This window comes from Streptomyces sp. NBC_00523 (genome assembly GCF_036346615.1).
Classification (GTDB): Bacteria; Actinomycetota; Actinomycetes; order Streptomycetales; family Streptomycetaceae; genus Streptomyces.
Genome location: NZ_CP107837.1, coordinates 171,443 through 225,073 on the forward strand (window position 1 = coordinate 171,443; position 53,631 = coordinate 225,073).

The 53,631-nt window shown below is 72.7% G+C and carries 61 protein-coding genes and 1 pseudogene (2 of these 62 only partly in view); 24 read left to right on the forward strand and 38 right to left on the reverse strand.

Features of this window, described 5'->3' with window-relative positions; genetic code table 11:
• The 4 genes from OHS17_RS33200 to OHS17_RS33215 all read right to left on the reverse strand — a co-directional run.
• Positions 1-861: the 5' portion of a ParB/RepB/Spo0J family partition protein gene (locus OHS17_RS33200; protein ID WP_330315515.1), read on the reverse strand. It extends 144 nt beyond the left edge of the window; the window shows 861 of its 1,005 coding nt (coding positions 1-861); the start codon lies at positions 859-861; the stop codon falls past the left edge of the window.
• Between the two features lie 477 nt (positions 862-1,338).
• The gene (locus tag OHS17_RS33205; RefSeq protein ID WP_330315516.1) at positions 1,339-2,448 is read right to left on the reverse strand and encodes a carboxymuconolactone decarboxylase family protein; all 1,110 of its coding nucleotides are present in this window, start codon (positions 2,446-2,448) and stop codon (positions 1,339-1,341) included.
• A complete protein-coding gene (locus tag OHS17_RS33210; RefSeq protein ID WP_330315517.1) occupies positions 2,445-4,097 on the reverse strand; it encodes a GMC family oxidoreductase in 1,653 nt (550 codons plus the stop codon). Before OHS17_RS33210 ends, OHS17_RS33205 begins: the two co-directional genes overlap by 4 nt.
• Positions 4,094-4,651, reverse strand: coding sequence for a DUF5987 family protein (locus OHS17_RS33215; protein ID WP_203598802.1), 558 nt, complete (start codon positions 4,649-4,651; stop codon positions 4,094-4,096). Before OHS17_RS33215 ends, OHS17_RS33210 begins: the two co-directional genes overlap by 4 nt.
• 255 nt (positions 4,652-4,906) lie before the next feature.
• On the opposite strand from OHS17_RS33215, the gene OHS17_RS33220 reads away from it, so the two are divergent.
• Positions 4,907-5,704 carry a TIGR03084 family metal-binding protein gene (locus OHS17_RS33220; RefSeq protein WP_026171893.1) on the forward strand — a complete coding sequence of 266 codons (798 nt, stop codon included), beginning with the start codon at positions 4,907-4,909 and terminating at the stop codon, positions 5,702-5,704.
• 147 nt (positions 5,705-5,851) lie between these two features.
• Here the strand turns inward: OHS17_RS33220 and OHS17_RS33225 are convergent.
• Together OHS17_RS33225 and OHS17_RS33230 are read right to left on the reverse strand one after the other, a co-directional pair.
• A pseudogene (locus OHS17_RS33225) lies at positions 5,852-5,983 on the reverse strand (maleylpyruvate isomerase N-terminal domain-containing protein); the annotation flags it as partial.
• A gap of 4 nt (positions 5,984-5,987) precedes the next feature.
• Positions 5,988-6,824 carry a helix-turn-helix domain-containing protein gene (locus OHS17_RS33230; RefSeq protein WP_330315518.1) on the reverse strand — a complete coding sequence of 279 codons (837 nt, stop codon included), beginning with the start codon at positions 6,822-6,824 and terminating at the stop codon, positions 5,988-5,990.
• 78 nt (positions 6,825-6,902) lie between these two features.
• Between OHS17_RS33230 and OHS17_RS33235 the strand changes: the two genes are divergently transcribed.
• Together OHS17_RS33235 and OHS17_RS33240 are read left to right on the forward strand one after the other, a co-directional pair.
• A complete protein-coding gene (locus OHS17_RS33235; protein ID WP_330315519.1) occupies positions 6,903-7,721 on the forward strand; it encodes an alpha/beta fold hydrolase in 819 nt (272 codons plus the stop codon).
• Between the two features lie 12 nt (positions 7,722-7,733).
• Positions 7,734-8,945, forward strand: a complete 1,212-nt coding sequence (locus OHS17_RS33240) for an FAD-dependent monooxygenase (RefSeq protein ID WP_330315520.1) — start codon at positions 7,734-7,736, stop codon at positions 8,943-8,945.
• Between the two features lie 24 nt (positions 8,946-8,969).
• Here OHS17_RS33240 and OHS17_RS33245 read toward each other — a convergent pair whose 3' ends face one another.
• Positions 8,970-9,365 (reverse strand): SRPBCC family protein, encoded by a 396-nt coding sequence (locus OHS17_RS33245; RefSeq protein ID WP_330315521.1) that lies wholly within the window; start codon positions 9,363-9,365, stop codon positions 8,970-8,972.
• Positions 9,366-9,368: 3 nt separating this feature from the next.
• Positions 9,369-9,968, reverse strand: coding sequence for a CGNR zinc finger domain-containing protein (locus OHS17_RS33250; RefSeq protein WP_330315522.1), 600 nt, complete (start codon positions 9,966-9,968; stop codon positions 9,369-9,371).
• A 112-nt stretch (positions 9,969-10,080) separates the two neighbouring features.
• On the opposite strand from OHS17_RS33250, the gene OHS17_RS33255 reads away from it, so the two are divergent.
• The 3 genes from OHS17_RS33255 (at position 10,081) to OHS17_RS33265 (ending at position 12,799) form a co-directional block, all read left to right on the forward strand.
• Positions 10,081-11,280: an NAD(P)/FAD-dependent oxidoreductase gene (locus OHS17_RS33255; RefSeq protein WP_330315523.1), complete on the forward strand. Its 1,200-nt coding sequence runs from the start codon at positions 10,081-10,083 to the stop codon at positions 11,278-11,280.
• The gene (locus OHS17_RS33260; RefSeq protein ID WP_330315524.1) at positions 11,277-12,227 is read left to right on the forward strand and encodes an RNA polymerase sigma-70 factor; all 951 of its coding nucleotides are present in this window, start codon (positions 11,277-11,279) and stop codon (positions 12,225-12,227) included. The genes OHS17_RS33255 and OHS17_RS33260 overlap by 4 nt, the downstream gene beginning before the upstream one ends.
• Positions 12,228-12,445: 218 nt before the next feature.
• Positions 12,446-12,799: a beta/gamma crystallin domain-containing protein gene (locus tag OHS17_RS33265; protein ID WP_330315525.1), complete on the forward strand. Its 354-nt coding sequence runs from the start codon at positions 12,446-12,448 to the stop codon at positions 12,797-12,799.
• A gap of 57 nt (positions 12,800-12,856) precedes the next feature.
• Here the strand turns inward: OHS17_RS33265 and OHS17_RS33270 are convergent, their stop codons facing one another.
• Positions 12,857-13,336, reverse strand: a complete 480-nt coding sequence (locus OHS17_RS33270) for a VOC family protein (RefSeq protein ID WP_330315526.1) — start codon at positions 13,334-13,336, stop codon at positions 12,857-12,859.
• A 75-nt stretch (positions 13,337-13,411) separates the two neighbouring features.
• On the opposite strand from OHS17_RS33270, the gene OHS17_RS33275 reads away from it, so the two are divergent.
• The 6 genes from OHS17_RS33275 to OHS17_RS33300 all read left to right on the forward strand — a co-directional run bounded on the left by OHS17_RS33275 (position 13,412) and on the right by OHS17_RS33300 (position 17,606).
• Positions 13,412-13,888 carry a nuclear transport factor 2 family protein gene (locus OHS17_RS33275; protein ID WP_330315527.1) on the forward strand — a complete coding sequence of 159 codons (477 nt, stop codon included), beginning with the start codon at positions 13,412-13,414 and terminating at the stop codon, positions 13,886-13,888.
• A gap of 93 nt (positions 13,889-13,981) precedes the next feature.
• Positions 13,982-14,620, forward strand: coding sequence for an RNA polymerase sigma factor (locus OHS17_RS33280; protein ID WP_330315528.1), 639 nt, complete (start codon positions 13,982-13,984; stop codon positions 14,618-14,620).
• The gene (locus OHS17_RS33285) at positions 14,617-15,702 is read left to right on the forward strand and encodes a CU044_5270 family protein (protein WP_330315529.1); all 1,086 of its coding nucleotides are present in this window, start codon (positions 14,617-14,619) and stop codon (positions 15,700-15,702) included. The genes OHS17_RS33280 and OHS17_RS33285 overlap by 4 nt, the downstream gene beginning before the upstream one ends.
• Positions 15,703-15,706: 4 nt before the next feature.
• Positions 15,707-16,474 carry a histidine phosphatase family protein gene (locus OHS17_RS33290; protein ID WP_330315530.1) on the forward strand — a complete coding sequence of 256 codons (768 nt, stop codon included), beginning with the start codon at positions 15,707-15,709 and terminating at the stop codon, positions 16,472-16,474.
• Complete coding sequence (locus tag OHS17_RS33295; RefSeq protein ID WP_161209580.1) at positions 16,471-16,962, forward strand: nucleotidyltransferase domain-containing protein; 492 nt, start codon at positions 16,471-16,473, stop codon at positions 16,960-16,962. The genes OHS17_RS33290 and OHS17_RS33295 overlap by 4 nt, the downstream gene beginning before the upstream one ends.
• A gap of 176 nt (positions 16,963-17,138) precedes the next feature.
• Positions 17,139-17,606 (forward strand): DUF2871 domain-containing protein, encoded by a 468-nt coding sequence (locus OHS17_RS33300; RefSeq protein WP_330315531.1) that lies wholly within the window; start codon positions 17,139-17,141, stop codon positions 17,604-17,606.
• Between the two features lie 63 nt (positions 17,607-17,669).
• Here the strand turns inward: OHS17_RS33300 and OHS17_RS33305 are convergent, their stop codons facing one another.
• Complete coding sequence (locus OHS17_RS33305; protein WP_330315532.1) at positions 17,670-18,866, reverse strand: alpha/beta hydrolase family protein; 1,197 nt, start codon at positions 18,864-18,866, stop codon at positions 17,670-17,672.
• 134 nt (positions 18,867-19,000) lie between these two features.
• Positions 19,001-19,906: an FAD-dependent oxidoreductase gene (locus OHS17_RS33310; protein ID WP_330315533.1), complete on the reverse strand. Its 906-nt coding sequence runs from the start codon at positions 19,904-19,906 to the stop codon at positions 19,001-19,003.
• A gap of 92 nt (positions 19,907-19,998) precedes the next feature.
• Between OHS17_RS33310 and OHS17_RS33315 the strand changes: the two genes are divergently transcribed.
• From OHS17_RS33315 to OHS17_RS33325, 3 genes are read left to right on the forward strand one after another with little or no spacing between them, the layout of a single operon-like run.
• Entirely contained in the window at positions 19,999-20,661 is a 663-nt protein-coding gene (locus OHS17_RS33315) for an ArsR/SmtB family transcription factor (RefSeq protein ID WP_330315534.1), read from the forward strand.
• Entirely contained in the window at positions 20,658-21,980 is a 1,323-nt protein-coding gene (locus OHS17_RS33320; RefSeq protein WP_330315535.1) for an MFS transporter, read from the forward strand. The genes OHS17_RS33315 and OHS17_RS33320 overlap by 4 nt, the downstream gene beginning before the upstream one ends.
• 10 nt (positions 21,981-21,990) lie before the next feature.
• On the forward strand, positions 21,991-22,830 hold the full coding sequence (locus OHS17_RS33325; protein ID WP_330315536.1) for a class I SAM-dependent methyltransferase: 840 nt from the start codon (positions 21,991-21,993) through the stop codon (positions 22,828-22,830).
• A 4-nt stretch (positions 22,831-22,834) separates the two neighbouring features.
• On the opposite strand, the gene OHS17_RS33330 is transcribed toward OHS17_RS33325, so the two are convergent.
• The 9 genes from OHS17_RS33330 to OHS17_RS33370 all read right to left on the reverse strand — a co-directional run bounded on the left by OHS17_RS33330 (position 22,835) and on the right by OHS17_RS33370 (position 30,429).
• The gene (locus tag OHS17_RS33330) at positions 22,835-23,440 is read right to left on the reverse strand and encodes a hypothetical protein (RefSeq protein ID WP_330315537.1); all 606 of its coding nucleotides are present in this window, start codon (positions 23,438-23,440) and stop codon (positions 22,835-22,837) included.
• A gap of 52 nt (positions 23,441-23,492) precedes the next feature.
• The gene (locus tag OHS17_RS33335) at positions 23,493-24,227 is read right to left on the reverse strand and encodes a zinc-binding dehydrogenase (RefSeq protein ID WP_330315538.1); all 735 of its coding nucleotides are present in this window, start codon (positions 24,225-24,227) and stop codon (positions 23,493-23,495) included.
• Positions 24,228-24,373: 146 nt separating this feature from the next.
• The gene (locus OHS17_RS33340; protein ID WP_330315539.1) at positions 24,374-25,732 is read right to left on the reverse strand and encodes an MATE family efflux transporter; all 1,359 of its coding nucleotides are present in this window, start codon (positions 25,730-25,732) and stop codon (positions 24,374-24,376) included.
• Positions 25,729-26,715, reverse strand: a complete 987-nt coding sequence (locus OHS17_RS33345) for a phosphotransferase family protein (RefSeq protein ID WP_330315540.1) — start codon at positions 26,713-26,715, stop codon at positions 25,729-25,731. Before OHS17_RS33345 ends, OHS17_RS33340 begins: the two co-directional genes overlap by 4 nt.
• 66 nt (positions 26,716-26,781) lie before the next feature.
• Positions 26,782-27,447: a hypothetical protein gene (locus OHS17_RS33350; RefSeq protein ID WP_330315541.1), complete on the reverse strand. Its 666-nt coding sequence runs from the start codon at positions 27,445-27,447 to the stop codon at positions 26,782-26,784.
• The gene (locus OHS17_RS33355; protein WP_330315542.1) at positions 27,440-28,255 is read right to left on the reverse strand and encodes an alpha/beta fold hydrolase; all 816 of its coding nucleotides are present in this window, start codon (positions 28,253-28,255) and stop codon (positions 27,440-27,442) included. The genes OHS17_RS33350 and OHS17_RS33355 overlap by 8 nt, the downstream gene beginning before the upstream one ends.
• Positions 28,256-28,369: 114 nt before the next feature.
• Positions 28,370-28,813, reverse strand: coding sequence for an SMI1/KNR4 family protein (locus OHS17_RS33360; protein WP_330315543.1), 444 nt, complete (start codon positions 28,811-28,813; stop codon positions 28,370-28,372).
• A gap of 4 nt (positions 28,814-28,817) precedes the next feature.
• Entirely contained in the window at positions 28,818-29,330 is a 513-nt protein-coding gene (locus tag OHS17_RS33365) for a DUF1877 family protein (protein WP_330315544.1), read from the reverse strand.
• 166 nt (positions 29,331-29,496) lie between these two features.
• Positions 29,497-30,429 carry a LysR family transcriptional regulator gene (locus OHS17_RS33370; RefSeq protein ID WP_330315545.1) on the reverse strand — a complete coding sequence of 311 codons (933 nt, stop codon included), beginning with the start codon at positions 30,427-30,429 and terminating at the stop codon, positions 29,497-29,499.
• A gap of 66 nt (positions 30,430-30,495) precedes the next feature.
• On the opposite strand from OHS17_RS33370, the gene OHS17_RS33375 reads away from it, so the two are divergent.
• From OHS17_RS33375 to OHS17_RS33385, 3 genes are all read left to right on the forward strand, one after another.
• A complete protein-coding gene (locus OHS17_RS33375; RefSeq protein WP_330315546.1) occupies positions 30,496-31,326 on the forward strand; it encodes a MerR family transcriptional regulator in 831 nt (276 codons plus the stop codon).
• A 134-nt stretch (positions 31,327-31,460) separates the two neighbouring features.
• Positions 31,461-32,696 (forward strand): MFS transporter, encoded by a 1,236-nt coding sequence (locus tag OHS17_RS33380; protein ID WP_330315547.1) that lies wholly within the window; start codon positions 31,461-31,463, stop codon positions 32,694-32,696.
• A gap of 66 nt (positions 32,697-32,762) precedes the next feature.
• Positions 32,763-33,173 carry an SgcJ/EcaC family oxidoreductase gene (locus tag OHS17_RS33385; RefSeq protein WP_330315548.1) on the forward strand — a complete coding sequence of 137 codons (411 nt, stop codon included), beginning with the start codon at positions 32,763-32,765 and terminating at the stop codon, positions 33,171-33,173.
• Between the two features lie 15 nt (positions 33,174-33,188).
• On the opposite strand, the gene OHS17_RS33390 is transcribed toward OHS17_RS33385, so the two are convergent.
• The 3 genes from OHS17_RS33390 to OHS17_RS33400 all read right to left on the reverse strand — a co-directional run bounded on the left by OHS17_RS33390 (position 33,189) and on the right by OHS17_RS33400 (position 34,896).
• On the reverse strand, positions 33,189-33,719 hold the full coding sequence (locus OHS17_RS33390; protein WP_330315549.1) for a GNAT family N-acetyltransferase: 531 nt from the start codon (positions 33,717-33,719) through the stop codon (positions 33,189-33,191).
• A gap of 65 nt (positions 33,720-33,784) precedes the next feature.
• Complete coding sequence (locus tag OHS17_RS33395; RefSeq protein ID WP_330315550.1) at positions 33,785-34,570, reverse strand: VOC family protein; 786 nt, start codon at positions 34,568-34,570, stop codon at positions 33,785-33,787.
• Between the two features lie 113 nt (positions 34,571-34,683).
• Complete coding sequence (locus OHS17_RS33400) at positions 34,684-34,896, reverse strand: response regulator transcription factor (RefSeq protein ID WP_383166620.1); 213 nt, start codon at positions 34,894-34,896, stop codon at positions 34,684-34,686.
• Between OHS17_RS33400 and OHS17_RS33405 the strand changes: the two genes are divergently transcribed.
• Positions 34,883-35,170, forward strand: coding sequence for a DUF4190 domain-containing protein (locus OHS17_RS33405; RefSeq protein WP_330315551.1), 288 nt, complete (start codon positions 34,883-34,885; stop codon positions 35,168-35,170). The genes OHS17_RS33400 and OHS17_RS33405 overlap by 14 nt on opposite strands.
• A 734-nt stretch (positions 35,171-35,904) precedes the next feature.
• On the opposite strand, the gene OHS17_RS33410 is transcribed toward OHS17_RS33405, so the two are convergent.
• Positions 35,905-36,957, reverse strand: coding sequence for a phosphotransferase family protein (locus OHS17_RS33410; RefSeq protein ID WP_330315552.1), 1,053 nt, complete (start codon positions 36,955-36,957; stop codon positions 35,905-35,907).
• Between the two features lie 145 nt (positions 36,958-37,102).
• Here OHS17_RS33410 and OHS17_RS33415 point away from each other — a divergent pair, with 145 nt between their 5' ends.
• On the forward strand, positions 37,103-37,639 hold the full coding sequence (locus OHS17_RS33415; RefSeq protein ID WP_330315553.1) for a pyridoxamine 5'-phosphate oxidase family protein: 537 nt from the start codon (positions 37,103-37,105) through the stop codon (positions 37,637-37,639).
• Here OHS17_RS33415 and OHS17_RS33420 read toward each other — a convergent pair.
• The gene (locus tag OHS17_RS33420) at positions 37,614-38,219 is read right to left on the reverse strand and encodes an SMI1/KNR4 family protein (RefSeq protein ID WP_330315554.1); all 606 of its coding nucleotides are present in this window, start codon (positions 38,217-38,219) and stop codon (positions 37,614-37,616) included. The two genes, OHS17_RS33415 and OHS17_RS33420, sit on opposite strands and share 26 nt — an antisense overlap.
• Before the next feature lie 151 nt (positions 38,220-38,370).
• Between OHS17_RS33420 and OHS17_RS33425 the strand changes: the two genes are divergently transcribed.
• Complete coding sequence (locus tag OHS17_RS33425; RefSeq protein WP_018105927.1) at positions 38,371-38,865, forward strand: anthrone oxygenase family protein; 495 nt, start codon at positions 38,371-38,373, stop codon at positions 38,863-38,865.
• Between the two features lie 59 nt (positions 38,866-38,924).
• Here the strand turns inward: OHS17_RS33425 and OHS17_RS33430 are convergent, their stop codons facing one another.
• Both OHS17_RS33430 and OHS17_RS33435 read right to left on the reverse strand, forming a co-directional pair.
• Positions 38,925-39,551, reverse strand: coding sequence for an anthrone oxygenase family protein (locus tag OHS17_RS33430; protein ID WP_018105928.1), 627 nt, complete (start codon positions 39,549-39,551; stop codon positions 38,925-38,927).
• Positions 39,552-39,726: 175 nt separating this feature from the next.
• Entirely contained in the window at positions 39,727-41,196 is a 1,470-nt protein-coding gene (locus tag OHS17_RS33435) for a multicopper oxidase family protein (RefSeq protein ID WP_330315555.1), read from the reverse strand.
• 259 nt (positions 41,197-41,455) lie between these two features.
• Here OHS17_RS33435 and OHS17_RS33440 point away from each other — a divergent pair, with 259 nt between their 5' ends.
• The 3 genes from OHS17_RS33440 to OHS17_RS33450 are packed head-to-tail and all read left to right on the forward strand — an operon-like array spanning position 41,456 to position 44,153.
• Complete coding sequence (locus OHS17_RS33440; protein ID WP_330315556.1) at positions 41,456-42,880, forward strand: pyridoxal phosphate-dependent decarboxylase family protein; 1,425 nt, start codon at positions 41,456-41,458, stop codon at positions 42,878-42,880.
• Positions 42,877-43,521 (forward strand): hypothetical protein, encoded by a 645-nt coding sequence (locus OHS17_RS33445; RefSeq protein WP_330315557.1) that lies wholly within the window; start codon positions 42,877-42,879, stop codon positions 43,519-43,521. The genes OHS17_RS33440 and OHS17_RS33445 overlap by 4 nt, the downstream gene beginning before the upstream one ends.
• Positions 43,518-44,153, forward strand: a complete 636-nt coding sequence (locus OHS17_RS33450) for a DUF6875 domain-containing protein (RefSeq protein ID WP_161209525.1) — start codon at positions 43,518-43,520, stop codon at positions 44,151-44,153. Before OHS17_RS33445 ends, OHS17_RS33450 begins: the two co-directional genes overlap by 4 nt.
• 60 nt (positions 44,154-44,213) lie before the next feature.
• Here the strand turns inward: OHS17_RS33450 and OHS17_RS33455 are convergent, their stop codons facing one another.
• The 11 genes in view from OHS17_RS33455 to OHS17_RS33505 are tightly spaced (at most 46 nt apart) and all read right to left on the reverse strand, a layout consistent with a single transcriptional unit that may run on beyond the window.
• Positions 44,214-44,930 carry an indole-3-glycerol-phosphate synthase gene (locus OHS17_RS33455; protein ID WP_330315558.1) on the reverse strand — a complete coding sequence of 239 codons (717 nt, stop codon included), beginning with the start codon at positions 44,928-44,930 and terminating at the stop codon, positions 44,214-44,216.
• Complete coding sequence (locus tag OHS17_RS33460; RefSeq protein ID WP_330315559.1) at positions 44,927-45,682, reverse strand: N-(5'-phosphoribosyl)anthranilate isomerase; 756 nt, start codon at positions 45,680-45,682, stop codon at positions 44,927-44,929. The genes OHS17_RS33455 and OHS17_RS33460 overlap by 4 nt, the downstream gene beginning before the upstream one ends.
• Complete coding sequence (locus OHS17_RS33465; protein WP_330315560.1) at positions 45,679-46,824, reverse strand: acyl-CoA dehydrogenase family protein; 1,146 nt, start codon at positions 46,822-46,824, stop codon at positions 45,679-45,681. Before OHS17_RS33465 ends, OHS17_RS33460 begins: the two co-directional genes overlap by 4 nt.
• A 35-nt stretch (positions 46,825-46,859) precedes the next feature.
• Positions 46,860-47,234, reverse strand: a complete 375-nt coding sequence (locus OHS17_RS33470; RefSeq protein WP_161209518.1) for an ectoine synthase — start codon at positions 47,232-47,234, stop codon at positions 46,860-46,862.
• A 2-nt stretch (positions 47,235-47,236) separates the two neighbouring features.
• Positions 47,237-48,073, reverse strand: coding sequence for a tryptophan synthase subunit alpha (gene trpA, locus OHS17_RS33475; RefSeq protein WP_330315561.1), 837 nt, complete (start codon positions 48,071-48,073; stop codon positions 47,237-47,239).
• Positions 48,066-49,106, reverse strand: coding sequence for a hypothetical protein (locus OHS17_RS33480; protein WP_330315562.1), 1,041 nt, complete (start codon positions 49,104-49,106; stop codon positions 48,066-48,068). The genes trpA and OHS17_RS33480 overlap by 8 nt, the downstream gene beginning before the upstream one ends.
• Positions 49,107-49,108: 2 nt before the next feature.
• Complete coding sequence (locus OHS17_RS33485) at positions 49,109-49,366, reverse strand: acyl carrier protein (protein ID WP_330315563.1); 258 nt, start codon at positions 49,364-49,366, stop codon at positions 49,109-49,111.
• Positions 49,363-50,892 (reverse strand): AMP-binding protein, encoded by a 1,530-nt coding sequence (locus OHS17_RS33490; protein ID WP_330315564.1) that lies wholly within the window; start codon positions 50,890-50,892, stop codon positions 49,363-49,365. Before OHS17_RS33490 ends, OHS17_RS33485 begins: the two co-directional genes overlap by 4 nt.
• Positions 50,889-51,731, reverse strand: coding sequence for a MaoC/PaaZ C-terminal domain-containing protein (locus tag OHS17_RS33495; RefSeq protein ID WP_330315565.1), 843 nt, complete (start codon positions 51,729-51,731; stop codon positions 50,889-50,891). Before OHS17_RS33495 ends, OHS17_RS33490 begins: the two co-directional genes overlap by 4 nt.
• Positions 51,728-52,978, reverse strand: a complete 1,251-nt coding sequence (locus tag OHS17_RS33500; RefSeq protein WP_330315566.1) for a beta-ketoacyl-[acyl-carrier-protein] synthase family protein — start codon at positions 52,976-52,978, stop codon at positions 51,728-51,730. Before OHS17_RS33500 ends, OHS17_RS33495 begins: the two co-directional genes overlap by 4 nt.
• 46 nt (positions 52,979-53,024) lie before the next feature.
• On the reverse strand, positions 53,025-53,631 hold the 3' end of the coding sequence (locus OHS17_RS33505; RefSeq protein WP_161209504.1) for an aminotransferase class I/II-fold pyridoxal phosphate-dependent enzyme. Its footprint extends 611 nt past the window's final position; the window shows 607 of its 1,218 coding nt (coding positions 612-1,218); its start codon lies off the right edge, out of view — the gene reads right to left on this strand; it ends in the stop codon at positions 53,025-53,027.

Genomic DNA, 53,631 nt, shown 5'->3' on the forward strand with positions numbered 1-53,631 from the left:
TTCTTTCCATGCCTTGTCCGTGAGGAAATGCCCGTGAAGCCAGCGCAGGAATTCCCGTCCGGCCTGCGAGTTCCGGAGGGACGGGTTGTTGCTCAGGATGCGCAGCCGGTCCCGGGCGGTGCGCGCCATCACGGGCCGCCCGCCGCAAAGCTGAGGGTCTCGCGCCGTGGGCACCCGGGGCGGGACCAGAGACGGCTGGGTCCGGGGGGCGTGCTCCTCCTCGTGTCCGCGCGCGCACTCCCCCGCGCTCTGCGGGGCGCCGCCGGACAGCGCCCCCGCCGTCCGCTCGCCGGGTTCCCGCTGTTCTCCGGGGTTGCTGCGCCTGGGTGTGGCGGCCTGGGCGCATGCGGCGGTGTCCGGCTCGGGCAGCCTGGCCGCGCCGCCGGCGTGGTCCGGCTCCGCCGCGCCAACCGCGGCGCGCCAGCGCACCTCGGCCACGACGTCGGCGTCAAGCCCGGTGTAGACGGCGAGGCTCAGGTCGGACATGGCGGGGAAGCTGTCGAGGATGCGTCGCACGGCGGCGCTGCGGTCGGCCAGCGTCAGAAGCAGGCCGTCGGCGGTATTCCGGGCGACCGACTGGATGAACGCCTCGGCTTCGGACCCGTCGAAGAACTGGGTGTCGACCGTGTCGAGTCCGAGCATTATTGCTGCCCTGACCCGGTGTATCCCGTCAATCACCCGCATGGACGGGCTGTGCACCAGAATCGGCGGCAGCGAAGGGTAGACATCAGCGAGGCGGCGCGCATGAGCTTCGTCGACCCCGTTGATACGCGGTGAATCCGCGACCACGAGGTCTTTCACGTACACGGACTGGGTGAAGTAAGGCGGTTGGTCCCTCATTCGTGCAGCGATTCCCTTCACGGATTCCTCCACTTTCCGAGCGAATCGTTCTGCCGGACGCCCCCGCTGACATCCGTATACGGGTGCCGACACCAGTCAGCCGGAGTGCGGTGGTCCAAGCGGGCGCATCATGGGGCATCCACTGCCTGGAGTGCATGACGATCTCTCTCCTTGCGACACCGGTCTCCACGCCACCGTTCCGACCGGGCGAAGCTAGAAGAATCGGATCACCTCTGGCAACGAATCGCGCTACTTCGGCTAGTTGCCGTTGTGGCGGTGTCCTTTGGTAGGGCACGCCGCGAGATGCACGCCTCTTGCCTCGGACGCAGCCTTGCCCAAAGCTGTGTGCGCATCAGACCCGCCATGCGGCCGTGGAGAAGGGGAACCATGTCTGACGGGACGACCGGAACCCGCTTGGACACAGCTGTGCGGCGGGCGCGGTCAGACCGCGCCCGCCGCAGTGGCGACCAGGAGCCCCTCAGAGCGCCCCGGAAATCTTCACCCCGTTCCTCCAGGCCCACCGTTCGCGGCCGGCGCCCCCGCGGTCCAGCCGCCGACCCGGCGGGCCGCCGAGAGCGCCGCCCAAGAGGCCAGCACGACCAGACCGGCGTCGTCCGGCCGGTCCCCGCGGTAGTCCTCGATGACACCGGCGTCGATCTGGTACGAGGCAAAGGCGACGAGCAGCGCGAGCCGGCCGGCCCGGCGGTCGGCCGGGGGCAGCGTCGCCAGCAGGGCGTCCAGCCAGCCACGGCCGAGTCCCCGGGGCGCACCGTCCCAGACCCTGAGTTCCCGGTCGAGCAGGTCCCGGACGCTCGGGGCGACCACCTGGCGGGCCGCCCGGTCCACCGCGCCGGCAGCCCGGGCGAATGCCTGCGCGATGTGCGGACTGGCCTGCGCCCAGTGGAGGTCGGCAGGCACCGGTTCCCACGGGAGCAGGGCGAGTGAGTCACCGGCCGCGCCGATCCTCCGGCTCGCGCCGCGGATCATGGCGCTGAGGACGCGCTGCACCATGCCGAGCCCGGCCCGGGGCGCACTGGCCGGCATCGGCGCGTCCTCCAGGAAGGTGTTGACCACCCGGTTGAGGTAGTGGAAGAGCACCGCCACACCGACATACTCGGGGGCCTCCCGCGCGGTGAACGGCGTGTGCGGGGCCTCGCCGTCGCGGGGGCGCAGGGATGCCGTCGTGGCCCAGTGCGCCGCCTCGCGCAGCCGCTCGTCGGCCACCTCCGTGAGGCGCCCTCCGACGATGGTCCGGGCGGCCTGGTCGCCTGCCAGGCCGCGCAGCGTGGCGCCGTGCACGGACACGCAGTAGGGACAGCTGTTCGCCGCCGAGACGCCCGCGGCGACCGCCTCGCGTACCGCGCGGTCGACCACGCCCGGGGCGATCAGGGCCTCCCGGAGCATCAGCCAGGCGCCGGTCATCAACTCGGGCGCGGGCGAGTGCAGCACCACCGGGGGCGCCAGCACGCCGAACTCCCGTTCCACCTGCCGGTACACCTCGGCCGTCGGACCGTCCGCGTCCCCGGGCCGCACCGGGGTGACGTAGCGGATCTGGGCGAGCGCGAGTCCGCGCATGGCGCGCGCGGTGACCGGGGCCATGCCGGTCATCCCAGGACCGTGCGTACGGCGGCCGCGGTGCCGCGCCGGGCCGCGCCTCCGCCGTCCGGCGCGGGTGCCCCGTAATGCACCTCGACGCCGCGTTCGCGCAGCGCGTGCACGATGCCGGGCACCGCCCGTTCGGCGAGTGCCGCGATGGTGAAGGCCGGGTTCACCGTGAGAGCCCCCGGTACGGCCGATCCGTCCGTGACGAAGATGCCCGGGTGCCCGCGCAGCTCGTGCCGGTCGTCGAGCGCGGAGGTCTCCGGGTCGTCGCCGATGCGGCACGAGGCGAGCGGGTGCACCGTGTACGCCCCGATCACGTCGTTGGTCCACGGCATCACCCGGGCCAGCCCGTTGTGTTCGAGGATGTCCCGGACCGCCGCGTCCGAGACCTCCCAGCCGCGCAGCGTGTTCTCGGTGGGCCGGTAGCGCAGGCTGCCGAAGCCGAGCAGCTGCTGAGAGAGCCGTTCCGAGTTGCCGGTGGGCGGCGGCGGGCCGAACACGCCCTCGTTGTCGTCCTCCGACATGGTGAAGACCGTCAGCCAGGACCGCCACTTGCGCAGCATCTCCTTCTTCTCCGGCCCGTACCAGCTGGGGCCCTTCGCATCCGGCACCTGGGCCAGGATGGTGCCGAAGCCCGGGGGAAAGTACAGCTGCTCCAGCGAGAACCGCTCGTACTCCGGCAGGTCCCCGTCGAGGCGGTCCCAGGACGCCACGACCGGTCCGCGGCCGATCTGGTAGGCGCCGTACGCGTTCGCCTCGTCGCGGGAGAGCCCGAGCAGTTCCCTTACCTTGTCGTCTTCGAGTACCGCGGTGTTGAGCCGTTCGCCATTGCCGGAGAAGTAGCGGCCGACCGCGTGCGGCATGCGACCCAGCTCGGGCTCCGAACGTTGCAGAATGACCGGGGTGGCCGCGGTGCCGGCGGCGAGGATCACGATCTTGGCGTCGATGGTGCCGGAGCCGGTCTGCTGCCGGTAGTCCACCTCGTCGATCGTGTTGTAGTGCACCCGGTAGTCGCCGGTGTCCAGCTTGGTGATCTTCTGCACCTCGTGCAGCGGCCTGATCTCGGCGCCGTGCGAGAGGGCGGCGGGCAGGTAGTTGAGGAGCAACGACCGCTTGGCGTCGAACCGGCAGCCGGACATCATCCAGTTGCAGTTGGTGCACAGGCTGGTGTCCACGGCGGACGGCGACGGATTCGCGGTGTGCCCGGCGGCCTTGCACGCGGCGGCGAAAACCCCGCCGATGTAGGGGACTTCGTCCCAAGAGGTGGGGGTGACCGGCAGGGCCTCGGCCACCCGGTCGTACCAGGGTTCGAGCGCGTCGCGGTCGATCGCGGCCGGCCACATCCGGCGGCCGATGGACCCGTGGCGCTCGAAGACGAAGCGCGGCGCACGCGGCATGGTGGCGAAGTAGACGACGCTGCCGCCACCCACGCAGTTGCCGCCGAGCACGCTCATCCCGTCGCCGACCACGAAGTCGAACACGCGGGTGGTCGAGGAGCCGAACTTGAAGTCGTGGTCGAATTCCTCGGAGTTCAGCCAGGGCCCGCGCTCCAGTACCGTCACCTTCGCTCCGCCGGCGGCGAGATGGTAGGCGGTGATCGAGCCGCCGAAGCCGCTGCCGACGATCAGGACGTCCGTGGTTTCGGTGGCATTCACACGGGGCTCCCAGTGGGATCGGTGTCGGGGTGCACGTCTGCGAGTGGGCGGCCGTAGGAGTAGGCGGGGAACCGCCACAGCCCGTCCTCGCCGGGCGGTGCGAAGCCGAGGGTGGCGAGACCCGGGTGCCCGGCCGCGATGGCGTCCGCGGTGTGCATGTGGGCGCCCGTGTCGAAGGCCATGAAGCTGAACATCGCCAGTCCGGCCCACATGGCGTGCTCCGGGTGGCCGGGCGCGAGCAGCTCGCCCACCAGCGCCAGCCGGTCGTCGTAGCCGAGGCCGACGAAGGGCTCGCGGTCTTCGGGCAGCCCGCACCCGGCGCGGTATGCGACAGCGTGTTCGTCGAGCATGCGGGCCAGGTCGTCGAGCGCCGGGGCCATGCCGCCTTCGGGTGTTTCGAGGACGTCGATCGCGCCCGCCGCCACTGCCCCGCCGCCCTGGCTCACCCCGGCCACGGCCCGGTCGTCCGGATGACGTTTCTCGCCGGGGATGATCGTGTCGGCGAATGCCTCAAGAACGGTGTTTCTCGATGGCGGGCATTCCGTTTCTGGCATGGCGGACTCCCTGGGACGCGGCGAATGCCGTGTGGCTGTCTGTGTCCGTGCGCTTGGATTCGTGCGGCGTGCTTGATTTTGGGTGGGTGCGGTAGGGAGCGCATCTCCGTGAATGCCGGTCGGGTTCCGCGCCGAAGGGTGGGTGGCACGCACCGGGCAACGGGCAAGAAGACGAATCACCGGGTTCCGCAACAGACTTGTTCCGCCACACATTGACCAGCCCGCGCAGGAACCGCCTTCCCGAGAGGACCGCATATGTCGAAATCACTTGACGTGTATTCGGATCTGGTGGCCGAGGGCGAGGAGATCGACGCGCTCCTCGACCATCTCACCGACGAGCAGTGGCAGTTGCCCACGCCCGCGCCGGGCTGGACCGTGGCCCACCAGGTCGCGCACCTTGCTTTCGTCTGCCATCTCGCCGCGACTTCCGCACGTGACCCGCAGCGCTTCGCGGAATACGCGACACAGGCCAAGAACGGTTTTCAGGCGGCGGTCGACGCGGCGCTCGCGCAGTTCCTGGCGGCAGGCCCCCAGGCGGCGCGGGCACGCTGGCGTGAGGAGCTGGCCGCCTCGGTGGCCGGACTCTCCGAGGCCGACCAGAAGGACACCGTGCCGTGGCTGGTCAACCCCCTGCCGCCGACCGTGCTCGCCGCGGCCGGACTGATGGAGGTCTTCGCACACGGCCAGGACATCGCCGACGCGCTCGGTGTACGCCGTGAGTACACGGACCGGGTGGGACACCTGGCCTGGTTCGGCGTACACACAAGGGACTTCGGATACCAGGCGCACGGCATGGAGCCGCCGCGCGAGGAGTTCCGCTTCGAGCTGACGGCCCCGTCCGGCGGCACCACATGGACCTTCGGACCGGAGGACGCCGAAGACCGGGTCACCGGCCCGGCCGCCGACTTCGCGCTGCTGGTCTCCCGTCGCCGGCACCACGCCGACCTGGCGATACGGACGGAGGGGGCCAGGGCCAAGGAGTGGCTGGGCATCGCCCAGGCGTACCGGGGCCCGGGCGGCGCGGGGCGGAAGCCGGGGCAGTTCGCGTCGTAGGGCCGGCCCTTTTATCGCATCCACCATGCGGCCATGCCCCGAGCCGCGCAGGTTGGCCCCTGCCGAAGAAACGGATAGAACTTCCCCGTTTCTCTGTCGCCTGCCTGACTGGGCGTCACCGTGACCTCCCGTCATCCTGGCCTTTCGTCAGCCGAGGATGAGCGGGAGCCGTGCCGCCAGGTCGCCGAGGTCGGCCGTCTGCGCGGGGGTCGGTGTGCTGCGGCCCGTGCCGGTCCGCAGTGCGTCGGCGTCGGTGAGCGAGGCGGGGAACGCGGCGCCCACGCTAAGGCGTGCCCCCCGGCCAGGCGAGGTCGTCCACGGCGAGGAACGGTTCGGTGGCCAGTGTCGCCGGGGTGGCCCCGGTGAACGCCATGACGTCGCGGTGCAGGTGGGACTGGTCGGCGTACCCGGCGTCGGCGGCCACCCGGGCCGGGCGCTCGCCCGCGACCAGGCGGTGCGCGGCGTGGTCGAAGCGGACCAGGGTCGCCGCGCGCTTGGGCGGCAGGCCGAGCTGGGAGCGGAAGCGGGACCACAGCCGCTTGCGGCTCCAGCCGACGTCGGCGGCGAGCTCCTCGACCCGGGGCAGCCCGTGGCCCTCGGTGAGCCTCCGCCAGGCCCGGGCCACCTCCGGGTCCACCGCCGCCCCGGCCGCGTACCGGCGGGTGATCAGGGCGTCCGCGAGCGCGAAGCGGGCCTGCCAGGACGGGGCTTCGCCGAGCTGCTCGCGGATCCGGGACCCCTCACGGCCCCACAGCGCGTCCAGCGGGACGACCGCGCCGTCGAGCTCGGAGGGCGGCACGCCGAGGACCGCGCGGGCGATCACCGGGGACAGCCGCACCTGCACACACTCGACGTTCTCCCCGCGCACCCGCACCGCTCCCCCGGCCCCGAGCCCGGGCCCGGCGACCAGGCAGCCGCGCTGCTGCTCGCCGGTGGCGCGGTCGAGTACGGGCGTCCCGGCGCCGAATTCGAGGAGCAGCGTGACCGCGGGGTGCGGGACCATACGCAGCGCGTCCAGGTCGAGGACGCCGAACCCGGCCATGGTGACTCCGGCCACCCGGCTCGGCCGCTGCGGACGGGCGACGTCCCACACAGCCGTACCGTGCGTGAACGTGTTCACCCCTCCATGCTACGAGTGCCAGCGCCCGCCGGAACATTCGTTCAATACGCGGGCGGGGCCGGTCGCGACAGTGGGGGCATGACTGCTTCCAGGACTACCGGGTCGTCGCTGCTCACGCTGGACGACGGCGACACCCTCCATGTGTGCCAGGACGGGCCGCGCGAGGCCCCCGTGCTCCTGCTGATCCACGGTTCGGCGTCCTCGGCCCGCTCGTGGGACGCGCTGGTGCCCCTGCTGGCGGCGCCCGGGACCCACCGCGTCGTACGGGTCGATCTGCTCGGGCACGGCGGGTCGGACAAGCCGGACGACGGCCGTTACGCGATCCCGGACCAGGCGCGGCGGGCCGGCGAGGTGCTGGACCGGCTCGGTGCCGGGCGGGCCGTGGTGGTGGGCCATTCCAGCGGCGGGGTGACCGCGACGGCCCTCGCCGAGGAGCGCCCCGAGCTGGTGTCCGGGCTGGTGCTCGTCAACACCGGGCCGAGCCTGGGCGCGTTCATCGCCACCGGCGCCGCCGGTCCCGTGCAGTGGCCGCCGAGCGACGAGCAGATCCGGCAGTTCGCGAGCACGGGCTTCAGCCGCCCCGGCTACCGGGTGCCGGACACGCTGCTGGGCGAGGTGCGCGCCATGACGCTGCACTCCTTCACGGCCACCATGGGGGCCACCCGCGCCCATCTGGAGGAGCGGGCGCTGCCGGAGCGCCTGGCGGTGCTCGGGAAGCCGCTGCTGGTGCTGTTCGGCGAGGACGACCGCCGCTGGCGCTCCTCGTCCGCCGCCGACTATGACGCCGTCCCGGGCGCCCGGGTGGAACTGCTGCCGGGTCTTGGGCACTCGCCCATCCTTGAGGACCCGCCCCGGGTCGCAGGCCCCCTGCTCGACTTCGCCGCGCTCCACGGCTGAGGGGAGGACGTCGTGCGGATTCTCGTCTCCGGGGCCGGGATCGCCGGTCCGGTGCTCGCCCACTGGCTCACCCGGTACGGCTTCGAGGTCACCGTCGTGGAGCGCGCCGAGGCGCTGCGCAGGACCGGCGGCCACGCGGTCGACCTGTTCCGGCCCGCCGTGGACATCTCGGAGCGGATGGGGGTGCTGCCGCGCATCGAGGAGCGGGCCACCGGCACGGACCGGCTGAGCGTCTTCCGGGAGGGTGCCCGGCGGCCCGTCCGGGCGGACCTCACCAAGATCTTCGGCGGCGCCTCCGACCGGCACGTCGAGGTCATGCGGGACGACCTGACGACGATCTACTACGACGCCACCCGCGACGACGTCGACTACCTCTTCGGCGACTCGGTCAGCTCGGTCGCCGCCGGCGGCGAGGTGACGTTCGAGCACGCCGCGCCCCGTCGCTTCGATCTCGTCGTCGGCGCGGACGGGCTGCACTCCACCGTGCGCCGCCTCGTCTTCGGCGCGGACGCGGGCCGCAGCTCCTTCCTCGGGGCCCACTTCGCGGTGCTGGGTCTGCCGAACGTCTCCGGCCTGGACGGGGAGTTGCTGATGCACGTCGGGGTCGGGCGCACCGCCGGTGCGTACGGGGCACGCCATCTGGACGACGCCCGGGTCCTGTTCCTGTTCCGGAGCGCGCGCGAACTCGACGGGGACCACCGGGACGTGCCCCATCAGAAGGAGCTGGTGCGCGGGGCGTTCGCCGGGCTGCATCCCCAGGTGGACGGGTGGCTGGAGGAGCTGGACCGTACGCAGGCGTTCTACTTCGACTCGATCAGCCAGCTGCGGATGGACGGCTGGTCGCGGGGGCGGGTGACGCTCGTCGGGGACGCGGGCTACTGCCCCGGTCCCGCGGTCGGCGGCAGCACCACGCTGGCCGTGGTCGGCGCGTACGTCCTGGCCGGGGAGCTGGCCCGCGCCGACGGCGACCACGAGCGGGCGTTCCCGGCGTACGAGCGGGTGATGGCGGAGCACGTACGCGGCAGCCGCGCCGTCGCGTCGAGCGCGGCGCGGACGCTGATCCCCACATCACGGCTGGGCGGCTGGGGCCTGGCCCAGGGCGCCCGCCTGGTCTCCGCCCTGCCGCCGGGCCCGGGCCGCGCACTGCTCCGCCTCACGACGCGCAGCGCGCGGCTCTACAACGCGATGGCCGTCGAGGACTACGCACCGGCCGCCGCCCACTGACGGCCGGCAGAGAAGCGGAATCCTCTACGGCCGGTCCAGCGCGGCCTCCACCTGGTCCATCACCCGCTGCCAGTGGGTTCGCTGCCGCTCGCGTTCCTCCGCGCTCGCCAGGTGTTCCTGGTGGAAGCGGAGCATCGTACGGGCGCCGTCGGCGGCCGGGGCCATGGCCACCTGGAGCGTGGTGGTGCCGTGGGTGACGCGGATGCGGTCGGCCGGGCGGTAGCCGCGCACCTCGCCGGTCACCCCGGCGGCCGTCCGGTAGGGCGCACCGCGCTCCGGAGTCAGCTCCGTGTCCGAGCCGAGCCAGAGGGCGAGTCCTTCCGGGCGGCTGATGAAGTCCCAGACGACGGACGGGGGGTGGGGCAGCGTGCGGGACACGCCGATCTGCCAGCCCGTGTCCCTGGTGAGTCCGGTGGGCATCGGTCATCCTTCCTCGGAGTGGCGGGCGCGCAGCGCCCTGACCTTGTGACGGTTGCCGCAGTGCTCCATCGAGCACCAGCGGCGGCGGCCGGGGCGCGAGGTGTCCACGTAGATCAGGTGGCAGTCCTCGGCGGCGCAGGTGCGGATGCGGTGCGCGTGGGCGCCGGTCAGCAGCTCGACGGCGTCTCGCGCGACGGTGGCGGCGAGCGCAGTCCCGCCTGGGTTGCCGGCCCACCGGCGGCTGCCGTCCGGGGCGATGGCGGGCGCCAGGGCGGGGCGGGCGGCGGCCTCGTTGATGACGGCCAGGTCGCCGGGCGGGTGCGGTTCGCCGCGCGTGTGGGCGATGACCACCCGGAACAGCGCGTCGCGCAGAAGCCGTACCGCGGCGACCTCCGCGGCGGAGACGGCCAGCTCGGGGGTGGGGGTCAGCCGGGAGCGTTCCGCCCAGGCGCGCACGTCGGCGGGCCGGTGCAGGACCTCGTACCGCTGGTAGGGGCCGGGGCCGCCGGTTGTCAGCAGCTCCAGGCACAGGGCACCCGGGTCGAACCGGTAGGTGGCCCCGGTGGTGGACCGCAGGGTCAGCCCCAAGGGCTCAGCATCCATGTAACCACTATAACCGGTTACCTATGACGCACGCCACAATCGCGCCATGTCACATCCGAGGGCCCCGCCCCCATCCCCTGGTTGTCAGCGACCGATGGAGGAAGGACCGATCATGAGCACGCAGCGGGAGACGCACCACATCGTGGTTCTGGGGGCCGGGTACGCGGGCATGGCCGCGGCCGTGCAGCTGGCGGCCCGGACCCGGAAGCGGGGGGACGCTGTGCGGGTGACCGTGGTGAACGCGAGGGAGCGGTTCACCGAGCGGATGCGGCTGCACATGGTGGCCGCCGGGCGTCCGCTCGACGCGATGAGCGTCCCGGAGATGCTGGAGGGCACGGGCGCGCGGTTCACGCGGGGCTGGGTGACGGCGGTGGACGCCGGAGCCAGGACCGTCCGCATCGACGACGAGCGCGTCCTGTCCTACGACACGCTGGTGTACGCGCTGGGCGGGGTCGCCGACACCGCTGCGGTGCCGGGCGCCGAGGACCACGCGTACACCCTGGGCAGCGCCGAGGACGCGCAGCTGCTCGCCGACCGGCTGAAGGCCCTCGAAGGCGGCCACGGCACCGTGGCCGTCGTCGGCACCGGGCTCACCGGCATCGAGTCGGCGGCGGAGATCGCCGAGCGGTACCCCCACCTCGACGTGGTCCTGCTCGGCGGCCAGGAGCCCGGCGCGACCATGAACGCCAGGGCGGCGGCGCATGTGCGGGCCGCGCTCGACCGGCTCGGCGTGCGGGTGCGCGGCGGCGCGGACGTGGTGAAGGTGCTCGCCGGTTCGGTGGAACTGGCGGACGGCGAGAGCATCGCGGCCGACGCGGTCCTGTGGACCGGCGGCACCCGGGTGGCCCCGCTGGCGGCCGCCGCCGGACTGGAGGTGGACGAGCGCGGACGCATCGTCACCGACCGGGCACTGCGTTCCGTTTCGCACCCCGAGGTGTACGCGGTCGGCGACGCGGCCGCGATCCGCCAGGGTTACGGGGTCATGCACGGGACCTGCCAGGGCGGCATGCCGACCGGGGTGCACGCGGCGCTGTCGATCGACCGGGTCCTCAGGGGCAAGCAGCCGAAGCCCTTCCGGTTCGGCTACTACCACACGCCGGTGAGCCTGGGCCGGGGCGACGCGGTCGTCCAGTTCACCCGGCCCGACGACAGCCCGCGCCGGATCTGCCTGGTGGGAGCGGTGGCCGTCCGGTACAAGGAGACCGTGACAGGCTCGCCCTGGCCGACGTACGGCCGTATGAAGAAGATGCCCGCGTCGGGCGCGTTCTGGCCGCGCGGAGGGCGCTTCACCCGCATCCGAGGAGACAAGTGACCGGCGCCGCCGACCGTTTCGACCATCCCGCTCAGCAGGTCTTCCTGGAATACCGGCGGCTGCTGTTCTCCGTGGCGTACCGCGTCCTCGGCACCGCCGCCGACGCCGAGGACGCCGTGCAGGACGCCTTGCTCAAGTGGTCCGCCGCCGACCGTTCGCAGGTGGCCGACCCCAAGGCGTACCTGACCCGGATCGTGACGAACCTGGCGCTCGAACGGCTGCGGTCCGCCCGGTACAAGCGGGAGACGTACGTCGGGCCGTGGCTGCCGGAGCCCATCCTGACCGGCGGCGGCCCCGCCGAGCCCGTCCCGGACGCCGAATCGGCCGCGCTGGGCGCCGAGTCGGTGTCGATGGCCATGCTGGTGGTGCTCGAAACGCTCAGTCCGCTGGAGCGCGCCGTGTTCGTGCTGAGGGAGGTGTTCGCCTTCAGCCACGCCGAGATCGCCGAGGCGGTGGAGCGTTCCGAGGCGGCGGTACGGCAGGCCGCGCACCGCGCCCGTGAGCATGTGCGGGCCCGGCGCCCGCGCTTCGAGGCGGACCGGGCGCGGCAGCGCGAGGTGGCGGAACGTTTCCACGCCGCCGCGACGGGCGGTGACGTCAACGCCCTCCTCGAACTCCTCTCCCCCGACGTCACCCTGTGGACCGACGGCGGCGGCAAGGTCCGCCAGGCGCTGCGCCCGGTGACCGGCGCGGCCACGGTGGCCGGCTGGTTCGCGGCGATCGGCACGGTCGCCTACCAGGGGGTCGAGCCGGCGGACATGAAGGCCGGACTCGTCGAGATCAACGGCGGTCCGGGCATGGTGTTCAGCGGCCCGGACCGCGTCATCGCCACGGTGACCTTCGACTTCGACGCGCGGGGGCGCATCACCGCGATCCACAACGTGGCCAACCCGGACAAGCTGCGGGCGGTCGCCGAGGGAGTCGCGTACGACATCGGGGCACGGTAGCCGTCGCCCTCGCCCGATCGGGTCGAAAACGGGCGGCACCGCTCCGCCTTCCGCATATGCCGGTGCGACGGCTACAAGATCGTCAACGAGTCGCCACCGGCTCGGCGGAGTGCGCCCCGGTATGTCATGGCGCCACGTCACCGACCCGGCCGGACCCCGGCCGTGTCCCCCAAGTCCCGCCCGGCCGCGCGACGCCGGGCTCGTACGAAGGAGATCCCGTGATCGCACAGGGCAAGCGGATTCTCGGCTCCCTGGCCATGGCATTCGCCGCCGCGGCCTCGCTGACCGTCGCCGTACCCGCAGGGTCCGCCTACGCCATCGACCACGTGGAGTGCGTCGGCGGCGCGGACTTCCTGAAGATCTACTCCCACCTCGACGGCCGTCAGAGCGTCGACTGCTACGCCAACGCGGGCAGGACCGACTTCGGCGGCTGGTGGGCCGACCGGATCGTCACCGGCAACAACGACCTCATCTACTACGACGTCAACGGGGACTCGGTCCGGATCAACCGCTGGACGGACATCACGTTCCCGAACAACCCGCCCCGGATCAAGAGCATCCAGATCCTCTGAGCGCCCGGAAGCGCACCACCGGTCACCGCCGTTCGTGAACGGCGGTGACCGTGGCCGTCAGACCACGTCGAACTCGTTGCCCTCCGGGTCCAGCATGGCGGTGGCGTAGAAGTCCATGTCCGGCAGCTCCCTGACCTCCGCCACCGTGGCACCGGCCCCGACCAGCTGCGCCACCGTGGCGTCGACCCGCCGCTTGCGGACCTCCAGCGGAACGGCCCGCCCCCCGCCGACCTTGAGGTCGAAGTGCCACCGGTTCTTGACCGCCTTCACCTCCGGAACCTTCTGGAACCACACCCGGGGCCCGCGCCCGGCCGGATCGATGATCGACTCCGGCAGATCCCCCGCCCCGGGCGGCAGCTCCTCCTCGGGCACCCCCATGTCCTCCCAGTAGGCGCGCCAGCTCGCATGCCCCTCCGGCGGCGGCTCGGGGACGTACCCCAGAGCCTCGCTCCAGAAGGCCACCATCCGCTGCGGATCGGCACAGTCGATCGTCATCTGCACGGTCATCTCGGGCGCCGTCTCGGTCTCCGTCTCCATGGCCGGAGCATCCCAGACGGGTCTGACAACGCAGCGCCTTGACCTCAAGTCCGCTTGAGATACGAGGCTTGCGCCATGGATACCGAAGAAGCGCGGCGACAGCTGCGCCACCTGACCGACCGTGCCGAGATCACCGACCTCCTGGACCGCTACCTCCATTCCCTGGACCACGGCGTCATTGACGACGAGTGGGCTCGCGCGTTCCACACCGAGGACGTCACCGCCGAGATGCCCCTGGGCACCGTCCACGGGCGCGATGCCGTGCTGGACCGCGTGCGTAAGGGCATGGCGCTGTTCGATCGGACCGTGCATTTCGGTACGAACAATGTCATCGAGGTCGACGGCGACCGGGCCACGGTTCGTGGCGCCCAGCTGAGCACCCATGTCCTCGCGGGCGGCCCGGACGACGTCTTCGTCTCCGCCGGGCACACGGAGACCGAGCTGGTCAGGACGGCGGACGGCTGGCGGGTCTCCGCCACCGCGCTGCGGATCGTATGGACACAGGGAACTCCGCCGCGCCTGCCGGCGGAATTCGCGCCAACCGCCGTCTGACCGACGCCCGGTGTGGCGGGGGTCACGGGAACCCGCCGCACCGGGCGGAGAGGTAGGGGTGTGAGATGTGATGATCAGGAAGACCGGGAGCGCATGCGCACACGCATCAGGGCGGGCGACCGTCAGGCGTTCGCCGTGCTCTACGAGGAGTACGCGCGGGCGGTCTACAACCATGCCTACCGGCTGACGGGCGACTGGTCGACGGCCGAGGAGGTCATGTCCGAGACCTTCCTCGCCGCTTGGCGCACCCGGCAATCCGTCGAGCCGGAAGGCGAATCGCTGCTGCCGTGGCTGCTCGGCATCGCCACGAACAAGGCGCGCAACGCCAACCGGGGCACCGGCCGGCGCCTCGCCTTTCTGGCCCGGCGCCCCGCCCCCGAGCCCGTCGCCGACATCGCTGACGCCGCGGCCGGGCAGGTGGACGACGCCCGGCGGCTCGCCGCGGTCCGGCAGGCGCTGGACGGGCTGCGCCGCCAGGACCGCGAGGTGCTGGCCCTCTGCGTCTGGTCGGGCCTCGACTACGCGGAGGCCGCCGAGGCGCTCGGCGTGCCGGTGGGCACGGTGCGGTCGCGGCTGTCCCGCGCGCGGGAACGGCTGAGGCGGCTCACGGACGAGCGGCTGGCCAGGGAACGGAAACGGAACGACAACGCCGGGGAACCCCGCCCCCGTCGCGGAGAGGTACAGGGCAGGGCCGCGTTCGTGGCCCTGCCCCTTCAGGAGGAAGCCCGATGAACGACCGTGCCTCCGGCCCCACCTGGGCCGAACGCGAGGAACTGGCCCGGCTGCTGCCGGCCCCGGCCGAACGGGACCTGCCTCCGGGGCGCCATCTCCACCACAAGGAAACCCTGATGCAGCTGATCGACCAGGACGGCGACCGCACCACCGCCCGCCCCAGGCCCCGCCTCCTGCGCCCCGCCGTCCTGCTGCCCGCCGCCGGACTGGCCCTGGGCGGGATCCTGTTCACGACCCTCGCCGTGACCGGCCGGGACGAGGCCCCCCGCACCGCCGCCACGGCCGCGGCCCCGCGCGGCGCGACCGTGCTGCTGGACCGGATCGCCACGGTCGCGTCGGAGAGCGACGCGATCGAGGTCACCGACGCCCAGTTCGTGTACGTCAGGACGTTGCAGGCCGCGAACACGGGCGCGTTCGGCGGTCCGGTGAAGCTGGGGAAGCCCGGTGAGCGCGAGGTCTGGATGGCGCAGAAGTCCGGGCCGGTGATCGACGAGGGGCTGATCCACGAGGACGGCAAGTACTTCCCGATCGAGGTCGGCGTCCCGGACGGCGAGAAGCCCGTCGGCTACCCGGCGGGCCTCAACCGGCCCACGTACACCTGGCTCGCCTCCCTGCCCACCGACCCTGACGCCCTGCTCCGCAGGCTCGCCACCGAGATCACCGCGGACCAGGACGCGCGGAACACCCCGGCCGACGAACGGGACCCGGACCAGGACGCCTTCGAGGCCATCGGCGGGCTGCTGCGGGAGACCCTGATGCCGCCGAGGACCGCGGCCGCCCTGTACAAGGCCGCGGCGCGGATTCCCGGCGTGAGCGTGGACTCCGACGCGGTGGACGCGGCCGGGCGGCACGGCATAGGCGTGGCCCGCGACGACGAGCGCGCCGGCTGGCGCACCGCCTGGGTCTTCGACGCGAAGACCCTGGCGTACCTGGGCGAGCGGACCTACCTCATCCGGGACACCTCCATGGGCCGGAAGGGCACCGTCACGAACACGTCGGCGGTCCTGGAACGCGCGGTGGTGGACGCCCTCCGCGAGAAGCCGTCGACCACCGCCCGACCGGCCGGGCTGCCCGTAGCCTGACGGCATGACAGACGCGGTACGGGGAAGAGGCGAGGCGGCCCCCTGGCGTCCCGAGGGGGAACCGGGCGAGGCGCCCCTCGCCGTCCCGAACGCGCTCGGCGCGCTGTGGGCGGTCCGGCACGGGCAGAGCACCGCCAACGTCGCCTTCGCCGAGGCGGGCGCGGCGCCCCTGGAAGGACGCGACCGCGACGTACCGCTGTCCGGCCTCGGACAGGCACAGGCGCGGGCGCTCGGGCGCTGGCTCGTGGAGTACGCCGGTGAGCTGGACCTCGTCGTCTGCTCGCCGTACGTCCGGGCTCGGCAGACCTGGCAGGCGATGGCCGGGTACGCGGCCGGTGAGGGCGTCGCTCCGCTTCCGCTTCTGGTGGACGAGCGGCTGCGGGACCGGGAGATGGGCGTCTTCGAGCTGTACCCCCCGGCCGCGCTGGCGGCGCGGGACCCGGAGGAGGCCGCCCGCCGGGAACGGCTGGGCGAGTGGTTCTACCGCCCGCCCGGCGGGGAATCGCTCGCCGATGTCGCCCTGCGGGTGCGCGGGTTCCTCGCCGGTCTGGAGCGGGCCGCGCCCGGGCGGCGGGTGTTGCTCGTCGCCCATGACGCGGCGGTCGTCGCCGTCCGCTTCGCCCTGGCGGGCCTCGGCGCCTCGGCTCCCGAGGACGTGCCGCCGGTGCCCAACGCCTCGCTGTCCCACTGGCAGGGCGACGGCCACCGCCTGAGCCTGCGGCTCTGGGGCGGGACCGCGCACCTCGCTCAGGAAGGGGACACGACCGCGTGACGGGCGACGATGTGCTGGAGATCCTGGACCTGCTGCGGGCGGCCGGTGCGGAGGTGTGGGTCGGCGGGGGCTGGGGCATCGACGCCCTGGTGGGGCGGCAGACCCGGGAGCACCGGGATCTGGACCTGATGCACCGCCTGGAGCAGGAGCCGGCGGTCGTCGCCGCTCTCGCCGCGGCCGGGTTCGCGGAAACACTCGACTGGCGGCCCGTACGGTTCGTCGTGTCGGACCAGGCGGAGCGTCAGATCGATCTGCACCCTCTCTCGTTCGGCCCGGACGGGAGCGCCCTCCAGGAGTCGCTGGAGCCGGGGAAGCCGTTCGTCTATCCGGCGGACTGCTTCGTCACGGGCAGCGTCGGGGGCCGTACCGTGCCCTGCCTGTCCGCCGCACAGCAGGTGTACTTCCACCAGGGGTACGAGCCCAGGGAGCGGGATCTCCACGACATGGCCCGGCTCCGCGAGACGTTCGGTATCGGCACGCACTTCTGATCCTGGAGCGCGGTACGACCACCGGCAAAAGCGCGCAGGAGAAGCGCTCGAAGGCGACTTGAGGATCGCTCGTGAAGCTTCCCGGCGCACTGGGTGAAACGCCCGTACGCGCGAGGCCGGGTGTTTGAATGGCCTTGATCAGTACGGTATTCGACCCAGGGGGGGCGAACTCCGCCATGCGGAAGTCATATTACGCAGCACACGTTTACATGATCGTCGGAGTGATCTCGGGGCTTTTCTACCGGGAGTTCACGAAAATCAAGGACTTTCACGGCGATACCCAGCTGGCGCTCATGCACACCCACCTTCTCGCGCTGGGCATGCTCGTCTTCCTGATCGTCCTCGGCCTGGACAAGGTCTTCGGGCTGTCCGGCTCGAAGCTGTTCACCGCGTTCTTCTGGTTCTACAACATCGGCATCGCCATCTCGACGGCGATGATGGGCGTCCACGGCATCCTGACGGTGCTCGGCCGCGACGAGGACCACATCGCGGAGGCCGTGCCGCTGACCGCCGGGCTCGGGCACATCCTGCTGACCGTGGGGCTCATCCTGCTCTTCGTCCTGCTCGGACAGCGCGTCAACGAGCACGTCAAGGCGGACGCCACGCCGAAGGAGCCGACGGCGGAGGCGGCGAGCGCCGTCTGAGCTCGCACCTGGGGGCCTCGATTATTACGGCGTAATAATCGAGGCCCCCGAGTTGTGCAACCGCTAGCGCGCAGGCGCCTGGAACGTCACCTCGGGATTGCCCGGCGTCGGTCCGGCGAGCAGGCGTTGCGGTACGCCCTTGAGGTGGAGGTCGAAGAAGGCGGCGACGTAGTCGCGGGTGATGTCGCCGGAACGGTCGGCGGGCAGCGGGGCCGAGGGGTCGCTGATACCCAACTGCGCCCCGAGCAGAGGAAGATCGGTGAAGGTGAAGTGACCGGCCCCGGCGACCGTGAGCCACCTCTTCCAGCCGTCGAGGCGCGCCCAGTCGCGGTCCCACGTGGTGTCGAAGGTGCCGCCGGACGCGTGGTCGGCCTCGGTGCCGAGCATCATGAACGGCCGGCTCCGGAGCCCCTGGGCGGGGACCGGGTCGAAGAAGGTCCCGTCCATGTTCACGCCCGCCCGCACGCGCCGGTCGGCGGCCATCGTGGACGCGGCGGAGTCACCGCCGATGGAGTGCCCGGCCATGCCGATGCGCCGCCGGTCGATCATGGAGGCGTACCGCCAGGCGGGGTGACCGCCCGTCAGCCGGTCCAGCAGGAACGGGACGTCCTTCGCCCGGCCCCGGGCGACCTCCGCATACCCCTCTTCACCGGCCCGCTCCACGTAGTCGCAGGCGGCACAGGGCAGGACGCGCCCGCCCGGGAAGACGGTGGCAAGGGACTCATGGGCATGATCCACGGCCGCGACGACGTACCCCCGGGAGGCCAGATCCGTCGCGAGGGACGTCAGCGTGAAGCGGCTCTGCCCGAACCCGGGCGAGAGCACGACGAGCGGGAACCGTCCGCGCGCGGGGGCCGCACCGGTCCGCGCGTACGTCTCGGTGGCCCCGACCACCTCGGGCGCGACGACGCCGCCCAACCCCTTGTCCTCCAGGAGCAGTTCCGCCTCCTTCACGCTCATGTACGGGGCACGCGCCCCGGTCCCGGTCCGCGCCGGATAGAACACGGACACCAGCAGCTCACGCGCCCCCGCCTCCGGCACGTACGGGTCGGCGCGCCCGGTGTCCCGGAGGTGCACGGTGTCCTCGCCCACGGCGTACGGGCCGGTCGGCGCGGGCAGGCGCAGCTGCTGGGCGGGGGCGGTGAGCGCGGGGCCGTTGCCGGCGGGCGCCGGGGTGGCGGCGACGGCCGGGAGGGTGGCCGTTGCCCCCAGGGCGAGGACGAGGAGCGAGGCGGCCAGGGTGCGGTGACGAGTTCTCATGCCCCGAACGTTAGGCGGGGGTCCGCTGCCCCAACGTCCGCCCACGGTCTGCGTTTTGGTACCTCCGCGGTCGGACGGGGCGGGGCGCGTGTCGTACCACGGGCCTACGGGTGGGCGGTGACCGGGAACGGGGCCTACCTGGCGGCGGCATCCGGGCCGAGCAGGTCCCGCGCCGCGTAGTACGCGTGCAGCGCGGCCTCGCTGCCGGAGCCCAGGGCGGTCATGATGCGCTGGTAGCGCGCTGAGCGGAGGTCACCGGCGATGAGGACGCGGGGGTGCTGGCCGGAGGGCGCGCAGTAGCCGTCCGCACCCCGCACCAGGTCGCCCGGCGGGGCGGCGGGCGCGCTGCCGAGGCTGAGGAAGACGGCGTCCGCGGCCAGTACGCGCCGCAGACCGTCGGGGGCGGTCACCTCCGCCGCCGCCCCCGAGAGCGTCAGGTGTCCGACGGGGACGAGTGTGACCCGGGGGTCGTCGCGGATCTCGTCCGTCTTGTACGCGTCGGCCGCCGGGTACGCCACGAGCAGGCGGGCATCCGTGTCCGGGTGGGCGCGCAGGAAGGTCCCGATCGGACGGTCGCCGCCGAGTACGAGGAGGGTCCGGCCCTCCTCCGCCCCGGCCTGCCACAGCGGCGGCAGGGTGAGCCCGTCCGGTGCGGTGATCCAGGGGGCGTCACGCGGCTGGAGCGGGCCGACGCCGGTGGCGACGACGGCGTACGGGGCGGTGAGGCGGGCTCCGGTGTCGAGTGTGACGGTCACGTAATCGTCGGCCGCGCGCAACTCACTCACGTAACAACCGAGTTCGACCCGGCACAGCTCCGTGCCCAGGACCTCCGCCGTGATGGCTTCGGCGAGCGCCGGGCCGCTGGTGTGGCCGCCGAGCACGTTGCCGAGGGCGGGCACGCGGTAGAGGTTCCGGCACAGCCGGTCCGGCTCGACCAGCACCGTACGCAGCCCGACCCCGGCGGCCATCCTGGCGGCGGCGCAACCGGCGGGGCCGCCGCCGATGACGAGCAGATCGGTGTCGTACAGCGTGTCGGCCATGGGGCCATTCCAGCACCAAGCACTCCGGACTGCAAAGAGTTCTTCGCGAAGAACTCTTTGCGAAGAACTCTTTGCGGTTTATCGTGTGCCGCATGGCTGATGTGGTGAAGGGGCCGGACGGCCCGGACGTGGACAGGGAATCCGTCGTCCTGGATGCCAAGGGACTGCGCGCCCTGGCCCATCCGGTGCGCGTACAACTGGTCGGGCTGCTGCGGAAGTACGGTCCCTCGACGGCGACCCGGCTCGCGGAGCGGCTGGGGGTGAACTCGGGAACGGCCAGCTACCACCTGCGGCAGCTCGGCGCGGCCGGCTTCGTGGAGGAGGACACCGGTCTCGGCAATGCGCGGGAGCGCTGGTGGCGCTCGGTGCACCGCACGATCTGGTTCAACGATCCGGAGCTGGCCGAGCGGGAACCGGAGGCGGTCCTGGCCTATCTCCAGTCCGTCGCCGCCATCCACACCCTCCGCCTCCAGCAGACGCTGAACGAGCTCCTGACGATGCCCCCGGCCTGGCGGAACTCCTTCGACATGAGCGACTGGGCGCTGCGCCTCACGCCCGAGGAAGCCGGCTCCCTGGAACAGGAGTTGAAGCAGGTCGTCGCCCGCTACCGGCGGGACCGGCCGGAGGACGCGGCGAGCGCCCCCGAGGGCGCCGAGCGGGTCAGCGTGATCACGTACGTCCTGCCCGAACTGGACGGGCCCGGCGCGGCGCCGTACCCCGGGCCCCCGGAAGCGGAAGACGGACCCGCGTCATGACCGAAAGCCCGTCGGAGAGCGGCGGCATATCCGGTACGAGGTCCTTACGGCCGCTTGTCGGGGTGCTGACAGCCATGGCGATGTCGCTGACGGGCACACGGATCTCCGTCGTGGCGCTGCCCTGGTTCGTCCTCGTCACGACCGGCAGCGCCGGCCGCACCGGACTCGTCGCCTTCTGCGAGATGGCCCCCTACGTGGTGGTCAAGGTGTTCACCGGACCGCTGGTGGACCGGACCGGACCGCGGGCCGTTTCCTGGACCACCGACCTGGCCAGCGCGACCGCGGCCGCCGCGATTCCCGTTCTGCACGTCCTGGACATGCTCTCCTTCCCGCTGTTGCTGGGCCTGGTCGCGCTGATCGGGGCGGCCCGGGGCCCCGGCGACCTGGCCAAGGAAGTGATGGTCCCGGAAGCGGCCGAACGCGGCCGGGTGCCGCTGGAGCGCGCCACGGGTCTGTCCGGCGTGATTGAACGCCTCGCCTCCACGGTCGGCATGGCGGCCGGCGGCTCCCTGGTGGCACTGTTGGGCCCGCTGACCGCGCTCGCTGTCAACGCGGGCTGCTTCGCCCTCGGTTCGGTGGTCATCCGGGTCGTGCTGCCCCGTGACACGGAGCGCTCCGCCGACGACGCCCCCGGCGCGGCGGAGGAGGCGGAGCCGGGCTACTGGCAGCGGTTCGGCGAGGGCTTCGCCTTCCTGCGCGGCGAGCCGCTCCTGCTCACCGCCATCGTCATGATCGGCATCACCAACCTGCTGGACGCGGCGTTCACCTCGGTCCTCGCCCCGGTCTGGGCCAGGGACTCCGGCAACGGGCCGACCGCGATCGGCCTGATGGGCGGCGTGATGGGGGCCGGAGGGGTCGCCGGGAGCCTGATCGCCGCGGTGGTCGCGCACAGGCTGCCGCGGCGGCTGGTGGTGCTCGGCGGGTTCCTGCTGGCCGGAGCACCGAGGTTCCTGGTGCTCGCCTCCGGCGCCCCGCTGTGGGGCGTGCTGGCCGTCTTCGCCGTCAGCGGGTTCGGGGCGGGCTTCGTCAACCCGGTGATGGGGGCCGTCCTGGTCGAGCGGGTGCCGCGCCGGATGCTGGGCCGGGTCAACGCGCTCGGTGACTCGCTCGCCTGGGCCGGCATCCCTCTCGGCGGACTGCTGGTCGGGGCCGCGGTGACCGCCACCGGACTCGTGCCGATGCTGCTCACGTGCGGGGCCGTCTACTTCCTGACGACGAACCTGACCGGACTGCGGCCCGAGTGGCGCGAGATGGACCGTACGCGGGTCCCGGGCGGCGGATTCCGGGTTCGGGCCGATGCCGAAGGGGGCACCCCGTAATCTGCCCCGCATGCCCGAAACCACCGCACCCGCGCCCCGCGACGACACCCCCGAGGACTCCCGGCGGGAGCTGCTGCGGCAGACGTTCGACGAGGACGCGGAGCTGTACGACCGGGCCCGGCCGGGGTACCCGGTGGCGCTCTACGACGACCTCGCGGAGCTCGCCGGGGCGCGGCGCGGCAGCCGGGTCCTTGAGGTGGGCTGCGGGACCGGGCAGGCCACGGTGCCGCTGGCCCGGCGGGGGTGCAGGATCACGGCCGTCGAGGCGGGGCCGAGCATGGCCGCGGTCGCCCGGCGCAATCTGGCCGGGGCGGCGGACGTGGAGGTGGTGACGTCCGCGTTCGAGAGCTGGCCGCTGCCCGCGGAGCCGTACGACACCGTGCTCGTCGTCACCGCGTTCCACTGGATCGACCCGGCGGTGCGCGTGCCCAAGGCGGCCGACGCGCTGCGGACGGACGGGGCGCTCGCCGTGGTGCGCACCCAGCATGTGCGGGGCGGCACCGAGGAGTTCTTCGTGGAGGTCCAGCGCTGCTACGAGCGCTTCGATCCGGAGACGAAGCCCGGGACGCGGCCGCCCACCGCCGCCGAGGTCGGCAACGCGGACCACGCGGAGGAGGTGGCGCGCAGCGGCCGCTTCGGCCCGACGGTCTTCCGTCGTTACGAGCACGACGTCACGTACACCACCCCGCAGTACCTGGACGTGCTGCGCACGTACTCCGGGCACCGGGCGCTCCCGGAGCCCGCCCGGCGTGGGCTGCTGGACTCCATCGCGGAGCTGATCGACGGGCGGTACGGGGGCCGGGTGACGAAGCGCTACCTGATCGAGCTGGGGGTCTCGCGCAGGCGCTGACCGCTCACTCGCTCACGCCCGCGATCCCCCAGCCCCGGCGGGCGGCCTCGGCCAGGACTTCGCCCCAGTTGGTCAGGAGGCGGACGAAGGCGTCGAAGCTTCTGTACTGGGACGCTTCAGAGCGTTCCTCGTAGGGTGCGCGAAGCTCGTCGAGCCGGGGCCGTACGCGCTCCCAGGTCGCGAGCAGGTCCCGTACGCCTTGCGGGGACTGCGCGACCAGCAAACCGTAGCCCCCGGTGAAGAAGGCGTGGCCCTCGCCCGGCTCCTCGTCGTCGAAGTCCGGACCGTCCCAGATCAGCCCGCCGAGCAGCGCGTCCAGCTCCGCCCGCACGGCCGGGTCCACGTGGTCGCGGGCCTTCTCCCACGCCTCCCCCGCCCAGAAGTGCGGCTTGTACGAGCCGAGGGTGCCCGGGAACTCGTACACACCGAACAGCGCGCTGTGCGGCCCGCGCGGCCACTCCCACCCGTCGTCGGTCCCGTCCCTGTCGTAGTCCCACAGCCCGGTTTCGTCGTCGTACCAGGCGTTGCGCAGCCGCTCCAGCCGCTCCGGAGGCGGGACTTCGGCCAGCCAGGACCAGTCGGCGATCAGTGTGTTGAGGTCGACGCCCATGGGGCGAGCCTATCGACCGCACGTACGAAGATGCCTTCCCTGTCGCCGGGGCTTACGGGACGTAGACGAGGCGCTCGTCGCTCCGGTGGTCGTTCCACGCCTCCCCGATCCCGGACGGCGCCACGGCGCGCGCCCGGACGTCGAGGGCGCCCTCGGTGACCGCCGAGGCCAGTTCCGGGAGTTCGGCGAGAAAGTCGCGGGCGGAGAGCGATCCGATGCCGCTGCCCACGATCTCCAGCCGGGCCTTGCACAGCGCCGCGGAGGGGATCGGTGCGCTCGGGCCCGCCATGGAGCCGATCTGCACCCAGGTGAGCGGGGCCGAGCGGTCGGCGCGCGCGGTGAGGAGGGGGAGCATGGCGCCCGCCGCGGGCTCGCCCCGGACGAAGTCGAGGACGACGTCGACGTCGGCCGCGGCGGCGATCTCTTCGAAGGTGAGCGCGCGGTCCGCGCCGAGAGCGGGCAGCTCGGCCAGCCGGCCGGCGTTCCGGCCGACGGCGAAGACCTCCGCCGCGCCGAACCGCTTGGCGATCTGGACGGCCATGCGTCCGGCGCTCCCGGTGGCGCCGAGCACGAGCACGCGCTGCCCGGCCCGGAAGTCGATGCGGCGGCGCAGCGCGACCCAGGAGGACATGCCCGGGTTCATCGCGGCGGCGATCCGGACCGGGTCCGCGCCGTCGGGAAGGACGATGCTCCGGCGTACGTGGGTTCCTTCGGCCCTGGACCGGGTGAGGTGGTGCAGGCCCGCCGCGAACACCTCCACGACCCTCTCGTGCTCGCCCCGGGCCACGGGTTCGGGGTGCTCGCGGTGGACGGGCGGGGTGCCCCGCGCCGTGATGCGATCCGTCGGCCTTCCTCGGCCTGGACAAGTCGACCCTGTCCGGCCTGATCTCCCGGGCCGAGGCGCCCGGCCGGGCGGACGGGCGCGCTGGACGGTTAGGGCCCCTTCACCCCCGCGCCGGACAGGCGTCGCAGGAGCAGGGCCGCGCCCGCGGCGGTGGCGAGTTCACCTGCGGACAGCGCTGCCCAGACTCCGTTCGCGCCGAGGCGGCCGAGGGTCGCGACGAGCGGGACCTTGATCAGGAGCAGGCTGCCGATGGAGATCAGGTAGGCGGGTGCCGGGCGCCCCAGGGACTGGGCGTACGCCGCCGCCAGCGGGGCGATCCCCGCGACGGTCAGGCCGATGGCGAGGACGCGCAGCGCCCGGCCGGCGGTGCCGACGGTCTCGGGGTCGCTCAGGAACAGCCCGGTCAGGGGTCCGGCGAGCAGCGCGAGGGCGGCGGCGGTGAGGACTCCGTACAGCAGGGAGCCGAGCAGGGCGATGTCGCGGGCCCGCAGGGCGCGCCCGGGCAGGCCACGTCCCGTGTTGTAGCCGACGATGGGCTGGAGCCCCTGGCCGATGCCGGTGTGCGGCATCAGCACGAAGGTCTGCAGACGGGCGCAGACGGCGTACGCGGCGAGCGCGGTGGCCGATCCGGTCGCGGCGAGGGTGGAGTTGACCAGGACCGCGAGCAGGGTGACGCCGGTACCGGCGAGGAACGACGGCAGCCCCACCCCGAGCAGGGCGCGCAGCGTCGGGCCGTGCGGCAGCAGGTCCCGGGGGCCGATCCGGTACGGGCGACGCCGCCGGCCGAAGAAGAACCACAGGCTCATCGCGGCGGAGACGGCCTGCCCGCCCACGGTGCCGAGGGCCGCGCCCCGTACGCCCATGCCGAGCCCGAAGATCAGCAGCGGGTCGAGGGTGATCTGCACGGCGACCGGTACGAGCCACAGCAGCGTCGAGTACCCCATGCGGCCCTCGGCGCGTACCAGGCTGGAGAAGCCGGTCGAGACCAGCGCCCCGCAGAGCAGGACCACCGCGTACGGGTGGGCGAGGTCGCGCAGTTCACCGCGGGCGCCCAGGAGGGCAAGCAGCGGGTCGAGCAGGGCCAGCCCGATGACGGTGGTGGAGACGGCGCAGATCCAGAACAGGGTGAACGCGTTGCCCGCCGCCCGGGCGGCCGCCTTCCGGTCCCCCGCGCCCAGTGCGCGGGAGACGAGCGAGGCGCCGCCCGCGCCGACCGTGGTGGACACCGCGCCGAGCAACAGCAGCAGTGGGGCGACCAGGTTGACCGCGGCCATCGCGGTGTCGCCGACGCCGTGACCGACGAACCAGGCGTTGGTCAGCGCGTACACGCCGTACACGCCGACCGCGGCGGTGGTCTGGGCGCAGGAGCGCCACAGCAGCCGGCCGACGGGCTCGGTGCCGAGCCGGGTGGTGTGGTCGGACGCGGAGTCGGCGTGCGTGGTCGTCACCGGCGGGTGCGACCGAGCAGGGCCATGGCGTGGTCGAGCCGGGGGCGGGCCCAGTCGTACTGCTTGGTGTCGGTGTGGCCCCGGTACACGGTCTCGATGACCATGATCAGCATCAGGTGCAGGCAGTACAGCCGACGGCGCACCCGCTCGGTCCCGGTCAGTTCGCCGTGGCCGTATCCACGCAGGAAGGGAGCAGGGTCGCCGAAGTCGGACATCTGGGTGCCGGTGAAGCAGGCTTCGATCAGCGGGTCGCCGTAGAAGGCGCGTTCATGGTCGATGACGCAGACGATCCGGCCGTCGCGGACCATGACGTTGCTGTCCCACAGGTCCCACTCCACCAGACGGGGTTCGGTGACCTCGTCCAGGCTTCCGGCGTGGTCGGCCAGGGCCGCGCGGATGGTGTCGTAGTCCCACCCGATGTCGACCCCGCGCCGCTCGCCGTCGGCGAGGACGTCCTCGACCATCCCGGTGAACACCCGCCGCCAGCTCTCGTCACCCGGCCCGGCCAGCGGCCCGAATGCCTTGCCCCGGACCGAGTTGATCTCCCGGTTGAACGCGCCGAGCTGTTCCATGTACGCGTCGCGCTGAGCGGCGGTGAGGGTTCCGCCGACGATGCCGAGGTTGTCGGCGTCCACGAACGGCATGAAGAAGTAGTCGGCGTCGCACAGTTCGCCGGTCCGGTCGGCGAAGTCCACGGCGGGGACCGGCACGGAGGTGTGCGCACGCAGCAGGTCCAGCGTGGCCAGCTCGATCGACATCGCCCCGCGCTCGTAGGTCATCACCTCCACCCCCGGCGGCGGCGCGATCTTCAGAACGACCTCGGCCCCGTCGCGCAGCCGTATGCGATAGGCGACGTTGAACCACCCGTGCCCCAGCTCGCTCGCCCACCCGTCCCCGGCGGGCACCCGCCCGGCCCCGTAGGCGCGTTCGACCATGGCGCGGAGCGCGTCGGACGGCTGCCTGTTCTTGGTGATGCTCTCCACGCCCTGTCCCTTCGACCGTGCCCGGCCCGCCCCCGTCCGGGCCGGGCGGGGCCCCGGGGCAATTCCTTACCATGTGGTCGGTAACTTCTCCAGAGGGCGGCGGGGCCGGAGAATCACTTCGCTGCCGATCGGGGTGAATCCGCAGGCCAGAAAGGCACGGAGTGAGCGGGCGTTGCCCGGGGACACGGCGGCGAAGAGCGGTGCGCCCGCCGGAACGAGCGTGAGGGCGTCCGCGAGGAGGCCGCGTCCGTCGCCGTGGCTGCCGAGGTGGGGGGCATGCAGTTCGATGCTCAGTTCACGCCGTCCGGCGAGGCCGTCCGCCAGCGTGATGAGCCCCCGCTCGTCGCCGTAGACCTTGATGCCGGTCCTCAGCTCGCGGGCGTGCAGGACGCGCGGGTGATCGTGCGCCTCGTCCCCGAGTTCGGCCAGTCGTGGCGTTCCGCCAGTGCCACGGGTCGTCAGGGTGGCGTCGGTGACACCGATCGTCCCCTCGGGGCCGGCGAGGTGGCGAAGGAAGTCGGGGGCCAGGGAGGCGCCGAAGCCGTCGGGCCGACGGGCCTGCACGTCTGCGGCGTCCAGGGCGGTGGCGATCACCGCGTGGCCGGTGAAGGCGACGGAGGCCTCCAGGCCACCGGACAGCGGTGGCAGCACCGTCACACCGCCGTCGCAGGGCGGGAAACGACCGTGGGCGGCGTCGGTGAAGTAGGACAGGAGCGGGTGCGGCTCAGTCACGGGTGGCCACTCGGGTGGCGAGGAAGTTCAGCAGAGCGGCGTTGACGCGCTCGGGCTGCTCGGCACCGGGCAGGTGGCCGGCCTTGTCGATGACGGCCATCGTCGCGTCGGGCACGAGGTCGCGGATCGCCTCGGCGTCCGCGACCGGGGTGTACGCGTCGTCCGCGCCGACGACGATCAGGACCGGCTTCCGGACCGCCGCCAGTGTGTCCCGGTAGTCGGGGCGCTCGGCCCGCCCGCGCAGGGCTGCCGCCGCGCCGTGGGGGTCCGTGGCGCGCATCATGCCCAGGACGCGCTCGGCGACCTCGGGCATCGCGGTGACGTTGTACGCGGCGAGCATCTTGTCGATCACCTCGCTCGCGTACCCGTCCATCCCCTCGGCGAGAAGCCGGTCGGCCAGGCGGTTGCGGAACGCCTTGCCCTCCTCGGTCTCGGCGGGGGCAGAGGTGTCGGACAGGACCAGGGCCTGCACCCGCCGCGGGTGGAGACGCTGGAACTCCATGGTGATCTGACCGCCCATCGAGACGCCGCCGACCACGGCCCGCTCGATACCCAGGTGGTCGAGGAGCGCGGCGAGGTCGTCGGCGAAGTCGGAGAGCAGAACCCTTCCCCGGGTGACGCCGCTGTGCCCGTAACCACGCAGATCAGGGGTGACGACCCGGTATCCGGCCCCGGACAGCGCCTCGGCCTGGGGTGCCCACAGGGTGCGGTTGAACGGATGACCGTGAATCAGGAGGACCGGCAGACCGGTGGAGGGCCCGAGGTCGTCGTAGTGGATCGTGGCGCCGCGCAGCACTGTCGCGTTCATGCGGGCACCCTAGCCGGGTGATCGACGGGGATGCGGACGCGTTCTGCCTGCTGAGCCTGTCTTGTCGTCAGCCCCATGTCGGCGACGGCCAGTTCGACACAGCGGGGCGTTGCGCTACGGATCGATCCGTCCGGTCAGCCGCCAGTCGAGGTACGTGGCCAGGCTGGGGGCCACCCAGGTGCGGCTGTCGTTCTCGTGGTTCCAGACGAAAACGTCGGGTCGGTCGATCGTGGAGAGGAGAGCGAACAGGTCGCCGTTGCCCGCGTCCGCGAAGAAGAGGAGTGGGGTGAAGGGCATGTAGAGAGCGGGGAACCCGGGGTCCTCGCGAAGGCCCTGATTCGTGGCGGCCATGTTCTCGGCCGACCAGATGAGGCCGTCTCCGTACTCGTCCTCGATCCCGTCGGTCTCCCGCAGAAGAGCGACCAGGTCCTTGGGCAGCGGATGACCGAGAACCGTGGCGCAGCGGGCCAACGACGACTCCGAAGCGGGAGGCCGGAAAACGGCCGTACGAGACAGGGCCGTGACGGCTTCGGTCCACACCGCTGATACGCCTTCCATGGGCTCAATGCCACCACGAGACGACGGTGAGTCGCCGTTCGGCTGCCCGTTGGTAGAAGGCGCGGAGTGCCTCGAAGTGGCCGGCGAGGTACGGGCGGGGGTCGCCGGTGACGTTCATGCCCAGGACGGTTGCCGCTTCTTGGGCGTCCGCCGGAAGCGCCGCGATGGCAGCATCCCAGTCGATCGCGGCGAGTGCCGTGGCGATCTCCGCCACCGCGGCGGGGGCGACGGCTGCGGGCGGAGGACCGAAGGAGCCCACGGCGTCCTCGTGGTCGAGGTAGGAGACGTCGGGCAGCGTGTCGCCGCGGGTGGACCGTTCAAGTGCCGCAACTGCCGCGTCTCCGGCCTCTGCCAGCTGAAGGAGTTGGCGGAGAGGCCCGGGCGACCAGTCGAGATCGATCCAGTCGGCCCTCGGCGGGTCCCACTGGGGGTTGGCGTCCGGAGAGACCTCCGCTGCCTGACGGCAGAGATCCAAATGCTCCGTCGTCACCCGTGCGAGCTGCTGCGTCACTGCCATGGCGGCAAGTGTTCCGGACGAGCTTCGCCGCTCACCAGCCGAGCGACCGCTTCGGCATCGTACGAACGGGGCGCCTGCGCGCGGGCTGCCTCGATGAGCCGCCAGAACCGGTGCTTGTCCATGGGGTAGAGCCTGCCACCCGGTTCTGACATCGGGCCGCCTGCCGTCAGCCCCGGTCCACCCACCCCGGCACCCAACTCCCCGCCGCCCCCCACTCCCCCGCCGCCCCCAGGTACGTCCGGAGCGTCCCCAGCCCCGGGTGCGGGTTGTCTCGGTGCCAGAGGAGGGAGTGGGGGTAGACCGGGGTCGGGTCGGTGAGGGGGATGCGGCGCAGGTCGTGGGTGTCGGGCCAGATGAGGCGGGAGTGCGCGCCCATGAACGTGGCCAGGGACGGGGTGTCCGCGATGGTGTCGAGCAGGACGTCCGAGCCGAAGTTCGGGCCCGTCGCCTCGATCGTGAGCGCGAATTCCGCGACCAGGTCGGCATAGTAGGCGCCCCACTCCGTGCCGGGGGCGATGCCGGGCATCCAGATGCGGTGACCGACCAGGTCGGCGAGGGTCACCGAGGGGGCGTCGGCCAGGGGGTGGGCGGGGCCGGTGAGGAGCTGGAGGGGTTCGTCCAGGACGCGGGCGGACTCGATGGCGTCGGGCAGGGGGTGGCCGGGGGCGGTCACCGCGCGGAACGTCGCATCGAGTTCGCCGGAGCGGAGCGCGGCGACGGCCGTGTCCATGCTGACCAGCATCATCACGTCGAGGGCGATCCCGGGGTACGCACCGTGGAAGGCGCGCATCAGGCTCGACTGCGCGGTGCGGGACGCGATCACATCGACGCGGAGCGGGCGGCTGCCGGGGCGTACGGACGCGCTCGCGCGCTCGGCCGCGCGCAGCAGTTCGCGTGCGTGGGGCAGGAACGCCCGGCCGTCGATGGTGAGCTCGGCACCACGCGGGGCGCGGGTGAACAGCCGGACGCCGAGGGCCGCCTCCAGCGCGGCGATCCGCTTCGAGACGGCCTGCTGGGTGACTGACAGGTCCGCCGCGGCCTTCTGGAACCCGCCCGCTTCCGTGACGGCGACGAAGGTGCGTACTGCTTGGAGGTCCACGAGGAGAGAGCGTACTGATCAGGAGCTTGACCCTGACATCGTGTGAGGCCCTGCACTGGAGTCGTGATGTTGACCATCGGAGAATTCGCCAGATACGGCCAGGTGTCGATCCGCATGCTGCGGCACTACGACACCCTCGGCCTGCTGCACCCGCAGCGCACCGACCCGGCCAGCGGCTACCGCTACTACGGTGCCGGCCAGCTCGCCCGCCTCAACCGCATCGTCGCGCTCAAGGAACTCGGCTTCACCCTGGAACAGGTCGGCACCATCGTCGACGAGCAGGTGAACGCCGATGAGCTGCGCGGCATGCTCCGTCTGCGCCAGGCGGAGCTGGAGACGGAGAGGGCGGCCGCGCAGGCACGGCTGGGCCAGGTGGAGGCGAGGCTCCGGACGATCGAGAGTGAGGGACGTATGCCCGCGAACGACGTGGTGATCAAGAGCCTGCCCGGCCAGTGGGTGGCGGAGCTGTCGGCGACCGCCCAGAGCTGGGAGCCCGCGCACATCGGGCCCGTGATCGGTCCGCTCTTCGACCGGCTGTGCCGGCTGACGGACGCCGCATCGGTGCGGCCGGCCGGTCCGGGTGTCGCCTATTACGAGGACGCCCCCGAGGGCGGCGGCGCGATCACGGTGCACGCCGCCCTGCCGGTCGACCCGGACGCGGTGCCCCGGGACCAGGAGTTCGCCGTCGTCCACCTGCCGGGAGTGGCCGAGGCGGCCACGATCGTGCACCGCGGGCCGATGGAGGGCGAGATGCTGGCCACCGAGCAGCTGCTGGTCCGCTGGATCGAGGACAACGACCGCCGTCAGGTGGGCTACGTCCGTGAGGTCTCGCTGTCCTGCCCGCCGGACGACCGCTCCCAGTGGGTCACGGAGCTCCAGGCGGTGCTGGACCGCTAGCGGAAGGCCGCCACCGATGCGGTTGATGCACAACCTGCGGTTGTGCACCAACCGGTCACTGGTTGTTTGACCTGGGGTTCTCGTGCGCGGTTAGCTCTCGTCCGTCACTTTTCGGTTGTCCGGGTGAGGTGTGGGTGGGAAGGAAAGCGCTGGGCCGGCCGTTCGGCCGGCTGTGGGCCGCTTACGCGGTGAGCGCGTACGGGTCGGGGCTCGGGTTCGGAGCGCTGCCGCTGCTCGCCGTGCTCGTGCTGGACGCCGGGCCCGCCCAGGTGTCCGCGCTGTCGGCGGTCGGGCCCGCCGTGGGGGCGCTGATCGCGGTGCCGCTCGCGCCCTGGGTGGAGTTCCGGCGCAAGCGGCCCGTCATGATCGGGATGGACCTGGTCCGGTTCGCGGCCATGGCGTCGATCCCGGTCGCTTACGCCTTCGGGCTGCTCGGGTTCGTCCAGCTGCTGGTGGTGTCGGCGGTGATCGCCGCGGCGAAGATCGCGTTCGGCGCGGCGAGCGGCGCGTACCTGAAGGCGCTCGTCCGCCGGGAGGACCTGCTCGTCGCCAACGCGCGGTTCGAGTCCACGAACTGGAGCTCCATCGCGGTCGGCCCACCCCTCGGCGGCGCGGCGATCGGGGTCTTCGGGCCGGTCACGACGGTGGTGGCCGACGCGCTCAGCTATCTGCTCTCCGCGCTCGGCATCACGGCGATCCGGGGCCGGGAAGAGACGCCGGGAACGGCGGACAGGACTCCGCTGCGGGCGGGCGCACTGCTCGCCGGGTGGCGGCACATCTTCGGCCACCCCGTGCTGCGCGCGCTCTACCTCAACCAAGTCCTCGTCGGCGGCCTCATCATGGCCACCGAACCGCTGCTGGCCGTGCTCCTGCTGCGCCGGCTCGGGTTTCCGCCCTGGCAGTACGGTCTCGCCTTCGCCGCTCCGTGTCTCGGCGGGCTCATCGGCTCGCGGCTGGCCCGCCGGGTCGTCGCCCGCCACGGCCGCGACCGCGTCTTCCGGACCGTGGGCACCCTGCGCGCGGTGTGGCTGATCGGGCTCGTATTCGTACGGCCGGGTGTCGTCGGGCTCGTCACGGTGATGGCGGTCGAGCTGGCCATCATCGTCAACATGAGCCTGTACGGGCCGGTGCTCTCCACGTACCGGCTGGAACACACGCCCCAGCACCTCGTCGCCCGGATGCTCACCGCCTGGTCGATCGGGCAGCAGGCGTCCATCGCCGTGCTCACCGCGCTCGCCGGGCTGCTCGCCGACGCCACCGGGCCGCGCACGGGCCTCGCGGTGGCGGGGGTGCTCATCCTGGGTACCCCGCTGCTGCTCCCCCGGCGGGAGCGGGTACCCCGGGCGGCCCTCGATCTCAACCGAACTTGATCTCAAGCAGACCTGATCTCGACCGGGCTTGATCTCAAGCGGACTTGAGGTTGCAGGATTCCTGGCATGGATACCGAAACCGGAACACGCGCACACGCCGCCGACCTCGAAGCGATCCGCGCGGTCGTCGCCACCGTCGAGCGCTCCCAGCAGAGCAAGGACCCCGACGCGTTCCTGGCCCTCTTCCGGCCCGACGCGGTCTGGACGACGGCCCACGGCAAGGTCCTCATCGGCCTCGACGCGATCTCCGCGTTCACCCGGACCGTGCTGCCCGCCGCCGACTGGGCCGGGCAGGTCACCTACGAGGTGGCGCACGTCCTCTTCATCCGCCCGGACGTCGCGGCGGTCAAGATCCGGCAGCGCTACCTGGCGCCGGAGGAGGAGAGCGAGGGCGCTCCGCTGTACGTGATGAGCCGGGGCGATGACGGACGGTGGCTGCTGACCGCCGGTCAGAACACGGAGGTGGTGGCGGGCTGACCGCATCGGCTCCCGTCAGCCGGTCAGCGCCTTTTCGAGGAGCGTGAACGACTTCGGCGTACCGCCCGGCTGCGGTTTACCCTCCTTGCGGCCGACCACGCGGTAGCCGGCGCCGAGGTAGTACGCGGTCAGGGGCTCGTTGCCCGCCAGGCAGTCCAGGCGCACCAGCGCCCGGCCCGCCTCGCCCACGCGGCGTTCGGCGGCGCGCAGGAGCCGGCGTCCCGTGCCGGGCGGGACGCCGCCGCGGTCCACCATCAGCCGGTGCACGTAACCGGCCGGTGCCGGCTGCGGGCCCCAGGCGTCCTCGTCCTGCCACCACAGCTCCCAGGCGCCGACGGCCCGGCCCCCGGACTCCGCGAGCCACACCTCGCCGGTCTCCATGATCCGGCGGAAGTGGTCCTCGCCGAGTTCGCCGGGCTGCCACTGGCCGGTGACGCCTTGGGCGAGCATCCAACGGGCCGCGTCGTCGCGCAGCCGTACGAGCGAGGCGAGGTCGTCGCCGTCGGCGAGGCGGAAGCGCAGGTCGGTCGGGCCCAGGTCCTTCATGTCCCGATCTTCGCACGCGTGTACGGGCGCGGGAGGCGGCGTCCTCCCCGCGCCCGTGCCGGGCCCTACGACGCCTTCGGCGAGATGACCGAGAACGGCCCGCCCTGGGGGTCGGCCAGGACCGCCATGCGGCCGGCGACCATGTCGAAGGCGGGGGCCAGGACCGTGGCGCCGGCGCGGACGGCGGCCGCCTGGATGTCGTCCACGCTGTCCACCGCGAAGTACGGCTGCCAGTGCGGCGTGACGTTCGGCGGGAGCTTGCTCATATCCATCATGCCGCCCACCGCCCGCCCGTCGACCTGGAACTCGACGTAGCCGTCGGCGCCCTCCATCTCGGAGGGGGTCGTCGTCACCGGCAGGGCGGCGGAGTAGAACGCGGAGGCCGCGTCCGGGTCGGGGGTGGTCAGCTCGCTCCAGATCAGCGCGCCGTGCTCGTTGACGATGCCCGCACCGCCGAAGGTGCCGGGCTGCCACAGGCCGAAGACGGCGCCCGCCGGGTCGGCGATCACGGCCATGCGGCCGAGGTCCATGACGTCCATCGGGGGGACGACGACCGCGCCGCCGGCATCGGTGACGGACGTGAGCGTGGCGTCGATGGCGTCGGTCGACAGATACGTCGTCCACGCCGTCGGCGGCATCGGGTCCGGCACCGAGCCGTCCGGGTTCATCGCCTTCATGATCCCGGCGACGGGCTTGCCCTTGAGCGTGCAGACGGAGTAGCCGCCCTGCTCCGGCGGGCCCACCTCGCCCTGCCAGCCGAAGAGGTCGCAGTAGAAGTCGATGGCCGCCTGCTGGTCGGGGACCATCAAGTCGATCCAGCAGGGGGTGCCGGGCCGGTAGGGATCGTTCATTTCGGGCACGGGTGCCTCCGGGAGGCTGCTCGGGGGTGGACGGGCCGTCCTTACCCGGACCCCGCGCGAGCGGAATCGGGCCGGTCGGGTGATTCGCGCCCGGCCCCCGGGCGTCAGCCCGCGATCCCCGGCACGACCAGGCCCGATTCGTACGCGATGACCACCGCGTGGGTCCGGTTCTGCGCGCCGAGCTTGGTCAGCACGTTGCCCACATGCGTCTTCACCGTCCCCGGGCTCACCCGGCACAGCCCGGCGATCTCCGGGTTGGACAGGCCGGAGACACCGCCGAGGAACGGACCGGCCACGGCCGCCATGGTCCTGGGCATCGCCGGGCTCCTCGCCGCCCCCGTCCTCATCGGCGGTCTCCTCGCCGTGGCCGGCCTGATCCTGGGCCTCGCCGCGCTGATGACGGCCGGGCGGACCGGTGTCGGCCGGGGCAAGGCCGTCACCGCACTGGTGACCTCCTCGCTGGCGATCGTGGTGGCCGCCCTGGCCGTCATCCTCCTCCTCTGGTACGCGAACCGGACACAGGAGTGCTACCGGCCCGACAGCCTGCACCAGTACGCGCAGTGCGTCCGCCTGCACCTCGACGCGAACTGACGCGGGAACGGACCTCACCGTGCGCACCAGAAACGCCCCCGCACTCCGTCTGCTCGTGGCGGCCTCCCTCCTGATCCCGACGGCGGCGGGCTGCGCCGCCGTCGGAGCCGCCCGGTGACGCCTTGAAGCCGTACACGCACCAGGAACTCCGGTGGAAACCCTGCGACACCGGAAGGCCCGGCGCGCTCCGGTGCACGACGCTCAAGGTGCCGCTGGATGACGCCGAACCCGGCGGCAGGACGATCGGCATCGCCGTCTCCCGGCTCCGGGCGGGCCAGGGGCGCCGGGTCTCGACCTGCCCGCCGATCCGCTCCTGAAGCTCCCCGCGCAGGTGAAGCGGCGGTACGACCTCATCGGCTCGACCCGCGGGGCACCGGGCGCAGCGCCCCCGTGCACTGCGGTCTGACCGCCGAGGAGCAGGCCGACCACCCGTAGAGGGCCGCGACGTTCGCGAAGGACGTGGCCCGGGCCCGTACGGTCGCCGGGAAGTGCCTGGGGCCGCCGCCGGTGACGAACTGGCGCAGCTCACCACCCGTAACAGCGCCCGGGACATGGACGTCATCCGGGCCGCGCTGGGCGAGAGGCGGATCTCCTATCTGGGCATCTCGTACGGCACCTACCTCGGGGCCGTCTACATGCAGCTGTTCCCCGGGCGGCGGTTCCTGCGCGGACGGGGTGGCCACGGCGTACCTGACCACGGGGCGGATGCCGGCGAAGGACCTGGACTGCGAGAACTAGTACCAGGGCCGTTCGTCCGGCGTGGGCAGCGGGCGGAGGGCCGGCCAGTTGTGCAGCAGGCGGGTGGCCAGGGCGGAGGCGAGACGGCCGAGGGCGTGCAGGTGGTCGTGGTCGCGGGTCAGGTCGGCGACGACGCCCAGGCGGTGGACGAGGCGTTCGCGGGCGGAGACGTATCCCCACTCGAAGTCCTCGGTGGGCACCCGGGCGAGCTGGTCGGCCGTGCCCCGGTGCGCCCGTTCGACCAGCGCGTCGCCCTGGATCATCCAGCCCGCGCACGCGTCGGCGAGGTCGCCGGGAACGTCGCGGCCCGTGAGGTCACGCCAGGTGGACCGGTAGACGGCCTCCACCTCCGTGAGCGGCGCGGCGGTGACCGACATGGCGCACCAGCAGGTGGGGAAGCCGATGCGGAAGTACGCGAGCTCGACCAGGCCGTTGCCGAGCGCGGCCCGCTCGAAGTCCACGAAGCGGACGCCGTCCGGGGTGCGCAGGTCGTTGCCGGGGCACGGATCGCCGTGCAGCAGGGCGTGGTGCCCGGTGGGGTCGAGCCGCGCCAGGAGCCCGGCGAGTTCGTCCGGGACGGCGGCCGGTACGGGCACGTCGAGCGCCCGGGCCAGGGCGAGGAAGGACTCCGCGTCGGCGGCCGTGGGCCCCGACCAGGCAGGGAGCGCGCCCGCGTCGGCGGGCCCGGTCAGGGCGTGCAGCCGGGCGAGCGCGTCGGCGTACGCCGGCATCCAGTCCTCGGTCCGGCCGAGGTCGTCCACGTGCTCCAGCAGCATGACCCGCGCGCCCGGGTCCGTGGCGAGCAGCGCGGGGGCCACGGAGCCGCGCCCCGCCAGCCGCAGCCCGCCGACCTCCCGGGCGAACCGCGCGTCCGCGTCGGCGGTGACGTCCCCGTCGCCGGTGATCTGCTTGACGATCACGACCCGCCCGTCCCCCGCCCGCACCCGCCACACCCGCGACCGGGGACTGCTGTCCAGAGGCTCGGCCTGCGCGGGGATGCCGCCCAGGGCGGAGAGCAGGGGGGCGGTCAGCGGGAGGGACTTCGGCATGGGGAGGAGCGTAACCGCCGCGAGGGCGGGGCCTCCGACGACGGCGTCGTTCTTCTCCGTATCCGGCGGCCCCGCATGCGGGCGAGGGGCCTGGTCGCCGCGCAGACTGGAGGTTTCCCAGGACCATGTCGAGGGCGGCGGAATCATGACGAACGAACCCGTGGCGGAGCTTCATCCCGACTACAGCAGTGCCGGGGCGACGGCGACCTCGTGGAGTGAGGTGGTGGCCGTTCTCGAAGGGGCCGAGATGTTCTGGCTCTCGACGGTCCGGCCGGACGGGCGGCCGCATGTGACGCCGTTGCCGGCGGTGTGGCTCGACGGGGCGCTGCACTTCTCGACGGGGCTCGATGAGCAGAAGGGCCGCAACCTCACCCGTAATCCGAACTGCGCCCTGACGACCGGCAACAACGCGTACGGGCGGGGGCTCGACGTCGTGGTCGAGGGGCCCGCGCTGCGCGTCTCCGAGCGCGGGACGCTGGAGCGGCTCGCGGAGCTGTGGATGGCGAAGATCGGGTGGCCGTACGACGCGGTGGAGGGCGGCTTCCGGCACCGGCCGGAGGGGCCTCAGCCGGAGACCTCCGGGGAGCCGGGCGCGGTCGTCCCGGTGTTCGCGGTCCGACCGGCGAAGGTCCTCGCGTTCGGCCGGGGCGAGACGTTCAGCCAGACCCGCTTCCGGCCGTGACGCCCTGGGGCTGGACCCAGGTGATGTCCGGGCGGATCTGCGGCAGTCCCCAGCACTCCAGCGCGCCGCCCGCCAGGTCGGTGAGGAACTGCACCGCTCCCCCGGTGTAGTGCCACCAGGCGCCGTTGCGCGAGGCGACCGTCACCGTCCAGGCCGACGGGCCGGACGGGTCGGTGGACCAGAGGAAGTAGTCGCCCTGGTAGGAGGACGACCAGGGCAGCAGGCCGCCGGGGGCGGGGTACGGGTGCAGGGGGACGGACAGGTCGGCGTCCTCGCACCACTCGGCCAGGGTCGCCAGGTCGTCGGTGTCCTCCGCCCAGGCCGCTTCCCCGCCCGGGGCCGGGCCGCCCACGAGCAGGAAGTCGCTCAGCACGAACGTGGGATAGCGGTCACGCAGGAGCTTGTAGTCGGCGGGCAGGGCCGTTCCCAAGGCTTCTTCCAGGCGGGCCCAGTCGACGCCCGGCGGGACCGGCAGGCGGTGCGCCGCGAGAGCGGGCAGCACGCGTTCGAGTTCCGCGACCGCCTCGGCCGGGTCGGTGAGGCGGCGGGCCGGGGCCTGCGTGCCGACGAGATCATCCACCCGCGCAGACTGCCACAATTGCGCCCCGCCGCCACCGGTGCCCCCGTACTCTGGACCACGGCACTTGACCTTCCTGTTGCATTCCCTTTGCGCAGAGGAGAGTTGACTTGAGCAAGCACCGCCGCACCGGCAGAAGCTGAAGGGTCAGGCAATGGAGATCGCACAAACGCTCGCGCTCATCGCGGCCACCGTGACGACGGGGCTGATCAGCGGGCTGTTCTACGGCTTCGCCATCTCCGTGATGCCGGCGTTGCGCGGGACGGGGGACCGTACGTTCATCGATGTGATGCAGCGGGTCAACGTGGCCATCCTCAACGGGTGGTTCGTGCTCGGCTACATCGGGGCCCTGGTGTTCACGGGGCTCGCGGTCGGGCTGCAGTTCGGTGGCGGGGACCGGGACGCCGTGGTGCCGACCGTCGCGGCGCTCGTCTGCTACATCGCGTCGATGGGGGTCACCAGCCGCCTGAACATCCCGCTGAACAACGCGCTGGACGCGGCGGGCCCGGTGGACGGGATCGCCCGGCCCGAGGCGGTGCGGGCGGCGTTCGAAGGGGCCTGGGCGCGGGGGAACGTGCTGCGGACGCTGCTGTGCATCGCCGCCACGGGGCTGCTGTGCTGGGCCCTCGTCCTCAACGGCGGCAGCTGAACGCGCGGGAGGGCGGGTACGGGGCCCGTGCCCGTACCCGCCCTCCCCGGAGCGTCGGCTCAGCGGCCGACGGACAGCAGCGCCTCCGCGCGGCCGTGCAGCTTGGCGGCGTACGCCGCGCAGCCGAGGGCCGCCGTGTTGAGGAGCGTACGGAAGATGTTGACGGTCTCCCAGGTGCCCTTGAACTTGTCGACGAGCGAGAAGTCGTGGATCTTGGCCGGGTTGCCGAGGTCGGCGAGCTGGTTGTTGAGCGGGATCTCGACGCCCATCGTCAGCATCAGGACGACGAGGTAGAGCACGGCGGCGAGACCGGCCCACAGGGCGATGGTCTTGCGTCCCCGGCGGAACTCCAGGAACGCGGCGAGGCCCGCGGCGACGATGGCCCCCATGAAGATGAGCGCGAACAGGCCGTTGCCGTCGATCATCGCGTTGAACTGCTGCATCGCGGTCACGTAGGTGCGGTCGTCGGTCTTCGCGAGGCCGGGCATGACGGAGACGTCGTAGGCGAAGAACAGGCCGGCCATGAGCCCGAGCGTGATCACCGAGATCATGTGCAGCCAGCCCGCGGCCTTGTTCGGGCGGTCCTCCCGCGGCGGCACGGGCGCGGCGGGCTGTCCCCACGGCTGCTGGTACGGCGCCTGCGCGCCGGTGGGGCCCTGCTGCTGCGGGTACTGATTGGGTGTCATCGGTACGTCCTCGCTCTTGTCCGGTTCGTAAGTAGGGTGCCGAGGCGCGCTGTTGACGAGGATAGAGGTGCTTTTGCTCCCGCCGCGGGCGCGGAGGCCGCCCTGGACAGGATCACGAGCGTTCCTCCAGCGAACGTCGAGCGACACTCGAACGGGCGTGCCGGGGTGCGACGGATCAGCGGATGCGCATCTGCGCCATCATGCCCATCGCGGAGTGGTCGAGCAGGTGGCAGTGGTAGACGTAGGTGCCCCGGTAGGAGTCGAAGGTCGCCTGGAGCTTGACCGTCTCGCCGGGCAGCAGGCACACGGTGTCCTTCAGGCCCGCCTCCGCCCCGGTCGGCGACTTCCCATTCCGCTCCAGGACGCGGAATTGCACCAGGTGCATGTGGAAGTTGTGCGGCACGTCGGTGTTGGTGTTGGTGACGGTCCAGACCTCGCTGGCGCCGTACGGGATCTCGGTGTCGATGCGCGCCGGATCGTAGACGCGGCCGTTGATGGTGCCCTGCGGTTCACCGCCGACGACGGCGACGTTCAGGTCGAAGGAGCGCCGACCGGTGACCGGCGGCAGCGGCGGCAGTGTACGCAGGACGGGCGGCACCCGGCTCGGGTCGGGTGCCTTGCGCACCACGTCGAAGCGCATGACCTTGCCCGTCCGGTCCGGATCGCCGGGGCCGAGGGTGTTCTCCAGGACCAGCCGGGTGCCGACCGGGTAGCGGGAGAAGTCGATGACGATGTCCGCGCGCTCGGCCGGTGACAGGAGCAGCGAGTCGGTGGTGAAGGGGCGCGGCAGCAGGCCCCCGTCGGAGCCGATCTGCGTGAAGGACGAGCCGTCGGCCAGCCGCAGCGCGAAGAACCGCAGGTTGGACGAGTTCAGCAGCCGGAAGCGGTACTTGCGGGCGGCGACCTGGAGGTACGGGTACGGCTTGCCGTTCGCGAGGATCGTGGAGCGACCCTCCGCGTCGTCCAGGATGTACAGCAGCTGCCCGTCGTCGCCGAAGTGGGCGTCGCGCAGCGCCACGGTGACGTCGTAGCGCCCGGCCGGCAGCGGCAGCGCCTCCTCCACGTCGTCGGTGAGCAGATAGCTGCCCGACAGGCCCCGGTAGCAGTTCTCGGACTCCGAGTGGTGGGCGTGGTCGTGGTACCAGAGCGAGGCGTGCGGCTGCTGGTTCGGGTACGTGTAGGTGCGGCTCGTCCCGGAGGCGAAGGTGCTCATCGGGTCGCCGTCGCTGGCGACGGGCACCGAGGCGCCGTGCAGGTGCACCGAGGTGTCCACGCCCAGCTGGTTGTGCTGACGCATCACCACGGGGCGCCCGGAGCGGGCCCGGACGATGCCGCCGGGGAAGTGCCCGTCGTAGGTGAGGACGTCGGTGCTCAGGCCGGGCAGGATCTCGGCGCGGGTGCGGCGCATCGTGATGTCGTAGACATCGGCGCCGCCGCGCGTCGCGCCGGGAGTGAGCACCGGCAGCAGGGGCAACGGCACCTGGAACGGCTGGACGGCGGGTCCCACGGGGACGGCCCCGCCGGTCGCGGCGGCGTCCTCGCGCGGGGCGGCGCCCGCCGTCATCAGCGGGGTGAAGGCCGCGCCGGTGAACAGCCCGGCGCCGGTGACGCTCAGGGCGGTCATCAGAGTGCGTCTGGTCACCATCACGGAACTCCTGCTGCTTGATTCGGCGGACGCGCCGAATCAAGCAAGGACGGCTCGTACGCGTCTCGGGGGCTGCTAGGGCGGGCACCCAGAGGGCCGGTACGCGGCGAGTATCCCGTTTTCGCGCTGGAGAACACGTCCAGACCCGGCCCAGATCCGCCAGGGAACCGGTTGCGGTCGGCTTGCGCTCCGCTCCGTATACCTGAGCCGTCCACTGCCCCACGCCCCTGCCCACCTGCCCCCCACCGGAAGGCCGACCGTGGATCTTCGTTACTGGCTGCCGCGTGCCGTAGACGTGGCCGAACAATGGGGAGAGCGCTTCGGCCCGTACCGGGAGCACCCGTCGCACCTGGTCGGGGACGAGGAGTTCGGCGCCGCGTTCGCCGCGTTCTCGAAGCGGCTGGACGACAACTATCCGTTCTTCCATCCGAGCTACGCGGGGCAGATGGTCAAGCCGCCCCATCCCGCGGCGGTCGTCGGCTACGTCACCGCGATGCTGTTCAACCCGAACAACCACGCCGCCGAGGGCGGTCCGGCCACCACCGAGATGGAACGCGAGTGCGTGGAACTGCTCGCCGGGATGTTCGGCTTCCGGGGCTCGCACCTGGGCCATCTGACGACGAGCGGGACCATGGCCAACCTGGAGGCGCTGTACGTGGCGCGCCAGACGCATCCCGGGCGCGGCATCGCGTACAGCGCCGAATGCCACTACACGCACGCCCGCATGTGCGGGGTCCTCGGCGTCGAGGGTCACCGGGTGCCCGCCGACGGACTGGGCCGCATCGACCTGGACGCCCTGGAGAAGCTGCTCGCGGCCGGCCGGGTCGGCACCGTCGTGGTGACCACGGGGACGACGGGGCTGGGGGCGGTCGACCCGGTGCACGAGGTGGTGCCGCTGGCCCGGCGTTACGGCGTACGGGTGCACGTGGACGCCGCCTACGGCGGGTTCTACGCGCTCCTCGGGCGCTCGGACCGGCCCGAGGGCATCGACGTACGCCCGTGGCGGGCCATCGCGGACTGCGACTCGGTCGTGGTGGACCCGCACAAGCACGGCCTCCAGCCCTACGGGTGCGGGGCGGTGCTGTTCAACGACGACGCCGCCCGGAACCACCTCGCGCACGACTCGCCGTACACCTACTTCACCGAGGCCGCACTGCACCTGGGCGAGATCAGCCTGGAGTGCTCGCGGGCCGGGGCGGCGGCCGCCGCGCTCTGGCTGACGCTGCAACTGCTGCCGCTGACCCGGGACGGCTTCGGCGAGGTCCTGGCCGGCAGCCGCCGCGCGGCCGTCGGATGGGCGGAGCGCATCGAGGCGTCCGAGGAGCTGGAGACGTACCAGGCACCCCAGCTGGACATCGTCAGCTACTTCCCCGCGGCGCGGCCCCTGACGCTGTCCGCCGTCGACGCCGCGTCCGGCCGGCTGCTCACGGACGGCATGCACGCGGAACGGGACCCCGTGTTCCTCAGCGTGCTGCGGACCGACGCGGCGGACTTCGCGCGGCGCCGACCCGACGTGGTGGCCGACGCCGCCACGGCCCGGGTGATGCGCAGCGTCCTGATCAAACCGGAAGCCGAACTCCACCTGGACCAGCTGCACCACCGGGTGGCAGAGCTCGCCGTCACCGGGCGCGTCCGACCGCCGCGCCCAGCACACCCCTCATCGAACGGGAGGAGAACTTCGTGACCCACCTGTCCACGTTCCCGCCGCCGCCCCTGCCGACCGCACCCCGGCCGGCCCTGCGGCGCGCCCGACGCGACGAAACCGGCCCCCTCGCGGCGCTGCTGGCGGACGCGTTCCACGACGACCCGCTGACCCGCTGGATCACCCCGGACCCGGAGCGCAGGGCGCGGGTGCTGCCCGGCCTGTTCGAGGTGTTCCTCGACATGTCCTTCGCGTACGACGCGGTGACCTGCACCCCGGACCTGGACGCCGTGCTGCTGTGGACGCCGCCGGGCGCCCAGGCCGAACTGGAGGCGCGGGGCGAGGAGTTCGCCGAGCGCTTCGAGGACGTCCTCGGTGTCCGCGAGGCCGCCTCGCTGGCGCTGATCGCCGAGCTCCAGGCGTCCCGGCACCCGGCCCGGCCGCACTACTACGCGTCGTTCGGCGCGGTGCGCGGCGGCGCGCGGGGCCGGGGGCTGCTCGGCGCGCTCGTCGCCGAGGTGCTGCGGGAGGCCGACGCGGCGGGCTGCGCGGCCTACGCGGAGGCCAGTTCGCCCGGTGGCGAGGCGTCGGCGCGGGGCCAGGGCTTCGTGCGGCTGGGCGAGGACATCGTGCTGCCGGACGGCGGGCCGCGCCTCCGGCCGCTGTGGCGGGAGCCGCGATGAGGGGCGACAGCCGGCTGCAGATCTACACGCCGGGTCAGGTGGACCGCGGTCTCGTGCCGGCCGGACAGCTCGGGCCGCTGCGCGAGGTGCTGGAGTGGAGCCGGACCTTCCTGGTGTCGAGCCACCCCGAGCTGGGGCGCAGCGGCCCGGTGTGCCCGTACACCCAGCCCTCGCTGCGCGCCGGCCGGTTCCTGCTGGCCGTGCCCGCGCAGAGCACCCCGGCCGCGCTGCCCGGTGCGGTGGAGGCACTGCGCAGCTGGTACGAACGGCTGGCGGCGGAGCTCCCGGAGGACGAGCGGGAACTCCTCACCGTACTGATGGTGCTCCCCGACCTCGACCACGCGGACCCGGCGGACCTGGACCTGTTGCAGGCGGACGCCAAGGACGACTTCGTGGCCCAGGGGCTGATGATCGGCCAGTTCCATCCGCTGTGCGCCGAGCCGGGACTGTGGAACGAGGACTTCGCGCCGCTGCGCTCACCGGTGCCGCTGCTCGCGGTGCGCCGGCTGCTGGTCTTCGACCTGCCGTTCCTGGTCGGCGCGGACCGGCACATCGACCACTATCTGCGCCGGTTCGCCCCGGACATCCCGGCCCGGGTGCGCGACCAGCTGGTCAACCGCGTCGTTTCCTGACGGCGGGCAACGCGAAGGGGGCTCCGTGGCCGCGGAGCCCCCTTCGTCCGGTACGGAGACTCACGACGGATGGAGGGCCGCCCGGGTGGTGCCACGGCTGCTCTCCAGCGTACGCAGCCACTCGCCGGGGTCGCCGCTGCGCAGCAGGGCGGTGCCGACGAGGAGGCCCTTGTAGCCGGCGTCGAGCAGCCGGGCCGCCGTCTGCGGGCTGTCGATGGCGCTGGCGCTCACCGGGCAGGGGGTGCCGCTCGCACGCAGGGCGGGCAGCAGCTCGAAGCTGCGGGCCAGGTCGCCCCGGTCGCGCTCGCGGGTCTTGATGTCCTTGTTGTTGACGGCGATGACGCACTCGTCGGCGTGCGGCACGGACGCGATCTCGGCCTCGGTGGTGGCCTCGACGAACGGGGTCAGGCCCACGCTGAGCGCCGCGATGGTGAGCCCGCGCAGGGCGGAGGCCGACAGCAGTCCGGCGGTGAGCAGGACGGCCGAGGCGCCGAGCTCCCGCGCGGTCTCCAGCTGGTCCTTGCGGGTGATGAAGTCCTTCTGGAGCAGAGGGAGTTCGGTCAGCCGGGCGACATCGCGGAGCAGTTCGCGGGTGCCGCCGAACCAGCGTCCCGTGACGACCGAGATGCAGGGCGCCCCGGCCTTCTCGTAGGCGGTGACGATCTCTGCGGGGGTGTGCCCTGAGATGAGGTCGAAGCCGAACGCGTCGCGCCGCTTGACCTCCATCACCAGGGGCTGCGGGGCCGACAGCAGGGACTCGATGAAGGGAAGGCTCATGGCTGCTCCGTAGGCCGTGTGGTCGGGGTGTCCGTGGCGGAAGGAGTGCGGGGGGTGGGGTGGCCCGGCCCGGTGTCCCAGGCGTGGGCCAGTCCGGCCACCTCGATCGCGCCGAAGCGGCCGTCGTCGCCGCGGGCCGCGGTGTCGACGTCGATGCCGCGCAGCCGGGGGTGGCGCAGGACCCGTTCGTACGCGGACCGGTTGGTCCGGTCGAGTCCGCCGGCGAGCCAGAACGGCAGGGTGAACCGTTCGGCGAGCCGGAGGACGGTGTCCTCGTCCAGGCGCTGCCCCGTACTGCCGACGCGGCCGTCGGCGGTGGTGGCGTCGATGAGGAAGAGGTCGGTGCCGGCCCGCTCGTACGCCCCGATCAGGGGGCGTTCCGGGCAGGTGCCGTCCGCGACGTGCAGCACCTTGACGATGACGGCGTCGGGCAGTGCCGTGCGCAGGGCGCGGACGGTGGCGGGCGGCTGGTAGGCGTGGAGCTGGACGATGCGGATGCCGGTGCGGCGCAGGACGCCCGCGACCGCGTCCGGGTCACCGAGGAAGGTGACCAGGACGGGGTGCAGGGCGCCGGTGGCGCGGACGGCCGCCGCGAGGGCGGCCACCTCGTGCTCGGGCAGGTCCGCGGGGCCGCCGGGGACGCCGTGCCACAGGCCGACGAGTCCGGCCCCGGCGCCGGCCAGCACCCCGATGTCACGGGTGCTGGTGGCGCCGCAGACCTTGAGGGTGCGCGGTGGGGACAGGGTGGTCATCGGCCCAGGCCCAGCTTGGACGCGATGCGGTTGTACTGGATCTCGTTGCTGCCCGAGTAGATCGTGCCGCCCACGGCGTTGCGGACGTCGATCTCGAGCCCGTACTCGCTCATGTAGCCGTGGCCGCCGAAGACCTGGACGGCGGTGAGCGAGCCCGCGAGGTTGGCCTCGCTGGTGATCAGCTTGGCGATGGCCAGGTCCTCCGTGACGTCCTCGCCCTCCTCCAGGCGTTCGGCGGTGTCGTACAGCCATTTCCTGGCCGACTCCAGGCCGATCTTGGCGTCCACGATCTTGTTGGCCACGGACTGGTAGGAGCCGATCGTCTTGCCGAACGACCGGCGGGTGCGGGCGTACTGGACGCAGCGGTCGAACCGGTGCTGCATCTCCCCCACGTTCACGATGAACGAGAGCAGGATCTCCCGCTTCATCACGTAGTCGAGGACGATGAAGCCGCCGCCCACCCGGCCGAGGACCCGGTCGCGCGGGATGCGGCAGTCGTCGAAGTACAGCTCGCTCAGCGGAGAGGTGCGCAGGCCCATCTTCTTGACGGGCTTGCCGACGGTCAGGCCCGGGGTGTCCCGGTCCACGAGGAACGCGGTCACACCCAGGGCCCCGCCGTCGGGGTGGGTGCGCGCGTACACGACGAACACGTCGGCGACGGGTCCGTTGCTGACGAAGCACTTGCTTCCGTTCAGCACGAAGTCGTCGCCGTCGCGTTCGGCGCGCGTGGTCATCGCCATCGCGTCGCTGCCGGACTCCGACTCGGTGATCGCATGGGCGCCGATCGCCTCGCCGGAGCTGATCCGGGGGAGGTACCTGTCCTTCTGGGCGGGCGTGCCGAACCGCATGAGGGGGACGCCGGTGCTGGCGAGCGTGGTGGTGACGCAGAAGTTCAGACCCGCGTCACGGCAGTGCTCGCCGAGCCCTTCCAGGACGTACATGGTGGTGAGGAGGGACTGGCCCAGGCCGCCGTGCTCCTCGGCGAAGGGCAGGGCGAGGATGCCGGACCGGCGCACCAGTTTCCACTTCTCCCAGGAGAACTCCGCTCGTTCGTCCTGGGCGATGTGGTCGGCGCTGAGTGCCTCGCCCCACCGGGCCAGGCCGGCCCGCAGGTCGGCCTGGTCGGTGTTCCAGCGGATCACTGGGACCCCTTTCAGAGGTGCGGGTGCCGTGTGGATCAGTAGGCGGAGGAGGTGTGCGCGTCGAGGCTGTGCACCTCATCGCCCTGGAGCGCCGGGGTGAAGACGCAGACCAGCCTCAGGTCCTCGTGCGGGGAGGCGACGAGGTAATGCGCGTCGTGCTCGTCGAGGGAGTACAGGCGGCCCGGCGTGATGGGGTGCACGGTGCCGTCGAGCTCGACCACCTCGCCGGAGCCCTCGATGCAGTAGCAGGACTCCAGGTGGTTGCGGTACTCCAGGCGGGACTTGGTGCCGGCTCTCACCGTGGTGTCGGTGATCGAGTAGCCGACGCCGTCGGACTCGGTGAGGAAACGACGGCTGAGCCCGTTGCCCCAGTCGACGCTCTTGACGGTCTCCAGGTCACGGATGATCATGGTCAACTCCTTGTTCGGATAGGGGTATTGGCCTTACTGGTCTCGTCCGGTCCGGGCTGGAGCGACCGGACGAAGTCGCGCAGTGCCGTGGTGACGGAGCCCTCCTCATCGAGGGCCTGCTCCACGCGCGCCACGCCCGCGGAGCCGACGATCGCTGCGTCGGCGCCGCTCGCGGCGACCGCCGCGACGTGGCTGCGCGTACTGACCCCGAAGCCGACGGCGATCGGGGAGTTCGTGTGCGCCCGCAGCCCGGCGACGACCGGGGCGAGCGCGGCGTGTCCGGCGGGCGGCGCGGTGCCGCTGCGGCCGTAGTGCGCCACCAGATAGACGTACGCGGAGGACTCTCGGGCCGCGCGGGCCCGGGTCTCCTCGGGGCTGGTCGGGTAGCAGGTGGTGACGACGGCGGTGCCGGCCGCCTCGGTGGCCTCGCGGTAGGCGTCCCGCAGCCGGGGCGGCAGGCCGTGTACCAGAAGCCCGTCGGCGCCGGACGCGGTGACGTCCTTGACGGCCGCGCCCAGGTCCCGGTGCTTGAGGGAGTGGCTCCAGTCGGCGAGCAGCGCGATCCGCAGCCGCGGCAGCCCCGGCCGGACGCGGGCGACGAAGCCGAGGACGTCGTCCAGGCCGGTGCCCCGGTCCAGGGCGCGGCGCGCGGAGCGGCGTACGACCGGCCCGTCGGTGAAGGAGTCCGGGAAGGGCACCGCCAGTTCGAGGCAGTCGACGCCCTCCTCGTCCAGCATGTGCACGACCTCGGCGAGCTCGTCCAGCGGCGGGTCGCCCGCGTTGAGGAACAGCGTGAGCCCGGGCCGGCCGGGTCCGCGCCCGGTGAAGAAGTCAGCCATGGCGGACCGCCCCCGCCGTCGCCGCGGTCCGCCGGGAGCGCAGCCGCTCGACCAGGGCCACGGCGGCCCCGCTGGTGACGGCGTCGTCCGTGGCGTCGAGCGCGTCGCGCCAGGTGGTGTGATGGCCGGCCGCGAGGGCGAGCGCGGCGGCGTTGAGGCGGACGGTGCCGGTCGCCGCCGGATGGGCGCGCCCGGCGAGCACGGCCAGGAAGTGGTCGGTGGCCGCGTCCTTGGGCGCGGGGGCCAGCGCCTCGAAGCCGCCGTCGGCCGGGATCAGCGCGCCGGGCTCCAGGACCTGGTCCTCGCCCCGCGCGATGTGCACGGTGTTGCGGGCGAAGCCGAGGAGTTCGTCGGCGCCCCGGTCGTTGCCGGTGAGCCACACCGTGCGGCCGGTGATGGTGGCGGCGAGGCGGCGCAGGTCGTCCAGGGGCATGGTGTGCGAGACCCCGGTGACCTGGGCGGTGACCGGCAGGTCGGCGAGGAGCGGCCCGAGCGCGTTGAGGAACCGCCCGAACGGCTTCATGCTCACGGGCGCGATCAGCCGGGCGAGCCGGGCGAGCTCGACCGGGTAGACGAACGGCCCGGTGAAGGCGATCCCGTCCCGCTCCAGGTGCTCCTCGGTCTGCTCGTACGAGGAGGTGAGGCGCACCCCGAGGCGTTCGAGGAGGTCGACGGAGCCGAGGCTGGAGGTGTAGGCCCGGGAGCCGGACTTGACGACACGCACCCCGGCGGCGGCCGCGACGAAGGCCGCCGCGGTGGAGACGTTGAAGGTGGCGGGACCGCCTCCGGTGCCCACGACGTTGACGGTCGCGGGCCAGGCGGGCCCGGGGCGCGCGGGGCGCCGTTCCATGAGGGTGCCGTGCAGGGCGGCAAGCGTCGCGGGGTCGGGGAGCCGGGTGGTCAGCGAGGCCAGCAGGGCGACGGCCTGCTCCCGGGGGAGCGTGCCGTCGCCGAGCCGGTCCCACAGAGACCGCCAGGTCTCGTGCTCGGCCACCGTGCGCCGCGCCAGCAGGCCGGTGAGCGCGTCGTGCATGACTACCCGCTCACCCCCTGGCGTGCTGTCGCCACGAAGGTGTCGATGGCGTTGACGCTGCGGAAGTTGTTGGGGTCGAGGTCCGTGTCGTCCACGGCGAGGCCGAAGCGGTCCTCCACCCAGGCGATGAGCTTGAGCAGGCCGAGCGAGTCGATGGCTCCGCTCGACAGCAGGTCCTGGTCGTCGGCGAGTTCGTCCTGCGTGAGGTCCGGCAGGAACTCCTCGATCAGGAACTGCTTGATGGTGGCCGTGTTGCTCATGACGTCCTTCCTTCTACTGTGGTCAGCCGGCGGGAGTGGTCCGGCGCCTGGGACGGTCCGCGCAGCCGGTCGAGCGCGGTGCGGTCGACCTTTCCGGTGGGGGTCTTGGGCAGCGGTTCGTCGGTGATCCGCAGGACGCCGGGGACGGCGGCCCTGGGCAGGGCGCGGGCGCAGTGTTCCTTCAGGAGCAGGCTGTTGAGGCCGCTGCCGGGTGCGCGCCGCACCCCGGCGACGAGCCGTTTGCCGGTGAGCGGGTCGGGCTGCGCGGCGACCCCGGCCTCCAGGACGGCGGGGTGGCTGAGCAGCACCTGCTCGATCTCGGCGGTGTTGACGGCGACGCCGCGCACCTTGACCTGGAAGTCGCTGCGTCCGGTCAGGTACAGCAGCCCGTCGGCGTCGCGCCGTACGAGGTCGCCGGTGCGGAACCAGGTGCCGTCGTCGTGGCCGAGCGGGTGACCGGTGAACCGGCCCTGGCTGCGGGCCGGGTCGAGGTAACCGGCGGTCTGGAAGGGCGTCCTGACGTGCAGCTCGCCGGCGCCGGGGCCGGTGACCTCCTGGCCGTCGGCGTCCAGCACGAGCACCGAGACCCCGGGGAGCGGGGTGCCGATGGGCAGCGGGCCGGGGACGGTGGCGTCGGTGCCGACGTCGTACGTGAAGCTGTCGTTGGTCTCGGTGCAGCCGTAGATATTGGTGAGGCGGGCTGCGGGTAGCACCTCGCGCATCTCGGCCAGGGTGCGTTCGGGCAGGACGTCGCCGGTGAAGGCGGCCCGGCGCACCGACGGCAGCAGCACCCCGGCCCGGCGGGCGGCGTCCAGCACGAGCCGGTAGAACATCGGCACGGCCTGGACGATCTCCACGTCGTGACGGAGCAGCAGGTCGAGCAGGTGGCGTCCGTCGACGGCCTTGTCCGGGTCCACGAGGACGACCCGCCCGCCGTGCGCGAGGGTCGTCCACACGTCGAGGAAGCAGAGGTCGAAGTTGAGCGGCGCGTAGTTGAGGACGGTGGTCCCCGGCGCGACGGCGAAGGCGGGCCCGGCCCAGGTGACGAACCGGTCCACGGCCCGCTCGTCCAGCGGGACGGTCTTGGGCAGCCCGGTGGAGCCGGACGTGGTGAGCATGAAGGCGGTACGGGGAGGCACCGGGTAGGCCGCCGAGCGGGCCGGGACCCGCACCCCGCGCGGTTCGCCGCCCGGGGTCAGCACGTACCCGCAGCCGGCCTGGGCGAACAGCTGGGTCAGCAGCTGCTCGCCGAGGTGCGGGGAGGGCAGCAGGAACGGGCGGTGGGCGAGCAGGCAGCCGAGGACGAGCGCGACGGCGTCGGGCGACTTCTCGGCGAGGATGCCGACGGGTTCGCCGGCCGGCAGCCCGAGCAGGGCGAGGCGCTCGCGTTCGCGGCCGGCGCTCTCGTACAGCTCGCGGTAGCTGGTCTCCTCGCCGTGCCAGACCAGGGCGGGCGCGTCGGGGCGCTCGCGGACCTGGGTGAGGAAGCCGGGGAGCAGGCCGGTGATGGCGCCCTGGCTGGTCATGGCCGCCGTCCCGCCAGCCGGGCCCAGCCGCTCTTCACGGCGATGCCCGAGGGGGTGCGGCAGGTGAAGCGGACCAGGGTGCGGTCGGCGTCCGGGGCCAGTTCGATCCGCAGCGGCACGTCCGGGACCACGGGGGCGGAGAACCGCCCGCTGACCGCGAGGACGCGGGTGACGTCGCCGTCCGCGTACCGGTCGGCGATCTCCTCGACGGCCAGGGCGAGCACGCTCATCCCGTGCGCGATGACGCTGGGGAAACCGGCGTCCTTGGCGGCCTCGTCGTCCAGGTGGATCGGGTTGAGGTCGCCGGAGGCGTGGGCGTAGCCGCGGATCCAGGCGGGGGTGAGCACGTGCTCGGCGGCGGCGGGTTCACCGGCTCCGCCGGAGGGTGCGGGCGCGGCCGGTGACGGGATCTGGCCGAAGGGCTCGATGGCGGCGGCGCCCACCAGCAGGGCGCTGGTGAGGAGTTCGGCGCGCGGGGTGCCGTCCTCGCCGGTGAGGCGGGCCCGGACGGCGACGCGGGTGCCCTTCGGTTCGCGGCGGGCACCGGCCACGTCGAGGCCGACGGTGATCCGCTCGCCGGGCAGCAAGGGCTGCTCGATCCGGATGTCCTGGCCGAGGTGGACGACGGAGACGGACTCGGGCTCGGCCGCCGCCAGGTCGCGTACGGTCGCGTCGGCGAGGGTGTGCGCGAGGACGAAGGCGTGCACCGGCGAGGCGCCGGGCTCCCCGGCCGCGGGCAGGTCCGCGCGGACGGCAGTCCGGAAGGCGGCCACCTCGTCGGCGGTGAGGGTGCGGATCGCGGTGCGGGGCTGGGCGGTGGTCTGAGCGGTGGTCGTCATACCGGCGCCACCACCATGCTCGCGTTGTGGCCGCCGAAGCCGAAGGAGTTCGACAGCGCGGGTCCCAGGGCGACGGGCCGTGGACTGGTGTGCACCACGTCGATCTCCATTCCTGGCTCCAGGTGTTCGTGGTTGGCGGTGGGCGGCACCTCTTGGGCGCGCATGGCCTGCACGGCGGCGATGATCTCGACGGCGCCGGCCGCTCCGATGAGGTGGCCGATGACGCCCTTGGACGCGGTGACGGGCGGGCCGTCGGAGCCGAAGACCTTGGCGAGGGCCGTGGCTTCGGCGCGGTCGTTGTGCGGGGTCGAGGTGCCGTGCGCGTTGATGTGCGTGATCTCGTCGGGGGCGAGCCCGGCGGCGGTGAGCGCACCGGTCATCGCGGAGACCGCGCCGGCCCCGTCGGCCAGCGGCATCGACAGGTGGTACGCGTCCGAGGTGGCCGCGTACCCGGCGATGCGGGCGTAGGTGCGGGCGCCCCGGGCCAGCGCGTCGTCCAGGCGTTCCAGGACGACGAATCCGGCCCCCTCCCCCATGACGAACCCGTCGCGGTCCCGGTCGAAGGGGCGGGAGGCGTGCGCCGGGTCGTCGTTGCGCCCGGAGACCGCGTTCAGGTTGCCGAAAGCGGCGAGGGTGACCGGGGTCAGGGTGGACTCGCAGCCGCCCGCGATCGCCACGTCGGCCTGGCCGGACGCCAGGAGCGCGGTGGCGTGCCCGATGGCGTCGACGCCGCTGGCGCAGGTGGTCGCGATGGTGGTCGCGGGGCCGGTCCAGCCGAGGCGCATGGCGATCTGGGCGGCCGCCGCGTTCGGCATGGTGAGCAGCGGCATCAGCGGGTTGACCCGGTGCGGGCCCGCCTCGCTGTAGTGCGCGGACTCACGGTCGCTGGTGGCGCGGCCGCCCACCGCGTTGCCGACGACGATGGCGGTGCGCCCGGGCTCGGGGACCGGGGCGCCGGCGTCGCGGTGGGCGGCGAGGGCGGCCGTGGTGCCGTACAGCGCGAAGGGATCCATGCGCCGCGCGTCCTTGGCGGACACGAGCGCGTCGGGGCCCTGGGTGTCGAGTCCGCTGACCCGGCAGCCGATCCGGACCCGGTGGCGGGTCAGGTCCAGGTGGTCGAGCGGGGCCGCGGTGGAACGGCCGGCGCGGAGCGCGGCCCACAGGGCGTCGGGGGTGCACCCCGCCGGGGTGACCACACCGATCCCGGTGATCACCACCGGGGTGCGGTGGGAGGCTGCGGCTGTCATCTTCGGTCTCGTCTCCGTCCGGTGTCCCGGGGCGTGGACCGGCCGGTCAGGCCGGGATGATGCCGCACTCGCGGGCGGACTTGATGAACGCGTCGGCGGCGAAGTCGATGTCCTCGGGCGTGTGCCGCGCGGTCACCGCGATCCGCAGCCTGGCCAGGTCGTTGGGGACGGCCGGGGTGACCACGGGGATGCCGATGACGCCGTTGCGGCGGCAGGCGGTGGCCAGGTCGTACGCCTTCTCGTCGGAGCCGGCGATCAGCGGCAGCACCGCGGTCTCGCTGTCCTGCGTACGCAGCCCCTGGGCGTTGACCAGGGCGCGCAGGCGGGCGGACTCGCGCTGGATGTGGGTGACCCGCTCCGGTTCCCGCTGCAGGATGCGCAGGCTCTCCAGGGCGGCGCCTGCCTGGGCCGGGGCGAGGGCGGCGGAGAAGAGGAACGGCCGGGCGGCGTAGCGCAGGTGGCCGATCAGCTCGGCGGGTCCGGTGACCCAGCCGCCCATGGACGGGATGCCCTTGGACAGGGTGCCGAGCTTGATGTCGGCCTTCACCCGGTGGTCGAAGTGCTCCTCGATGCCGCGCCCGGTGGCGCCGATGACGCCGAGCGCGTGGGCCTCGTCCACCATGAGCAGCGCGTTGTGCTCGTCGCACACCTTG

Bases quoted from the DNA above. Each gene is read 5' to 3' on its own strand.
- OHS17_RS33205 (WP_330315516.1), bottom strand. From the start codon at position 2,448: ATGACCGGCATGGCCCCGGTCACCGCGCGCGCCATGCGCGGACTCGCG.
- OHS17_RS33215 (WP_203598802.1), bottom strand. From the start codon at position 4,651: ATGCCAGAAACGGAATGCCCGCCATCGAGAAACACCGTTCTTGAGGCA.
- OHS17_RS33220 (WP_026171893.1), top strand. From the start codon at position 4,907: ATGTCGAAATCACTTGACGTGTATTCGGATCTGGTGGCCGAGGGCGAG.
- OHS17_RS33235 (WP_330315519.1), top strand. From the start codon at position 6,903: ATGACTGCTTCCAGGACTACCGGGTCGTCGCTGCTCACGCTGGACGAC.
- OHS17_RS33245 (WP_330315521.1), bottom strand. From the start codon at position 9,365: ATGCCCACCGGACTCACCAGGGACACGGGCTGGCAGATCGGCGTGTCC.
- OHS17_RS33250 (WP_330315522.1), bottom strand. From the start codon at position 9,968: ATGGATGCTGAGCCCTTGGGGCTGACCCTGCGGTCCACCACCGGGGCC.
- OHS17_RS33255 (WP_330315523.1), top strand. From the start codon at position 10,081: ATGAGCACGCAGCGGGAGACGCACCACATCGTGGTTCTGGGGGCCGGG.
- OHS17_RS33270 (WP_330315526.1), bottom strand. From the start codon at position 13,336: ATGGAGACGGAGACCGAGACGGCGCCCGAGATGACCGTGCAGATGACG.
- OHS17_RS33275 (WP_330315527.1), top strand. From the start codon at position 13,412: ATGGATACCGAAGAAGCGCGGCGACAGCTGCGCCACCTGACCGACCGT.
- OHS17_RS33280 (WP_330315528.1), top strand. From the start codon at position 13,982: ATGCGCACACGCATCAGGGCGGGCGACCGTCAGGCGTTCGCCGTGCTC.
- OHS17_RS33285 (WP_330315529.1), top strand. From the start codon at position 14,617: ATGAACGACCGTGCCTCCGGCCCCACCTGGGCCGAACGCGAGGAACTG.
- OHS17_RS33290 (WP_330315530.1), top strand. From the start codon at position 15,707: ATGACAGACGCGGTACGGGGAAGAGGCGAGGCGGCCCCCTGGCGTCCC.
- OHS17_RS33300 (WP_330315531.1), top strand. From the start codon at position 17,139: ATGCGGAAGTCATATTACGCAGCACACGTTTACATGATCGTCGGAGTG.
- OHS17_RS33305 (WP_330315532.1), bottom strand. From the start codon at position 18,866: ATGAGAACTCGTCACCGCACCCTGGCCGCCTCGCTCCTCGTCCTCGCC.
- OHS17_RS33310 (WP_330315533.1), bottom strand. From the start codon at position 19,906: ATGGCCGACACGCTGTACGACACCGATCTGCTCGTCATCGGCGGCGGC.
- OHS17_RS33315 (WP_330315534.1), top strand. From the start codon at position 19,999: ATGGCTGATGTGGTGAAGGGGCCGGACGGCCCGGACGTGGACAGGGAA.
- OHS17_RS33320 (WP_330315535.1), top strand. From the start codon at position 20,658: ATGACCGAAAGCCCGTCGGAGAGCGGCGGCATATCCGGTACGAGGTCC.
- OHS17_RS33325 (WP_330315536.1), top strand. From the start codon at position 21,991: ATGCCCGAAACCACCGCACCCGCGCCCCGCGACGACACCCCCGAGGAC.
- OHS17_RS33330 (WP_330315537.1), bottom strand. From the start codon at position 23,440: ATGGGCGTCGACCTCAACACACTGATCGCCGACTGGTCCTGGCTGGCC.
- OHS17_RS33355 (WP_330315542.1), bottom strand. From the start codon at position 28,255: ATGAACGCGACAGTGCTGCGCGGCGCCACGATCCACTACGACGACCTC.
- OHS17_RS33360 (WP_330315543.1), bottom strand. From the start codon at position 28,813: ATGGAAGGCGTATCAGCGGTGTGGACCGAAGCCGTCACGGCCCTGTCT.
- OHS17_RS33365 (WP_330315544.1), bottom strand. From the start codon at position 29,330: ATGGCAGTGACGCAGCAGCTCGCACGGGTGACGACGGAGCATTTGGAT.
- OHS17_RS33375 (WP_330315546.1), top strand. From the start codon at position 30,496: ATGTTGACCATCGGAGAATTCGCCAGATACGGCCAGGTGTCGATCCGC.
- OHS17_RS33385 (WP_330315548.1), top strand. From the start codon at position 32,763: ATGGATACCGAAACCGGAACACGCGCACACGCCGCCGACCTCGAAGCG.
- OHS17_RS33390 (WP_330315549.1), bottom strand. From the start codon at position 33,719: ATGAAGGACCTGGGCCCGACCGACCTGCGCTTCCGCCTCGCCGACGGC.
- OHS17_RS33395 (WP_330315550.1), bottom strand. From the start codon at position 34,570: ATGAACGATCCCTACCGGCCCGGCACCCCCTGCTGGATCGACTTGATG.
- OHS17_RS33405 (WP_330315551.1), top strand. From the start codon at position 34,883: ATGGTCCTGGGCATCGCCGGGCTCCTCGCCGCCCCCGTCCTCATCGGC.
- OHS17_RS33400 (WP_383166620.1), bottom strand. From the start codon at position 34,896: ATGCCCAGGACCATGGCGGCCGTGGCCGGTCCGTTCCTCGGCGGTGTC.
- OHS17_RS33410 (WP_330315552.1), bottom strand. From the start codon at position 36,957: ATGCCGAAGTCCCTCCCGCTGACCGCCCCCCTGCTCTCCGCCCTGGGC.
- OHS17_RS33415 (WP_330315553.1), top strand. From the start codon at position 37,103: ATGACGAACGAACCCGTGGCGGAGCTTCATCCCGACTACAGCAGTGCC.
- OHS17_RS33425 (WP_018105927.1), top strand. From the start codon at position 38,371: ATGGAGATCGCACAAACGCTCGCGCTCATCGCGGCCACCGTGACGACG.
- OHS17_RS33430 (WP_018105928.1), bottom strand. From the start codon at position 39,551: ATGACACCCAATCAGTACCCGCAGCAGCAGGGCCCCACCGGCGCGCAG.
- OHS17_RS33435 (WP_330315555.1), bottom strand. From the start codon at position 41,196: ATGGTGACCAGACGCACTCTGATGACCGCCCTGAGCGTCACCGGCGCC.
- OHS17_RS33450 (WP_161209525.1), top strand. From the start codon at position 43,518: ATGAGGGGCGACAGCCGGCTGCAGATCTACACGCCGGGTCAGGTGGAC.
- OHS17_RS33455 (WP_330315558.1), bottom strand. From the start codon at position 44,930: ATGAGCCTTCCCTTCATCGAGTCCCTGCTGTCGGCCCCGCAGCCCCTG.
- OHS17_RS33460 (WP_330315559.1), bottom strand. From the start codon at position 45,682: ATGACCACCCTGTCCCCACCGCGCACCCTCAAGGTCTGCGGCGCCACC.
- OHS17_RS33470 (WP_161209518.1), bottom strand. From the start codon at position 47,234: ATGATCATCCGTGACCTGGAGACCGTCAAGAGCGTCGACTGGGGCAAC.
- trpA (WP_330315561.1), bottom strand. From the start codon at position 48,073: ATGGCTGACTTCTTCACCGGGCGCGGACCCGGCCGGCCCGGGCTCACG.
- OHS17_RS33480 (WP_330315562.1), bottom strand. From the start codon at position 49,106: ATGCACGACGCGCTCACCGGCCTGCTGGCGCGGCGCACGGTGGCCGAG.
- OHS17_RS33485 (WP_330315563.1), bottom strand. From the start codon at position 49,366: ATGAGCAACACGGCCACCATCAAGCAGTTCCTGATCGAGGAGTTCCTG.
- OHS17_RS33490 (WP_330315564.1), bottom strand. From the start codon at position 50,892: ATGACCAGCCAGGGCGCCATCACCGGCCTGCTCCCCGGCTTCCTCACC.
- OHS17_RS33495 (WP_330315565.1), bottom strand. From the start codon at position 51,731: ATGACGACCACCGCTCAGACCACCGCCCAGCCCCGCACCGCGATCCGC.
- OHS17_RS33500 (WP_330315566.1), bottom strand. From the start codon at position 52,978: ATGACAGCCGCAGCCTCCCACCGCACCCCGGTGGTGATCACCGGGATC.